50 protein-coding genes and 1 pseudogene are annotated in these 56,416 nt (G+C 63.8%); 29 read left to right on the top strand and 22 right to left on the bottom strand.

The features are described 5' to 3' along the window. Positions 1-169: 169 nt before the first annotated feature. Entirely contained in the window at positions 170-940 is a 771-nt protein-coding gene (locus AC0L20_RS27940) for an outer membrane protein (protein ID WP_473293917.1), read from the top strand. A gap of 902 nt (positions 941-1,842) precedes the next feature. On the opposite strand, the gene AC0L20_RS27935 is transcribed toward AC0L20_RS27940, so the two are convergent. Together AC0L20_RS27935 and AC0L20_RS27930 are read right to left on the bottom strand one after the other, a co-directional pair. Continuing rightward, complete coding sequence (locus tag AC0L20_RS27935) at positions 1,843-2,304, bottom strand: DUF3768 domain-containing protein (protein WP_473293916.1); 462 nt, start codon at positions 2,302-2,304, stop codon at positions 1,843-1,845. Further along, entirely contained in the window at positions 2,301-3,524 is a 1,224-nt protein-coding gene (locus tag AC0L20_RS27930; RefSeq protein ID WP_473293915.1) for a phenylacetate--CoA ligase family protein, read from the bottom strand. Before AC0L20_RS27930 ends, AC0L20_RS27935 begins: the two co-directional genes overlap by 4 nt. A gap of 86 nt (positions 3,525-3,610) precedes the next feature. On the opposite strand from AC0L20_RS27930, the gene AC0L20_RS27925 reads away from it, so the two are divergent. After that, complete coding sequence (locus tag AC0L20_RS27925) at positions 3,611-4,765, top strand: AGE family epimerase/isomerase (RefSeq protein WP_473293914.1); 1,155 nt, start codon at positions 3,611-3,613, stop codon at positions 4,763-4,765. Here AC0L20_RS27925 and AC0L20_RS27920 read toward each other — a convergent pair. The 6 genes from AC0L20_RS27920 to AC0L20_RS27895 form a co-directional block, all read right to left on the bottom strand. Beyond that, positions 4,762-5,604, bottom strand: a complete 843-nt coding sequence (locus AC0L20_RS27920; protein ID WP_354129500.1) for an ABC transporter ATP-binding protein — start codon at positions 5,602-5,604, stop codon at positions 4,762-4,764. The genes AC0L20_RS27925 and AC0L20_RS27920 overlap by 4 nt on opposite strands. 160 nt (positions 5,605-5,764) lie before the next feature. Then, the gene (locus AC0L20_RS27915; RefSeq protein ID WP_007601959.1) at positions 5,765-7,048 is read right to left on the bottom strand and encodes an ABC transporter substrate-binding protein; all 1,284 of its coding nucleotides are present in this window, start codon (positions 7,046-7,048) and stop codon (positions 5,765-5,767) included. Positions 7,049-7,092: 44 nt separating this feature from the next. Then, positions 7,093-8,166 carry a branched-chain amino acid ABC transporter permease gene (locus AC0L20_RS27910; protein WP_473293913.1) on the bottom strand — a complete coding sequence of 358 codons (1,074 nt, stop codon included), beginning with the start codon at positions 8,164-8,166 and terminating at the stop codon, positions 7,093-7,095. A gap of 3 nt (positions 8,167-8,169) precedes the next feature. Beyond that, entirely contained in the window at positions 8,170-9,063 is an 894-nt protein-coding gene (locus AC0L20_RS27905; protein WP_473293912.1) for a branched-chain amino acid ABC transporter permease, read from the bottom strand. 220 nt (positions 9,064-9,283) lie between these two features. Continuing rightward, positions 9,284-11,215 carry an AMP-binding protein gene (locus AC0L20_RS27900; RefSeq protein ID WP_473293911.1) on the bottom strand — a complete coding sequence of 644 codons (1,932 nt, stop codon included), beginning with the start codon at positions 11,213-11,215 and terminating at the stop codon, positions 9,284-9,286. Beyond that, positions 11,212-12,033 carry an ABC transporter ATP-binding protein gene (locus tag AC0L20_RS27895; protein WP_473283885.1) on the bottom strand — a complete coding sequence of 274 codons (822 nt, stop codon included), beginning with the start codon at positions 12,031-12,033 and terminating at the stop codon, positions 11,212-11,214. Before AC0L20_RS27895 ends, AC0L20_RS27900 begins: the two co-directional genes overlap by 4 nt. Positions 12,034-12,366: 333 nt before the next feature. On the opposite strand from AC0L20_RS27895, the gene AC0L20_RS27890 reads away from it, so the two are divergent. From AC0L20_RS27890 to AC0L20_RS27880, 3 genes are all read left to right on the top strand, one after another. Further along, positions 12,367-13,044 carry a Crp/Fnr family transcriptional regulator gene (locus tag AC0L20_RS27890; protein ID WP_354057953.1) on the top strand — a complete coding sequence of 226 codons (678 nt, stop codon included), beginning with the start codon at positions 12,367-12,369 and terminating at the stop codon, positions 13,042-13,044. 626 nt (positions 13,045-13,670) lie between these two features. Beyond that, the gene (locus AC0L20_RS27885) at positions 13,671-14,993 is read left to right on the top strand and encodes a hypothetical protein (RefSeq protein ID WP_473293910.1); all 1,323 of its coding nucleotides are present in this window, start codon (positions 13,671-13,673) and stop codon (positions 14,991-14,993) included. Next, on the top strand, positions 14,990-15,376 hold the full coding sequence (locus tag AC0L20_RS27880; protein ID WP_354057957.1) for a hypothetical protein: 387 nt from the start codon (positions 14,990-14,992) through the stop codon (positions 15,374-15,376). Before AC0L20_RS27885 ends, AC0L20_RS27880 begins: the two co-directional genes overlap by 4 nt. Before the next feature lie 212 nt (positions 15,377-15,588). Here AC0L20_RS27880 and AC0L20_RS27875 read toward each other — a convergent pair whose 3' ends face one another. Both AC0L20_RS27875 and AC0L20_RS27870 read right to left on the bottom strand, forming a co-directional pair. Beyond that, positions 15,589-16,851, bottom strand: a complete 1,263-nt coding sequence (locus AC0L20_RS27875; protein ID WP_473293909.1) for an MFS transporter — start codon at positions 16,849-16,851, stop codon at positions 15,589-15,591. Positions 16,852-16,935: 84 nt separating this feature from the next. Then, complete coding sequence (locus tag AC0L20_RS27870) at positions 16,936-17,817, bottom strand: uroporphyrinogen-III synthase (RefSeq protein WP_473293908.1); 882 nt, start codon at positions 17,815-17,817, stop codon at positions 16,936-16,938. A 155-nt stretch (positions 17,818-17,972) separates the two neighbouring features. On the opposite strand from AC0L20_RS27870, the gene purU reads away from it, so the two are divergent. Continuing rightward, positions 17,973-18,836 carry a formyltetrahydrofolate deformylase gene (gene purU / locus AC0L20_RS27865; RefSeq protein WP_456769068.1) on the top strand — a complete coding sequence of 288 codons (864 nt, stop codon included), beginning with the start codon at positions 17,973-17,975 and terminating at the stop codon, positions 18,834-18,836. 41 nt (positions 18,837-18,877) lie between these two features. Here the strand turns inward: purU and AC0L20_RS27860 are convergent, their stop codons facing one another. After that, on the bottom strand, positions 18,878-19,162 hold the full coding sequence (locus AC0L20_RS27860; protein ID WP_456769069.1) for a hypothetical protein: 285 nt from the start codon (positions 19,160-19,162) through the stop codon (positions 18,878-18,880). A gap of 525 nt (positions 19,163-19,687) precedes the next feature. On the opposite strand from AC0L20_RS27860, the gene AC0L20_RS27855 reads away from it, so the two are divergent. The 6 genes from AC0L20_RS27855 (at position 19,688) to AC0L20_RS27830 (ending at position 25,548) form a co-directional block, all read left to right on the top strand. After that, a complete protein-coding gene (locus AC0L20_RS27855) occupies positions 19,688-20,878 on the top strand; it encodes an ABC transporter substrate-binding protein (RefSeq protein WP_473283893.1) in 1,191 nt (396 codons plus the stop codon). 164 nt (positions 20,879-21,042) lie between these two features. Next, the gene (locus AC0L20_RS27850) at positions 21,043-21,912 is read left to right on the top strand and encodes a branched-chain amino acid ABC transporter permease (protein ID WP_027566805.1); all 870 of its coding nucleotides are present in this window, start codon (positions 21,043-21,045) and stop codon (positions 21,910-21,912) included. 8 nt (positions 21,913-21,920) lie between these two features. After that, on the top strand, positions 21,921-22,949 hold the full coding sequence (locus tag AC0L20_RS27845; RefSeq protein ID WP_473293907.1) for a branched-chain amino acid ABC transporter permease: 1,029 nt from the start codon (positions 21,921-21,923) through the stop codon (positions 22,947-22,949). Beyond that, entirely contained in the window at positions 22,946-23,701 is a 756-nt protein-coding gene (locus tag AC0L20_RS27840) for an ABC transporter ATP-binding protein (protein ID WP_106946330.1), read from the top strand. Before AC0L20_RS27845 ends, AC0L20_RS27840 begins: the two co-directional genes overlap by 4 nt. Next, a complete protein-coding gene (locus AC0L20_RS27835; protein ID WP_456769072.1) occupies positions 23,694-24,410 on the top strand; it encodes an ABC transporter ATP-binding protein in 717 nt (238 codons plus the stop codon). The genes AC0L20_RS27840 and AC0L20_RS27835 overlap by 8 nt, the downstream gene beginning before the upstream one ends. Positions 24,411-24,429: 19 nt before the next feature. Beyond that, the gene (locus AC0L20_RS27830) at positions 24,430-25,548 is read left to right on the top strand and encodes a cobalamin-independent methionine synthase II family protein (protein ID WP_473293906.1); all 1,119 of its coding nucleotides are present in this window, start codon (positions 24,430-24,432) and stop codon (positions 25,546-25,548) included. Between the two features lie 170 nt (positions 25,549-25,718). Here AC0L20_RS27830 and AC0L20_RS27825 read toward each other — a convergent pair whose 3' ends face one another. Beyond that, positions 25,719-27,437, bottom strand: a complete 1,719-nt coding sequence (locus AC0L20_RS27825; protein WP_473293905.1) for a caspase family protein — start codon at positions 27,435-27,437, stop codon at positions 25,719-25,721. Between the two features lie 172 nt (positions 27,438-27,609). On the opposite strand from AC0L20_RS27825, the gene AC0L20_RS27820 reads away from it, so the two are divergent. The 4 genes from AC0L20_RS27820 to AC0L20_RS27805 all read left to right on the top strand — a co-directional run bounded on the left by AC0L20_RS27820 (position 27,610) and on the right by AC0L20_RS27805 (position 33,465). Beyond that, positions 27,610-28,965, top strand: a complete 1,356-nt coding sequence (locus AC0L20_RS27820; protein WP_456769074.1) for a hypothetical protein — start codon at positions 27,610-27,612, stop codon at positions 28,963-28,965. Between the two features lie 60 nt (positions 28,966-29,025). After that, positions 29,026-30,222, top strand: coding sequence for a methionine adenosyltransferase (gene metK / locus AC0L20_RS27815; RefSeq protein WP_473293904.1), 1,197 nt, complete (start codon positions 29,026-29,028; stop codon positions 30,220-30,222). Between the two features lie 201 nt (positions 30,223-30,423). Further along, positions 30,424-31,845, top strand: a complete 1,422-nt coding sequence (gene ahcY / locus AC0L20_RS27810; RefSeq protein ID WP_027566812.1) for an adenosylhomocysteinase — start codon at positions 30,424-30,426, stop codon at positions 31,843-31,845. 159 nt (positions 31,846-32,004) lie between these two features. Beyond that, on the top strand, positions 32,005-33,465 hold the full coding sequence (locus tag AC0L20_RS27805) for a flavin-containing monooxygenase (RefSeq protein WP_473293903.1): 1,461 nt from the start codon (positions 32,005-32,007) through the stop codon (positions 33,463-33,465). A gap of 19 nt (positions 33,466-33,484) precedes the next feature. On the opposite strand, the gene AC0L20_RS27800 is transcribed toward AC0L20_RS27805, so the two are convergent. After that, on the bottom strand, positions 33,485-34,720 hold the full coding sequence (locus AC0L20_RS27800; protein WP_473293902.1) for a YbfB/YjiJ family MFS transporter: 1,236 nt from the start codon (positions 34,718-34,720) through the stop codon (positions 33,485-33,487). Positions 34,721-34,751: 31 nt separating this feature from the next. Beyond that, entirely contained in the window at positions 34,752-35,462 is a 711-nt protein-coding gene (locus tag AC0L20_RS27795; RefSeq protein ID WP_473293901.1) for an SDR family NAD(P)-dependent oxidoreductase, read from the bottom strand. A gap of 214 nt (positions 35,463-35,676) precedes the next feature. Here AC0L20_RS27795 and AC0L20_RS27790 point away from each other — a divergent pair, with 214 nt between their 5' ends. Further along, entirely contained in the window at positions 35,677-36,600 is a 924-nt protein-coding gene (locus tag AC0L20_RS27790) for a LysR family transcriptional regulator (RefSeq protein ID WP_473293900.1), read from the top strand. A 146-nt stretch (positions 36,601-36,746) separates the two neighbouring features. Then, positions 36,747-36,902, top strand: coding sequence for a hypothetical protein (locus AC0L20_RS27785; protein WP_007612486.1), 156 nt, complete (start codon positions 36,747-36,749; stop codon positions 36,900-36,902). A gap of 20 nt (positions 36,903-36,922) precedes the next feature. On the opposite strand, the gene AC0L20_RS27780 is transcribed toward AC0L20_RS27785, so the two are convergent. Beyond that, positions 36,923-37,069 (bottom strand): hypothetical protein, encoded by a 147-nt coding sequence (locus AC0L20_RS27780; RefSeq protein WP_473293899.1) that lies wholly within the window; start codon positions 37,067-37,069, stop codon positions 36,923-36,925. A 36-nt stretch (positions 37,070-37,105) separates the two neighbouring features. Between AC0L20_RS27780 and AC0L20_RS27775 the strand changes: the two are divergent. Continuing rightward, positions 37,106-37,285, top strand: a pseudogene (locus tag AC0L20_RS27775) (lipid A hydroxylase LpxO); the annotation flags it as partial. Positions 37,286-37,291: 6 nt separating this feature from the next. Here the strand turns inward: AC0L20_RS27775 and AC0L20_RS27770 are convergent. Further along, a complete protein-coding gene (locus AC0L20_RS27770; protein WP_456769079.1) occupies positions 37,292-37,834 on the bottom strand; it encodes a hypothetical protein in 543 nt (180 codons plus the stop codon). 131 nt (positions 37,835-37,965) lie between these two features. Here AC0L20_RS27770 and AC0L20_RS27765 point away from each other — a divergent pair, with 131 nt between their 5' ends. After that, the gene (locus AC0L20_RS27765; RefSeq protein WP_473293978.1) at positions 37,966-38,424 is read left to right on the top strand and encodes a YybH family protein; all 459 of its coding nucleotides are present in this window, start codon (positions 37,966-37,968) and stop codon (positions 38,422-38,424) included. Positions 38,425-38,501: 77 nt separating this feature from the next. Here AC0L20_RS27765 and AC0L20_RS27760 read toward each other — a convergent pair whose 3' ends face one another. The 3 genes from AC0L20_RS27760 to galE form a co-directional block, all read right to left on the bottom strand. Further along, positions 38,502-39,203 carry a fumarylacetoacetate hydrolase family protein gene (locus AC0L20_RS27760; protein ID WP_027519002.1) on the bottom strand — a complete coding sequence of 234 codons (702 nt, stop codon included), beginning with the start codon at positions 39,201-39,203 and terminating at the stop codon, positions 38,502-38,504. Positions 39,204-39,238: 35 nt separating this feature from the next. After that, entirely contained in the window at positions 39,239-41,041 is a 1,803-nt protein-coding gene (locus tag AC0L20_RS27755; RefSeq protein WP_473293898.1) for an ABC transporter ATP-binding protein, read from the bottom strand. 118 nt (positions 41,042-41,159) lie between these two features. Then, positions 41,160-42,173 (bottom strand): UDP-glucose 4-epimerase GalE, encoded by a 1,014-nt coding sequence (gene galE, locus AC0L20_RS27750; RefSeq protein ID WP_007612473.1) that lies wholly within the window; start codon positions 42,171-42,173, stop codon positions 41,160-41,162. A 125-nt stretch (positions 42,174-42,298) separates the two neighbouring features. Here galE and AC0L20_RS27745 point away from each other — a divergent pair, with 125 nt between their 5' ends. After that, entirely contained in the window at positions 42,299-43,336 is a 1,038-nt protein-coding gene (locus AC0L20_RS27745) for a glycosyltransferase family 4 protein (protein ID WP_473293897.1), read from the top strand. A gap of 177 nt (positions 43,337-43,513) precedes the next feature. Here the strand turns inward: AC0L20_RS27745 and waaF are convergent, their stop codons facing one another. Continuing rightward, entirely contained in the window at positions 43,514-44,584 is a 1,071-nt protein-coding gene (waaF, locus tag AC0L20_RS27740) for a lipopolysaccharide heptosyltransferase II (protein ID WP_473293896.1), read from the bottom strand. 159 nt (positions 44,585-44,743) lie between these two features. Here waaF and rfaD point away from each other — a divergent pair, with 159 nt between their 5' ends. From rfaD to AC0L20_RS27710, 6 genes are all read left to right on the top strand, one after another. Beyond that, positions 44,744-45,724, top strand: coding sequence for an ADP-glyceromanno-heptose 6-epimerase (gene rfaD, locus AC0L20_RS27735; RefSeq protein ID WP_473293895.1), 981 nt, complete (start codon positions 44,744-44,746; stop codon positions 45,722-45,724). Positions 45,725-45,735: 11 nt separating this feature from the next. Then, positions 45,736-47,220, top strand: coding sequence for a D-glycero-beta-D-manno-heptose-7-phosphate kinase (rfaE1, locus tag AC0L20_RS27730; protein WP_473293894.1), 1,485 nt, complete (start codon positions 45,736-45,738; stop codon positions 47,218-47,220). After that, a complete protein-coding gene (locus AC0L20_RS27725) occupies positions 47,217-48,542 on the top strand; it encodes an O-antigen ligase family protein (protein ID WP_473293893.1) in 1,326 nt (441 codons plus the stop codon). The genes rfaE1 and AC0L20_RS27725 overlap by 4 nt, the downstream gene beginning before the upstream one ends. A gap of 83 nt (positions 48,543-48,625) precedes the next feature. Then, entirely contained in the window at positions 48,626-50,539 is a 1,914-nt protein-coding gene (locus AC0L20_RS27720; protein WP_456769086.1) for an SDR family NAD(P)-dependent oxidoreductase, read from the top strand. A gap of 2 nt (positions 50,540-50,541) precedes the next feature. Beyond that, on the top strand, positions 50,542-51,762 hold the full coding sequence (locus AC0L20_RS27715) for a glycosyltransferase family 4 protein (protein ID WP_473293892.1): 1,221 nt from the start codon (positions 50,542-50,544) through the stop codon (positions 51,760-51,762). Further along, positions 51,759-52,706 (top strand): NAD-dependent epimerase/dehydratase family protein, encoded by a 948-nt coding sequence (locus AC0L20_RS27710; protein WP_473293890.1) that lies wholly within the window; start codon positions 51,759-51,761, stop codon positions 52,704-52,706. Before AC0L20_RS27715 ends, AC0L20_RS27710 begins: the two co-directional genes overlap by 4 nt. Here AC0L20_RS27710 and AC0L20_RS27705 read toward each other — a convergent pair. Both AC0L20_RS27705 and AC0L20_RS27700 read right to left on the bottom strand, forming a co-directional pair. Next, positions 52,694-53,713: an MraY family glycosyltransferase gene (locus AC0L20_RS27705; protein ID WP_473293889.1), complete on the bottom strand. Its 1,020-nt coding sequence runs from the start codon at positions 53,711-53,713 to the stop codon at positions 52,694-52,696. The genes AC0L20_RS27710 and AC0L20_RS27705 overlap by 13 nt on opposite strands. After that, complete coding sequence (locus tag AC0L20_RS27700; RefSeq protein WP_473293888.1) at positions 53,710-54,669, bottom strand: lysylphosphatidylglycerol synthase transmembrane domain-containing protein; 960 nt, start codon at positions 54,667-54,669, stop codon at positions 53,710-53,712. The genes AC0L20_RS27705 and AC0L20_RS27700 overlap by 4 nt, the downstream gene beginning before the upstream one ends. Positions 54,670-55,015: 346 nt before the next feature. On the opposite strand from AC0L20_RS27700, the gene AC0L20_RS27695 reads away from it, so the two are divergent. Both AC0L20_RS27695 and AC0L20_RS27690 read left to right on the top strand, forming a co-directional pair. Then, positions 55,016-55,201: a hypothetical protein gene (locus tag AC0L20_RS27695; RefSeq protein WP_473293887.1), complete on the top strand. Its 186-nt coding sequence runs from the start codon at positions 55,016-55,018 to the stop codon at positions 55,199-55,201. A gap of 7 nt (positions 55,202-55,208) precedes the next feature. Then, the coding region (locus AC0L20_RS27690) for a mannose-1-phosphate guanylyltransferase/mannose-6-phosphate isomerase (RefSeq protein ID WP_473293885.1) at positions 55,209-56,416 on the top strand (1,208 nt) is incomplete at its 3' end.

Raw genomic sequence — 56,416 nt, 5'->3', positions numbered from 1 at the left:
CGGGGGTTTTGGTTCCCGCCATCGCTGACAAGTACGAGATTTCGAGCCCTTTTTTGTAAGCCGGTGTTGCAAGCCGACTACAGCAACCGAGGAGCGAATGCCCTAGCTTGCAATCGGCAGGTGGGCGAACGCACCGATTCATTGAACTCATTTTCCTGGGGAGACGCGTATGAAAAGGCTTCTAGCGGCTGCGGCCGGGACACTCGCTCTGGGTCTGTCAGCTCCGGCGAGCGCAGCCGATCTGGCGGCCCGTCCGTACACCAAGGCGCCTCCGATGGCGGTTGCGATGTATGACTGGAGCGGCTTTTACATTGGCGCAAACGGCGGTTGGGGTACGAGCCGCAAGTGCTGGGATATGACCCAGTTCGGTGTATTTGCGGTTGTTCCCGCCGGTGCTGAAGGCTGCCACGATGCATCTGGCGGCACGGTCGGCGGTCAAATCGGCTACCGTTGGCAGACCGGAACTTATGTTTTCGGCCTCGAAGCACAGGGAAACTGGGCAGACTTTGACGGTTCGAACTCCAGCACCTTCATCATCGCCCGGAACCAGTCCAAGATCGACGCTTTCGGCCTCTTCACCGGACAGGTCGGCTATTCCTGGAACAATGCGCTGCTTTATGTGAAGGGCGGCGCGGCCGTCACCCGCGACAAGTACACAGGTCGAACCATTCCCGGCGACCTGGCCTTCGATTCGGCTACCGAAACCCGCTGGGGCGGAACCGTCGGCGTTGGTTTGGAGTACGGCTTCGCACCGAACTGGTCGGTCGGCGTGGAGTACAACCACATGTTCATGGGTGATCGCGATGTAACGATGTCGTCGACAGGTCTGCTCGTTCCGGCGGGGACCCTCGTCCGGGTTGATCGCATCAGCCAAGACGTCGACGTGGTCACGGCGCGCCTCAACTACCGCTTCGGTGGGCCGGCCGCCGCGAGGTATTGAGCTTCGCTTTCTCTCAGCACTCGAATACGCAGAAGCCGGCCTTGCGCCGGCTTCTTTGCGTGTTCTGTTGTTCACTGACGCCCGCTTTACCCAGGCGCAAGAGTGAAGCCCCTCAATGCACGGTTCTAGTCAGGCCTAAGCGTCCACGCTCAGGCCGGCGGATGGATCAGCCAAGTCCCGCAAGGACGCAAGGCGCTCCCGTTGTACCTAGGAGCCCGGGCTCAGAACTCAGCCGCGCACATAATGCTGGGGGCAACGGGGCTTCAACGGGATCGCTGGTGAAAACAGCGTTCAGCCTCTTCTTCCTCGACCTGCCGAAGAAGCTCCAGCTGGGTAGCCAGACTCATGTAGTTCCTCGACACGCTCATTAGGACATTGCCTAACCGCTTACTCATGCCATTGGCGTTCGCGCGACAGCTGTATTCTTCCGCAATCGCACGGCATTTGGCGGGATCAAGCATTTCTTGGACGGCCTATCGTCGTTTTCCAGTAGCACTCGGTCACCGCCACCGCGGTATCATTTGATAGGCCGCGAATACAAACGCAGCACACCTGCATGGGTCGAGAGACACCCCGGAAAGGTTTTCTGGCGGAGGTCCCAGTCGCGATTTCTCGACCTAAGCGCCCTACGAGAGAAGGCCTGAGCGAAGTCAGCAATGGATTATGAACGACAAAACTCAGTCTGAGCATAAAAGGCTGGCTTTCGGGTGCATAACTGCCAGTTGAGCCTGGGCCCCGAACCATGATTCAAGTCCTCCACTTCGTCGGGGGCTCAAATCATGCGCTACGAACTCGCCGACCATGAATGGACCGCCATCAAGCCGATCGCGCACGAGATTCTGCGCCATGCACCACGATCGCTAAAGGGAGAGCATCAAAGAGAATCTTTAGGTCAGCCTATTTCATATCGCGACGATAGTTGGAGTGAGCTTCTTGCCATTCAGCAACACGGATTCGTCGTCAAGCATGACGATCATCAGTCGTTCGCCTCCCGCCGGCTCGGAAGATTGTGATCCCAAATGCGCTGCGGAGGGCTGAACAATGATTTCAAAGACCACCGTGGCGCCTTCGAACTCAAAAGTGCCGAAAGCATGCTCTCCCAATGGGTCGGTTACTCTGGGGAAGTTGTCATATCTTGCCAGCTGTTCGACCAGTCTGCGTAATTTCGGCAAAGCCAATGCCGCAATTTTCGGACTTACCAACGTCCCACCACCGAGCAAATGCTGCCGCAGCTCATCATTAAGCTGACGGTTGATCTTTAGATCACGCGGCACGATCACCAGCACCTTCGGGCCTAGGTTCGTTGTTCTTTTCCCTGTTAGCAGGGAAGGACGAAGGAGATTCAAAAATAAGAAGGGCGTCATCGCTCGTCCGCGATCACCTTGCCATCGTTCGGCAGCGCGCCGGGCCTTACCAGTTCAACCTCGCCTCCGAGCTTCGTCACTGCGCGCAAGGTGCTTGCAATCTCCTCGCGCAACGCGTCGTTCGCGACCGCCGTCTCCGCTTTCAGCGTCATTGCATCGGCCTCGCCCTGGCGCGTGACGACGAGGCGTAATCTTCCGAGCGCGGGATGGCGGTGGCCGATCTCGGCGACCTGCTCGGGGCGGACGAACATGCCCTTGACCTTGGTGGTCTGGTCGGCGCGGCCCATCCAACCCTTGATGCGCATGTTGGTACGCCCGCAGGGGCTGGTCCCGGGCAGTGCCGCGGTGAGATCGCCGAGAGCGAGCCGGATCCAGGGATGGTGCGGGTCGAGCGAGGTCACGACGATCTCGCCGACGTCGCCGGGTGCCACGGGATCGCCGGTCCCGGGCTTGACGATCTCCATGATCAGATCCTCGTTCACGACCATGCCGTCGCGCGCAACGGTCTCGAAGGCGATGAGGCCGAGATCGGCGGTGCCGAAGGCCTGGTAGGCGTCGATGCCGCGCGCCTTGATCTCCGCCTGGAGCGAGGGCGGGAAGGCCGCGCCCGAGACCAGCGCTCGCTTGATCGAGGAGACGTCGCGTCCTGAGCTTGCGGCAGCATCGAGCAAGATCTTCAGGAAGTCCGGCGTGCCGCTGTAGCCGACGGGACGGTAGGCCTCGATCAGCTCGAATTGCTGCTCGGTATTCCCTGGACCGGCCGGGATTACGGCGCAACCGAGCGCGCGGGCCGACGCATCGAAGATGAAGCCGCCGGGGGTGAGATGATAGCTGAAGGTGTTGAGCACTATGTCGTCGGGCCGGAACCCGGCCGCGAACAGCGCCCGTGCGCCGCGCCACGGATCGGCCTGCCGCCCCTCTGGCTCGAAAATCGGCCCGGGGGAGGTGAAGAGGCGGGCGAAGGAGCCGGGCGCCGCCGCGACGAACCCTCCGAAGGGCGTGGAGGCCTTGTGCAGGGCCGGCAGTTCCGACTTGCGTAGCACCGGCAGGTCCGCCAAGGCCGCCCTGGAGGTCACGGCGGCCGGATTCACGCCTTTCAGCCGATCGGCATAGGCGGGCGCGGTCATCGCAGAGCGCAGCACGCCGGGCAGGCGGGCGAACAGATCGGCCTCGCGCGCGGCTTGCTCGCGCGTCTCGAGGGCGTCGTAATGGGCGGTCATGGCTGATCTTTCCGTGTTGGCATCCGTTGCGTGCCGCCGCCGGCATGGGTATCAGACGGCCATTGGTGAGGTTTGAAGAGGACGCGATGGCGGACGAGGGAATCAGTGCGGCGGACGAGGCGTCGGACGTCGTGCCGCGCCTGAAGCGCCGCATGATCGACGAGGCGCTGCCGTTGTGGTCGACGGTCGGCTGGGACCATGGCGCGGGTGGTTTCATCGATCGGCTGCATCGTGACGGCACGGCGGATGTGACCGCGCCGCGCCGGGTGTTCGTGCAGGCACGTCAGATCTGGTGCTACGCCAAGGCTGCGCAGATGGGCTGGTACCCTGAGGGGCGCGTCATTGCACTGAAGGGCCTCGAGCATCTGCTCGCCAAAGCAAAGGCCCCCGACGGCCGGCCCGGCTACGTGCACTGGCTGACGCCGGAGGGCGCGGTGCTGGACGGCCGGCGCGACGCCTACGACCACGCCTTCATCCTGTTTGCGCTCGCGGCCGTCTATGCGCTCGACCAGGACGCACAAATTCGCGCCGAGATCGATGCGCTGCTCGCCTTCCTCGATGGCCATCTGCGCTCGCCGCACGGCGGCGTCCACGAAGGCCTTCCGGTCTCGCTGCCGCGCCGGCAGAACCCGCATATGCATCTGTTCGAGGCGATGATCGCGTGCTTCGACGCGACCCACGATTTGTCGTTCCAGAACCGTGCCGGCGAGTTCTTCGCGCTGTTCCTCGCCAATCTCTACGACAAGCGGACGCGCGCGCTCGGCGAATATTTCGAAGAGGACTGGTCGAAGATCGCGCCGGTCAGCGTCGAGCCCGGCCACCAGGCGGAATGGGTCTGGTTGCTGAAGGGGTTCGAACGCATCACGGGCTGCCCGACCGGACAGCGGCGCGCCGAGCTGCTGGAAACCGCGCTGCGCTATCGCGACGAGGCCACCGGCTGCCTGATCGACGAGGGCGACGACGCTGGCAAGATTCGCCGCACTACGCGCCGGCTGTGGCCACAGACCGAAATCGCGAAGGCCTGGATCGCGCAGGCCGAATCCGGCGAGGCGGGTGCGGCGGACGAGGCGCGCGTGGCGCTGGCGCGGCTCGAACACCATTATCTCAGCCATCCCGTGCGGGGCGGATGGTACGACCAGTTCGAGCGCGACGGCAAATCGCTGATCGACACCATTCCTGCGTCGTCGTTCTATCATGTTCTCTGCGCAGTCACGGAAGCGGAACAGGTATTGGAAGGTTAAAGCCAGCGCTTGCGCCGCTTGAAGCTTTTGAGGTTCTTGAAGCTCTTGCGCTGGTCGCCGGCGCCGCCGAGGTAGAATTCCTTGACGTCCTCGTTGTCGCGCAATTCGTCCGCGGTGCCGTCGAGCACGACCTTGCCCTGCTCCATGATGTAGCCGTGGCTTGCTACCGACAGCGCGGCGCGGGCGTTCTGCTCGACCAGGAGAATGGTGACGCCGAGGTCACGGTTGATCTTCTGGATGATCGAGAACACCTCTTTCACCAGCAGCGGCGACAAGCCCATCGAGGGCTCGTCCATCAGGATCATCTTCGGTCGCGCCATCAGCGCGCGGCCGATCGCGAGCATCTGCTGTTCGCCGCCGGAGAGATAACCGGCAAGTCCGGTGCGCTCTTTCAGGCGCGGGAAATAGTTGAAGACCATATCGAGATCGGCGCCGACCTCGCGGTCCCTGCGAGTGAAGGCGCCGAGCTTGAGGTTTTCCAGCGAGGTCATGTCGGCGACGATGCGCCGGCCCTCCATCACCTGGAAGATGCCGCGGCGGACGATCTTGTCGGGATCGATGCCGTTGATGCGCTCGCCCTCGAACAAGATTTCGCCGCGCGTGACTTCGCCGTCCTCGGTTTTGAGTAATCCTGAGATCGCCTTCAGCGTCGTCGACTTGCCGGCGCCGTTGGCGCCGAGCAGTGCCACGATCGCACCCTTGGGCACGTCGAGGCTGAGGCCGCGCAGCACTAGGATGACGTCGTCATAGACGACCTCGATGTTGCGCACGGCAAGAAGAGGCGGTGCGGGTACGATGCCGGGGGAGGGACGAGCTGCTGCTTCGTGAATTTCGGTCATGCCTCATACTCCGCTGTCGTCGCCCGGCTTGACCGGTCGACCCAGTATTCCAGAGACCCCTGAGACTCACGGAGAGGCCCCGGCGTACTGGATCCCCCGCTCCAGTGCGCGCTGCGCACAAGGCGAGGGATGACATTTGTGTGTGAGGTGAGCGTTAAGCTCACCAGCCCAGCAATTCCGGCTTGCGCGGGAGCTCGACGGTCTTGACCTTCTCGAGCTTGATCGCGCCCTTGGCCATGAGGTCGTTAAGGTCGCCGTCGGTCGCGCCCGCAATCTTGGTGCGGTAGAGATCGACCTTCAGCGTGCCGCGGTGGTCCTTATCGGTCCAGGTCGAGGGATTGCAGACACCTTCCATACCGGCCGGCACCCAGTCCTTCTTCTGGTAGAAGCCCTTGGCGACGTTCTCGCCGGTGGCGCCGCCGTTCTTGGCGGCCCAATCGATCGCTTCCTTCATGTAGAGCGCCGAGCACACCGCCGCGATGTAGTGCACCGGCCGATAGACCTTGCCGGTCGGGTCGGACATCTTCGAGATCTCCATCACCGTCTTCATGCCGGGCGCATCGCCGCCCCAGCTCACCGCCGTGCGCAGCGGGAAGATCACGCCGTCGGCAGCATCGCCTGCGGTCTTGGCGGCGTTCTCGTCCATGCCCCAGACATTGCCCATGAACTGGATGTCGACGCCGGCGGTCTTGCAGGCCTTCATCACCGAGATGTTGGACGCGGCGGTGTTGCCGAGATAGGCGTAGTTGGCGCCTGAGGATTTCAGGCTCAGGCACTGCGCGCTGTAGTCGCCCGGCGCGAGCGCGAACACCAGCGGCGGCAGCACCTCGAATCCGAGCTCCTGCGCCATAGCTTCGCCAGCGGCCTTCGGTGCGTTCGGATAGGGGTGGTTGGCGCCCATGTGGACGAATTTCGGCTTGCCGGACTTGCCCTTGGCCTTCCAGTCTTCGGCTGCCCACATCAGCATCGCCCGCAGCGAGTCCGAATAGCTCGGACCATAGAAGAAATTATAGGGCGCGGGCTTGGCCTTGCCGCTGACACCTTCGGGATCGGTGAGGGCGGCGGCGTAGGAGCCGGAGAGGTCAGGGATTTTATCTTGTGCGAGGAAGCCGGTCAGCGCCTCGGTGTCTGCCGTGCCCCAGCCCATGATCGCCGCGACCTTGGAGTCCGGCGCGGACCACTTCTTGTAGAGCGCGATCGCGCGCGGCACCTGGTAGCCATAGTCGTTGGTGTCGACGTTGAGCTGCTTGCCGCCGACGCCGCCGTTCTTGTTGACCCAGGCGAAGGTGTCGGCGACGGCTTGGCCGTAGGGCGTGCCGACGTCGGACGTGCCGCCGGAATAATCGGCGAGATGCCCGATCGCGATCTGCGCCTGCGCGCCTGACGAGAATGCGGCGATCGCCAGCGCAAGTGACGCGGTGCTCAAAAAGGATTTTGTCTTCATTGGTTGCCTCCTCCTGTTTATTTGTTGGTTAGAGTTGCCCGCGCTCAATGCGAGAACGGGTAGAGTTTCCAATACGCCTTGATCTGCCGCCAGCGATGGGCGAGCCCGTCCGGCTCGAACATCAGGAACGCGATGATGATCACCCCGATCGCGATCTCGCGCAGGAAGGTGATGTTGTTGTTGAGCGACAGCGCCTTGTCGATCGCACCGCCCTTCAGCGCCACGCTGAGGAACTCCATCGTCTCGGGCAGCAGCACCACGAACGCGGTACCCATCAGCGTGCCCATGATCGAACCGGTGCCGCCGATGATGATCATGGCGAGAAACAGGATCGAGCGCTCGATGCCGAAACCCTCTTGCGATACCACGAGCTGGTAGTGCGCATAGAGCGCGCCGGCGATGCCGGCGAAGAACGCGGCGAGGCCGAACGACAGCGTGCGATACTTGGTGAGGTTGATGCCCATGATCTCCGCGGAGAGATAATGGTCGCGGATTGCCACCAGCGCGCGGCCGTCGCGGGTGCGCATCAGATTGGTGACGAGGACGTAGCTTGCAACCACGTAGGCGAGCACGACATAGAAATACTGCCTGTCGCCGCGCAGCGTGTAGCCGAAGATCGAGAACGGATTGGCGCTGGCCGGCACCGAGCCGCCGGTGAACCATTCGGCGCGGGAGAAGAAGTCGAGCAGGATGTATTGTGCCGCGAGTGTCGCGATCACAAGATAAAGCCCCTTCAGCCGCGCCGCCGGGATGCCGAAGATCAGCCCGACCAGCGCAGTGACGACGCCCGCGAGGGGGATCGCGAAGAACACCGGGATCGATGTGCTGTTGGAGATGTAGGCCGACGTGAAGGCGCCGAGTAGGAAGAAAGCGGCATGGCCGATCGAGATCTGGCCGGTGAAGCCGACCAGGATGTTCAGCCCCAGCGCAGCGATCGAGAAGATGCCGATCTGGATCAGGATGCTGAGCCAATAGCCGCCAAGGAATTGCGGCACGAGACACAGCGCCAGCACGCCGGCGATCGCAAAATTGCGGCTGGTCGTGGTCGGGAAGATCGTGGTGTCGGCCGCGTAAGAGGTGCGGAAATCACCAGCAGGGATGAGGGCGGGGCCGGCCATGGATCAGATCCGTTCGATGTCGTGGGTGCCGAACAGGCCGTAGGGCTTGATCATCAGCACGATGATGAGGACGTAGAACGGCGCGATCTCGTAGAGATTGCCCCAGTGAAGGTATTCGCTGTCGACATATTGCGCGATGTTCTCGAGTAATCCGATGATGATGCCGCCGAGCACGGCACCGCCGACGGAATCGAGCCCGCCGAGGATCGCAGCCGGAAACACTTTGATCCCATAGGCGGCAAGGCCCGAGGATACGCCGTTCACGACCGCGACCACGACGCCTGCAACCGCCGACACCGTTGCGGAAATCGCCCAGGCCATCGCGAACACGCTTTTCACGGAAATGCCGAGCGATTGCGCGACCTGCTGGTTGAACGCGGTGGCGCGCATCGCAAGGCCGTACTTTGAGGCGCGGAAGAACCACGCCATGCCGATCATCATCGCGATCGAGACGACGAGGCTCATGACATAGACGGTCTGGATCTGGAGCCCAAGCAGGCTGACGGACTGGCTCTCGAACACGCGCGGGAATGGCTGCGGATTGACGCCAAACATCCATTTCAGCGTCGCCTGCAGCACGGTGGACAGGCCGATCGTCACCATGATGACCGAGATGATGGGTTCGCCGATCATCGGTCGCAGGATCAGGACCTGCACCGCGATGCCGAACACGAACATGAACACCAGCGTCAGCGGCATGCCGATCCAGAACGGCACCTGGTATTTCGCGAGCAGCGTCCAACAGACCCAGGCGCCGACCAGCAAGAGCTCGCCCTGCGCGAAATTGACGACCTGCGTGGCTTTGTAGATCAGCACGAACGACATCGCGACCACGCCGTAGAGCGTGCCGACCACGAGGCCGTTGACCAGGAGCTGAATGAGGAAGGCGGTGTTCATGAAGTGGTGCTCGCTGACAAATCCGGCGCGCTCTTCCCCTCTCCCCTTGTGGGAGAGGGTGGCTTCGCGAAGCGAAGACGGGTGAGGGGTTGTCTCCGCAATGAACGCGCGGAGAGAGGACCCCTCACCGAAGTGAGGGTGGAGCGGGGTGCGGAGATGCCCTCTCCCACAAGGGGAGAGGGCGCAGCAATACGCATTGCACCTGTGATTGCCACGAAGTTCACTCCGCGGCCTCCGCCAAATGCCCCGGTCCGCCGAGATCCACCACTCGCAGCGTTGTCCGCACCCTTTGCGTGGTGCCGTCCTGGAACCGGATCATGGTGTCGACAGGGATGTCGGCTTCGCCGCGGTAGATCGCGTCGATGATGCCTGCGTACTTCTCGTTGATGACGCTGCGGCGCACTTTCCGCGTGCGGGTGAGCTCGCCATCGTCGGCGTCGAGCTCCTTGTAGAGCAGGAGGAAACGGGAGATGCGCTGTGCCGGTGGCAGTGTGGCGTTGACGGTCTCGACCTCCTTGCGGAGCAGAGCGTAGATCTCGGGCCGCGAGGCGAGATCGCTGTAGGTCGTGAACGAGAGCCGGTTCTTCTCCGCCCATTTCGAGATGATGGAGTAGCGGATGCAGATCATCGCCGCGAGCGCGTCGCGCCCCGAGCCCAGCACCACGGCTTCGGCGATATAGGGTGAGAACTTCAACTTGTTCTCGATGAATTGCGGCGAGAAGCGCTCGCCGCGCGAGGTCTCGGCGAGGTCCTTGATGCGATCGATCACCACGAGCTGCTTGTCGTCGTTGAAATAGCCGGCGTCGCCGGACAGCATCCAGCCATCCCTGAGGTCAGCGACGCTCGCCTCCGGGTTCTTGTAGTAGCCGAGGAACATGTTGGGATGCCGCACCACGATTTCGCCGACGCCGTGAACATCGGCATTGTCGATGCGGATTTCGACGCTATCGGCCATCGGCACGCCGGTGGTGTCGGGATCGACTTTGCCCGCGGGATGCAGCGTGTAGGCCCCCAGCAGCTCGGTCTGGCCGTAGAGCGTGCGTAGCGGCACGCCCATGGCCTGAAAGAACTTGAAGGTCTCCGGCCCGAGTGCCGCGCCGCCCGTTGCAGCTGAACGCAGACGGGTGAAGCCGAGGCGGTCGCGCAATGCACGGAACAGGATCGCGTCGGCAAAGCCGGAACGCTCGCCCTGTTCGAGCGCGGCAAGCCCGCACTTCATGCCGATGTCGAACAGGCGCTGCTTGAACGGCGTTGCGTCCATCACCCTGGCGCGAACGTCAGCGGCAATCGATTCCCAAACGCGCGGCGCAAACAGGACAAAGGTCGGCGCGATCTCGCGCAGATCGTTCATCATGGTCTCGGGCTCTTCGACGAAGTTGATCTTCATCCGGCACAAGAGGCCTTTGCCGAGTACATAGACCTGTTCCATGATCCAGGGCAGCGGTAGCACCGACACGTATTCGTCGTCCGGCCCTTTCGGGTCGAAAGCCAGATACGTCGCGCAGTGTCCCAGCACGCGGCCGGCGGCGAGCATCGCGAGCTTTGGATGCGAGGTGGTGCCTGACGTCGTGCAGAGGATTGCGACGTCCTCGCCCTTGGTCGCGTCCACCAGCCGGTCGTAAAATTCCGGCTCGCGCGTAGCCCGCACCCGGCCGAGTTCGGCAAACGTCTCCGCCGACATCAAGCGCGGATCATCGTATTTCCGCATGCCGCGCGGATCGGAATAGATGATGTGCTTCAGCTTTGGGACGCGGTCGGCCAGCGTAAGCAGCTTGTCGACCTGCTCCTCGTCCTCGGCGAAAACGAGCTGCGCTTCGCCATAATTGAGGAGATAAGAGGCTTCCTCGTCGAGCACGTCGCGATAGAGCCCGAGGCTCAAGCCTCCGATCGCGTGGGTTGCTATTTCCGCCGCGACCCAGTCCGGCCGGTTGTCGCCGATGATGCCGATGACGTCTTCGCGCCCAAGGCCCAGTTCGATCAGGCCGAGCGCGAAATCGCGCACCCGCGTCTGGTAGGCGTTCCAGGTGAACGGGCGCCACAGCCCGAGATCCTTCTCGCGCAGCGCGATCTCGTTGCCGTACTCCTTCGCATTGAGCCGGAGCATCTTCGGATAGGTGTCGGCCTGCGCGACGCGGCCTGCGTAATCCATCATGCCGCGCTCTCCTGCGCCGGCGGAGCATCGTCAGGGTCGACCAGCACCTCGTCCTCTTCGCCGAGATAGGCGCGCCTGACGTGGGGATCAGCGAGCACGGCGGCCGGATCGCCCTCGGCGATCTTGCGGCCGAAATCCAGCACCATGACGCGGTGGGAGATGTCCATTACCACGCCCATGTCGTGCTCGATCATCACCACGGTCATGCCGAACTCCTCGTTGAGATCGACGATGTAGCGGGCCATGTCCTCCTTCTCCTCGAAGTTCATGCCGGCCATCGGCTCGTCGAGGAGAATGAGGCGCGGCTCCAGCGCCATGGCGCGGGCGAGCTCGACGCGCTTGCGCAAGCCGTAGGAGAGGGTGCCGGCCGGCGCCTTCCGCACCGACTGGAGGTCGAGGAAATCGATGATTTCTTCGACCTTGCGGCGGTGCTCGAGCTCTTCCTTGCGGGCGCCGGTGAGCCAGTACAGCGAGCCCGTGAGAAAATTGTTCTTCAGGAGGTGATGGCGGCCGACCATGACGTTGTCGAGCACGCTCATGTGGTGGAACAGCGCCAGGTTCTGGAAGGTGCGGCCGATGCCGAGCGAAGCGCGCGCGTTGGGCGTCAGGCCGGTGATGTCGCGGCCCTGGTAGAACAGCTGGCCTTCGGTCGGCTTGTAGCGGCCGGAAATACAGTTCACGATCGAGGTCTTGCCGGCACCGTTGGGGCCAATGATCGAGAACAGCTCGCCTTCCCTGATGGCGAAGCCGACATCGCTCAGCGCACGAACGCCGCCGAATCGCAAGGACACGCCGCGCACTTCAAGACTGGTAGCCACCAAACAGATCCCTCCCGGTGATGGCGCATTCAGTGGCGCTCTTCGTCCGTTCTGTCGGGCGATCCTAGTACGGCCGTGCCGGTGAGGCCATGCAGCAGATGGTCTCGACCGGAGCCGCGCCACTCTCGTTCCCGTTTGGGATCAAAAGCCGCATCGCCCGAGGTGGTCCTCAATAGGGGAAAGCGCTATTTTGAAATGTCTCCCGCCTGACAATTCTGCGACAAAGTTTTCGGATGGGAGCAACCTCCATCTTTGGTCGGATGGTGATCGAAACGGTTATGCTGCGTTGCAGCAGAGCAGGAGTGACGAGACGGTGCGGCTGGCTTCGGGATCATGATTTCAGAGGATCAATTGAAGCGCGTCGCTGCCTGGTCGCGCGAGCTCACGCAAGCGGAGATCGAGGTCGCTCGTGCCGGGATCACGGAGCGGTCCTACGGCACCGGCGAGACCGTCTTCATGCGCGGCGACACGTTCGACTATTGGGCCGGCATGGTCTTTGGGCTTGCCCGGATGGGCGGGGTCTCGCGCGACGGCAAGGAGACGAGTCTCGCCGGGCTGACGGCGGGGGCCTGGTTCGGCGAGGGCAGCGTGCTCAAGAACGAGCCGCGCCGCTATGACGTCGTCGCGCTGCGCAACAGCCGCGTCGCGCTGATGGAACGCAGCGCCTTCATGTGGCTGTTCGAGAACAGCGTCGGCTTCAACCGCTTCCTGGTGCGCCAGCTCAACGAACGGCTCGGCCAGTTCATCGGCATGCTCGAGGTCAACCGCACGCTGGATGCCACTGCGCGGCTTGCCCGTAGCATCGCCTCGCTGTTCAATCCGATCCTCTATCCGGAATCGACCGCGCATCTGGAGATCACCCAGGAGGAGATCGGCGCTCTTTCCGGCATGTCCCGCCAGAATGCCAACCGCGCGCTGAACCGGCTGGAGAAAGAGGGGCTGCTGCGGCTCGAATATGGCGGCGTCACCATCCTCGATATCGAGAGGCTGCGGGGTTACGGGGACGAGTGAGACCTCTGCTTCGCAATGAGAGCAATGTCTGTGAAAAAGCATTGGTGTCTTGCGGGCGGGCGCCTCGCATAGGTCATCCGCCCTGACGGACGTCAATGCGAGCCGACGTTGATTTTTTGTTGTCTCCGAGGAGTGTCACTTGACTGGGAAGCAACTTTTGATAGCATCCCGGAGTGGCCCTTGAACGTGAGCGAGAGGCCCAATTGGAATTGACAAAAATCATTTCAGTCGTTTCGGCGGGTGCTTGAATGCAGCCGCGGACACCAAGTTGCTACACGACCGCGCAATGATCTCGATGACCGCATAACCTTCTACCGTGCCGTGCGAGCGCGTTCTGGCCCGCTTCCTGGGGCCAGCGGCGGTCTCACGCGAACTCAGCCCACGGTTCAAGGTCGCGCAGTGATGTCGGTCTGTGATTGACGATCGTCGGCGGCATACATGCTTGTTCGGCCTCAGTGGCGTCACTTTCGACGGAGAGTGGTCATATGCTCGATCAATTATCGAAGCCCCAGTTAGATAACTCCAATAAATCCATTCGAACGTTGCACTGGCCGAGCTGTTTCGAGGTCATGAGATTGGCCTTGGCCGGAGTGCACACGAGAGGAGCCGCGTTCCGGAGGAAGCTCTTGCTCAAGGCCATGAATCCAATCGCCGCACCTCCGCTGGAGATCGGTCTCGATCCCCGTCCAATGGTCTATTTGGCCTCGCAACTGGAATCTCAGGAGACGGCCCATCGTATAATTTGCGCGATCCTTCTTGTCTTGACCGTGTTCGCATTCATTCTAGGCATGCCCGAGGCCACATTCGTGCTTCTCTTTCTCGTGGCAGCGGTTGCCGTCGGCAAACGCCATGTCGACCGTCAAGCGAAGCTGCGCGACTTCGCGAGGAACAAGTTCAACCTGGACAAGGCGACGCAACTGCTCAACGCGCCGCATGACAGCAAGCTGGATGTCGGCATTGGTCCGAGCGACCAGCGCGTGCTGGTCTTCAAGGATTTCGATCCGTTTAAATTCGCTGGGGTACCAGTTGGTAAATGGTCCTTCACGGTTGATGTCGAAAGGCCGGCACAAACTGCGTCAGGCCCAGCGCAAGTTCATCCGGTATCTTGCGGAGAAATTGAAGCCGCCATCAAACGGGAGCTTCCAGGGAGTGGCTTCGGCGACTTGCTCGTAAGGGAGATCATCGCGATTCGCGGTGAGGATGCCTTCATCCTTCCGATGGTCTCGCACGAGGCCAATATCAACCAACCGAACGTAAGCTTGGACGAGGTCGCGGTAGCCGACCTCGCAGAGAGGCACCCTAATCTTGTTCGATGCTACATCATGTTCCATGACATTCGCTGGGACGGCGGATTGATACTCACTCATGTCGTCAGAACCGTGCTCCAGGGCAAGATTTTTTACATCGAGACGAGCAGATTTGCGCTTACTCCGCCCACCAAGGAATTCAAAGGCACAGATACCACCAATTTCAACAAGAAGCCGGCAACAAGAATCCGCGAGTTTTTTGGATTGGCAATGGTCAGCCCGTTTGTGGTCATCGTCGAAACATACAACCTTCTGAGATTTGCCACGCTGAGCCGTTCGATCAAGCAGCTCAAAAAGGAATATCTGGAAAGCCTGGAAACAAACCCAATGTTCAACTACGGGGCCGCCGACAGCACGAGACGCGAGATGATGGACGAGAAATTTGACCATTATTCTCAGAAGGCGGATCTGGATTTCTCCGTGAAGGCGTTTGATCAGACCATTGTGGAGCTGATCTACAAGTACATGCAGGACCACGGCGTTGATGTTTCTGATCTCCGTAATAAGGTCATGACCATCTACAATTCGGGTATCATGGTCCAGGGTGGAGATGTGACGGCGCAGACGATGGCCGTTGGGCAAGGTGCCACGGCACAAACCAGTCAGACAAGTTCTCTTGGTGGCAGGTCGCATACATCATGAGCAGAAAATCAGACGCCTCGGGTAATCAAGGTATCATCGCGGATACGGTAAGCGCCCAAGTGATGGCCGTTGGCACGAATGCGACGGCAATTCAAAGCCTCTCTTCGGGAGAGCTTGCTCAATTTCGCGCGTCACTCCAAGAACTCAAAACCACTATCGAGGGGATCGGGCTTCCAGAGCAGGCGAAGGCATCGATTTCCGAGCACGTGAAGGGGTTGGAGGCGGAGGCCGCGAAAGCCAATCCGGATCGAGGTCGGGTGGAAGGTGCGCTCAGATCGCTGGCTTCCTCGGCCAAACTGCTGGGAGAGTTCGTATCAAATGCCGGAACAGTTCTCGCGCCTATCGCAAAGATTGCCGCAATATTTGGTTTTTCAATCCTTTAGCCGATCGAGAATGAAGGGTGATGTCTGTCGGGGCGATGCGGATGTAGCGTCATCCGACGGCTTATCTTGCTTCTTGGTAGGCGGCCGGTTGTTCTGCGCCATCAATCCGTTCGCCGCTGATGAAACAGGATGGGCTTCGCAAGGGATCAACCCATCCTGCGCGCGCTCTCGAAGTTTCGGGCACAGCTGCGGTGCCACGAGCGACGCACAGCCTAGCGTGCATTGGCCGGCGCGTGCACCGGCCAGAGGTCGGCGCGCCAGCGCACGGCGATCGCCATCATTGCGATGAACCCCGATACGGCATAGAGCGACCCCGTCGCGGAATAGCCGATGATGTCGATCAGGCTGCCGGCCGCGAGCAATCCGAGCGGCAGGCCGTAGATCACCATCATCCGCACGCCCATCACGCGGCCGCGAAGGTGGGCGCTGGCCGTGCGCATCAGGATGACGGCAGCTGATATCATCGACATGCTCTGGGCGATGCCGGCGAGCACGAGGCAGGCCATCGCCACCGGCATGGTCCTGATCTCGACGAACACCAGCAGCATGGCGTACCACGCCAGCGTCGCGCCGATCAGGAGCCGGGCAATGCGCAATCCTCTGACGAGGCTGAGCGTGATGGAGCCGATCAGCGAGCCGACGGCGAAGCTCGCCGAAAGATAACCGAGACCGGTCTGATCGGTGTGAAAGATGTCCCGCGCGATGTAGGGCAGCAATCCGCCGGTGAAAGGAAAGGCGGTCAGGTTGGCCAGGAAGGCGACGCATAGCGCCGCGCGCATCCCCGCGCCATTCCAGGCGTAGACGATCCCTTCCTTCAGATCGCCCAGCAATCTCGAAACGGCGCGGCTGTCTGCCGGAAGATGAGTTGTGGCAATGGTCCTTTTGGGCCGGGTCAGGCACAGCATGAGCAGCGCGGCCGCGAGATAGAGGCAAACGATCACCACGTAGACGAGGCCAATGCCGAGGACGGCAAACAGCCCCGCGCCTGTCAACGCGCCGGCGATGCGCGCGCTGTCCTGGGTCGTGCGCGCAACGCTGATGGCGCCCACCAGTTGCTCGCTCGGCATGATCTCGGCAAGCAGCGCGCCGCGAACGCCGAGGTCCGAGGGGCGAATCAGGCCCATGATTGCGACGATGATCATGACGCCTGGCGGGGTCAGGTGACCGGTCAGCGCCAGAGTCATGATGGTCGACGCGAGCACCATATAGGCAAGACGCATCGCGACCAGGAGATCGCGATGACCCATGCGGTCGCCGATCATGCCGAACACCGGCGCCACCAATGTCCCGACGAACTGGAGCGATGCAAGCACGGTGAGCAGCAGCACCGAGCCGGTCTCGACCATGATGTACCAGCCGAGCACCAGCGTCTCGATCTCGAACGCCCAGGAGGTGAGCAGATCGGAGGGCCACTGGAAACGATAATTGCGGATGCGAAATGGCGCGAGCGCGGAGGGGCGTGCGGGTGTGCTCAAGTCTCGACGACGGGTATCACGGCGATTCCCTTGCCTTGTTGTTTCTTCTTGCTGTCCGGCAACCTAGCGCTGACGGTGCTCGTGTCAATCGCAGCCGCCGCAGGCCGCCCCCGCGCTCGGCTCTTCCCTCGCCGCAGGCCTTGGCTTCCGCTCCGCCAGTGCCGTCGCCATGGCCGAGATCAGGGGCCGCATGAAATAGGCTTCGTCGGCCGGCGAGACGTCCGTGCGCAGACCAAGCGCGGTAAGCTCGCCCGAGACCGCTGGCCCTACCGACGCGATCAGCGTCCGCTCGAGGCCGGCGCGCAGCTTCGCCTCGCTGCCGTGGGCTCTCGCAGCTTCGATCAGCCGGCGGACCTGCCCGAGATTGGTCAGCGCGATGGAATCGATCCGCCCTTCGGCCATCTCGTCGATCGCGGCGACGATGTTGGCATCCGCCGCCTTTGAGTCGTAGGCATAAGGCAGCACGACATCGACATCGGCACCTTGTGCGGCAAGCGCACAGGTCAGCGCGCTGTGATCCTTGTCGGGATAGAGCTGGAGGCCGAGGCGGTGCCCCTTCAAATCGAGCTTGCCGAGCATCTCGATCACGCCCTCGGTGGTCGGCTTCTCCGTCGTCTGCTGCGCCTCGAGCCCGACTTCGCGCAATGCCTTGCCGGGCTTTGGGCCGCGGGTGAATTTTCGTGATCTGGCAAGCGCCGCCACGAGAGCCTGGTCGAGCCCTCGCGCGATGGCGAGCTTCATGATCCGCCGCAGCCCTTCGCCGGTCATCAGCACGAGATCGTCGAAGGGCTTGTCGATGGCGCGGCGGATCCAGGCGTCGACCGGGGCGGGGTCCGGTGCATCCTGGATGGTGAACATCGGGCATTGCACGACCTCGGCGCCTTGCTCGGCCAGCAGCTTCGAAAACTGCGCCTCCTCGCGCGTTTCCAGGATCAGGATGCGGGTGCCGTTCAAGCGGTCGGCCATGAGCCTACTCCGGTCAGTCAAAGCAATGGTGCGTTCATCCTGACTCCACGGTCGGGATTGGCGCAAGGTGGGGTCGGTGATAGAGCAGGCGCAAATCGCGGGGCGTTCCGCAGCCGTTGCCCAAACCTTCATCAAGGCCCATTGTTTCAAACACCATGCCAGATCATCAATATGTCCTGACCCTGTCCTGTCCGGATCGTCCCGGCATCGTCTCGGCGGTGTCGACCTTCCTGGCGAATTCCGGACAGAACATCCTCGACGCCCAACAGTTCGACGACACCGAGACCAACAAGTTCTTCATGCGGGTGGTGTTCACCGCCGCCGATCTCGCGGTGGAGCTGTCGGCGCTCCAGACCGGCTTTACGGCGATCGCCGAGCGTTTCGGCATGGAATGGCAGATGCGCGATCGGGCCGCGCATCGCAAGGTGATGCTGCTGGTGTCGAAGTCCGACCACTGCCTGGTCGACATCCTCTATCGCTGGCGCACCGGCGAGCTGCCGATGACTTTGGCCGCAATCGTCTCCAACCATCCGCGCGAGGTCTATGACGGGCTCGATTTCGGCGGGGTTCCGTTCCACTATCTGCCTGTTACGAGAGAGACCAAGCGCGAGCAGGAGGCGCAGATCCTCGATCTCGTCGCCAAGACCGGGACCGATCTCGTCGTGCTCGCCCGCTATATGCAGATATTGTCCGACGATCTCTCGGCAAATCTGTCGGGACGCTGCATCAACATCCACCACTCGTTCCTGCCGGGTTTCAAGGGCGCAAAACCCTATCACCAGGCTCATGAGCGTGGCGTCAAGCTGATCGGCGCCACCGCGCATTACGTCACGCGCGACCTCGACGAGGGCCCGATCATCGACCAGGACGTCGAGCGCATCAGCCATCGCGACACGCCTGAGGATCTCGTCCGCAAGGGCCGCGACATCGAGCGCCGCGTGCTGGCGCGCGCGATCCGCTACCATCTCAACGACCGCGTCATCCTCAACGGCCGCAAGACCGTGGTGTTCGTGGATTGATTTGTCCCCACCTCTCGCCGCAAGCGGCGAGGGGGCGCGACTTAACGCACCGCAGCGCCGGACGCTGAGCCCGTTGCGCCCTTTTGCGCCTGCTCTTCCTTTTCGCGATCCGCTGCAGGCATCAGCCGCTTGCGCTCGCGCTCCTTCATGAAGGCATCGTATTGCGGCGTGCCCGCCCGCGGCGGGGCGTCCGCCGGCAAGCCGCCGGCCCATTGCGGGACGTAGTCGCCCATGCCGGACGAGAGCTTTTCGTTGACGGTGCCGCAGCCGGACAGGCCCGCGGAGAGCGCGAGGAGGATCAGGAGGGAACAACAGGATCTGGGCATTGTACGGGGGCGCGAGGTCAGTCGTTTTGGACGCCAGGTCAGGCTGTCGTCGGGAGAGTAGCCTTCAACAGGTAAAATAGACTTATTCGAGGTAGGTAATTTGATACCGGATTGTGCCGACCCAGGCCTTGCCGATGTTCAAATTCTGCAAACAAAAGACGAAATTCTCCATCCCCTCGGCTGACAGCGTTTCTAGACTGCGGCAAGGGCCTCGCGACAAAAGTGGTTTGATCGGAGATAGGGTTTTTTCGTTGACAGGTCCATTTTGTTTGTACAATCGTACAAAAGATCGCGGCCGCAATCGTGATGCCCGGGTTACCCGGACGTGACCCGATATCGCTTCTGCCGTCGGCAATCGGAAGGCTCGGCTTGCGCCGAATGGTCGCCAAACGTCCGATTGACAATAAGGGCGCGAAAGACGCCATGTGGCGCGCGACATCACGCGTGCGTGAGCTCGACTTAAGACAAGGACCGGGCACTCGGTCCGGCGCACAAGAGATCAGGAATGAAGGGGAGGGACATCTGATGTTCGAACGCAAACAACTGTCTCGTACGACTGTTTGGGCCGCAGCAGCTACCGCCATCGCGGGCCTGGTGGCCATCGCTCCGGTCAAGGCCGAGGACAGCGTCAAGGTCGGCCTGATCCTGCCGATGACCGGCGGCCAGGCCTCGACCGGCAAGCAGATCGAGAACGCGATCAAGCTCTACATGCAGCAGAAGGGCGACACCGTCGCCGGCAAGAAAATCGAGATCATCCTCAAGGACGATGCTGCGATTCCGGACAAGACCAAGACTGCCGCGCAGGAGCTGATCGTCAACGACAAGGTCCATTTCATCGCCGGTTTCGGCGTGACGCCGGCCGCGCTCGCGGCGGCGCCGCTGGCCACGCAAGCCAAGATTCCGGAAGTCGTGATGGCAGCCGGCACCTCGATCATCACCGAGCGGTCGCCCTATATCGTGCGCACCAGCTTCACGCTGGCGCAGTCCTCCACCATCATCGCCGACTGGGCGGTGAAAAACGGCATCAAGAAGGTGGCGACCCTGACCTCGGACTATGCGCCGGGCAATGACGCGCTGAACTTCTTCAAGCAGAATTTCACCGCCGGTGGCGGCGAGGTGGTCGAAGAGGTGAAGACGCCGCTTGCCAATCCGGATTTCGCGCCGTTCCTCCAGCGTATGAAGGATGCCAAGCCTGACGCGATCTTCGTGTTCGTGCCGGCTGGCCAGGGCGGCAACTTCATGAAGCAGTATGCCGAACGCGGGCTCGACAAGGCGGGCATCAAGGTGATCGGACCGGGTGACGTGACCGACGACGACCTCCTCAACAACATGGGCGACGCCGTGCTGGGCACGGTCACCGCGCACCTCTATTCCGCGGCGCATCCCTCGCAGATGAACAAGGATTTCGTCGCGGCCTACAAGAAGGCGTACGGAAACCGGCCGGGCTTCATGGCGGTGAGCGGCTATGACGGCATTCACCTGATCTACGAAGCGCTGAAGAAGACCAATGGCGACACCGACGGCACCAAGCTGGTCGAAGCCATGAAGGGCCAGAAGTGGGAGAGCCCGCGCGGCCCTATCTCGATCGACCCCGAGACCCGCGACATCGTGCAGAACATCTACATCCGGAAGGTCGAGAAGGTCGACGGCGAGCTCTACAACGTCGAGTTCGCGACCTTCGAGGCCGTCAAGGATCTCGGCAAGACCAAGAAGTGACGCGCGAAAGCGCGTCATCCCCGCGCGCATTAGCGCGCATCGGGGATCTCGCCCACCACTCTCGTCATGCCCGGGCTTGACCCGGGCATCCACGCGAGAGCCGAACCAAGAACGTGGATGGCCGGGACAAGCCCGGCCATGACGCCCAACTCCAAGCTGAGACGATGACCTCTATCCTCACCAACCTGTTCGATGGCGTTGCCTACGGCATGCTGCTGTTCGTGCTGGCTTGCGGGCTCGCGGTCACGCTCGGCTTGATGAACTTCGTCAATCTCGCCCATGGCGCCTTCGCCATGGCCGGCGGCTATGTCTGCATGGTGCTGGTCAATCGGATGGGCTGGCCATTCTTCGCTGCATTGCCGCTTGCCTTCGTCTCCTCCGCTGCGATCGGCATCGTGCTCGAGCGCACGCTGTACCGACACCTCTATGCGCGCAGCCATCTCGACCAGGTGCTGTTCACGATCGGCCTCACGTTCATGTCGGTCGCGGCCGTCGACTACATCCAGGGCTCGTCGCGGGTCTTCATCAATTTGCCGGCGGCGCTCCAGGGCCAGTTCGACGTGTTCGGCGTCGGCGTCGGCCGCTACCGGCTGATGATCATCGTGATCTGCGGGCTGCTCACCATTGCTCTCCAGATGGTGCTCGCGAAGACGCGGTTCGGCAGCCGTCTGCGCGCCGCGGTCGATGATCCCCGCGCCGCGAGCGGCCTCGGCATCAACGTGCCGCAGGTGTTCGCCTTCACATTTGCTTTTGGTTGCGGCCTGGCCGGTCTCGGCGGCGCGCTGAGCGCCGAGATCCTCGGCCTCGACCCGTATTTTCCGCTGAAGTTCATGATCTACTTCCTGATCGTGGTCACCGTCGGCGGCTCGTCCTCGATCACCGGGCCGTTCCTGGCCTCGCTGCTGCTCGGCATCGGCGACGTCGCCGGAAAATATTACGTGCCCAAGATGGGACCTTTCGTGATCTACACCATGATGATCGTGATCCTGATCTGGCGCCCGAACGGCCTGTTCGGCCGCACGGCCGCGCGTTGAGTTCGCCGATGAGCGCCTCCTCCGACGTCGGCTATCACGCCCAGCGCCAGGCCCGCTGGCACTATGGCGAGGCTGCTTTCTGGCTGATCGTGCTGGCCTGCGGCTTCGTATTTCCCACGCGCTACCTGATCATGACCGACATCCTGCGGCTGGCGCTGTTTGCGATGTCGCTGGATCTCGTCCTCGGCTATGCCGGCATCGTCTCGCTCGGCCATGCCGCCTTCTTCGGCGCCGGTGCTTACGCGGCGGGGCTTCTCGCGCTGCATGGGATCATCAACGAGCCCGTGCTTGCGCTCGTCGTCGCAGGCCTTGTCGCGATGGTGCTCGGCTTCGCCACCAGCTTCCTGGTAATCCGCGGCGTCGACCTGACGCGGCTGATGGTGACACTCGGCATCGCGTTGTTGCTCGAGGCGCTGGCCGAACGCTTCTCCAACATCACCGGCGGCACCGACGGCCTGCAGGGTATCGAGATGCAGCCGATCTTCGGCGAGATCCCGTTCGACATGTTCGGCAAGACCGGCTTCTTCTATTCGCTCGCCGTTCTGTTCCTGTTGTTCCTGTTCGCCCGCCGCGTCGTGCACTCGCCGTTCGGTCTGTCATTGCGGGCGATCAAGAACAATCCGCTGCGCGCGGCCGCGATCGGCATTCCCGTCAACCGCCGCCTGATTGCGATCTACACGCTCGCGGCGTTCTATGCCGGCATCGCAGGCGCACTGTTCACCCAGACCACCGCGATCGCCTCGCTCGACGTGTTCGCCTTCGAGCGCTCGGCGGACCTGATGCTGGTGCTCGTGATCGGCGGCACCGGCTATCTCTATGGCGGGCTGATCGGCGCGGTGCTGTTCCGCATGCTGCAGGAGTTGTTCTCCACCATCACCCCGCAATACTGGCAGTTCTGGATCGGCCTCGTGCTGGTCGTGATCGTCCTGGTCGGCCGCCAGCGCCTGCATCGTTGGATGCTGTATGTGCCCAATCTGGTCATCAAGCAGATAGCCGGGCGCAAGGCCGTCGTCGGCGTGCCGGAGAGCGACGCATGACCATCGCGCTCGAAACCCAAAATCTCGAAAAGCAGTTCGGTGGTCTGCGCGTCACCCGCGACTTGTCGCTAAAAATCGAACAAGGCGCCCGCCACGCGCTGATCGGCCCGAATGGCGCCGGCAAGACCACGGTCATCAACCAGCTCACCGGCGTGCTCAAGCCGAACTCGGGCCGCATTCTGCTCGAAGGCCAGGACATCACCGATCTGCCCGTGCACAAGCGGGTGTTGCGCGGCTTGTCGCGTACCTTCCAGATCAACCAGCTCTATCCCGACCTGACCCCGCTCGAGACCATCGGTCTCGCTGTCTCCGAGCGCCTCGGCCATGGCGGTGACTGGTGGCGGCGGATGGGTACGCGCAGCGACGTCAACGGCGAGATCGCCGACCTCCTGACGCGCTTCCACCTGCTCGACGCCATGAACGAGCAGACCGTGACGCTGCCTTACGGCAAGCAGCGCCTGCTCGAGATCGCGGTCGCGATCGCCGCCAAGCCGCGCGTGCTGCTGCTGGACGAGCCCGCCGCCGGCGTGCCCGAGAGCGAGCGCCATGACATTCTCGCCGTCGTAGGCAGCCTGCCGCGCGACGTCACGGTGCTGCTGATCGAGCACGACATGGACCTCGTGTTCTCCTTCGCCGACCGCATCTCTGTCCTGGTCTCCGGTGCGCTGCTCACCGAAGGCCCGCCCGAGCAGGTCGCGCGCGACCCGCAGGTCAAGGCAGTCTATCTCGGCGAGGAGGCGGTCAATGTCTGACCTGCTCGCGATCGACTCGCTTCGCGCCGGCTACGGCGAGGCAGTGGTGCTGCCGAACATGTCCCTGCGTCTTGCCGAAGGCCAGGTGCTGGCGCTGTTGGGGCGCAACGGCACCGGCAAGACCACGCTGATCAACTCGATCGTCGGCGTCACCCGTCGCTTCTCCGGCACCGTCGGGCTGGCTGGCACCGACGTCACGACCTTGCGGCCGGACCAGCGGGCGCGCGCCGGGATCGGCTGGGTGCCGCAGGAGCGCAACATCTTCCGCTCGCTCACGGTGGAGGAGAACATGTCCGCAGTGGCCCAGCCCGGCCCCTGGACGGTCGAGAGGGTCTACGAGATGTTCCCGCGGCTGAAGGAGCGGCGGAGCAATTTTGGCAACCAGCTCTCCGGTGGTGAGCAGCAGATGCTGGCGATCGGCCGCGCGCTGACCATTAATCCGAAGGTGCTTCTCTTGGACGAGCCGACCGAGGGCCTTGCCCCCATCATCGTCGAGGAGCTTTTGAAGGCGATCGGGACCATCACGCGGGCGGGCGGCATCTGCTCGATTATCGTCGAGCAGAATGCCCAAAAGATTCTGGGGCTGGCCGACCGTGTTGTGATATTGGAGCGCGGAACGATCGTCCACGACGCCCCGAGCGCCGCGCTGAAGGCCGACCCGTCGGTCCTCGAGCGCCACCTCGGCGTCGCAGGGGCGGCGGCCCACTAAAAATAACTGGGAGTAAGAAATGCAGCGAACCAAAGCCCCCTTTCGCGCCGACGAGGTCGGCAGCCTCCTGCGCCCCGCCAAGATCAAGGAAGCCCGCGCCAGGCTGGAGAAGGGCGAGATCTCGGCCGACGATCTGCGCAAGATCGAGGACATGGAGATCGAGAAGGTCGTGCATAAGCAGGCCTCGCTCGGCCTGAAGCTCGCAACCGACGGCGAATTCCGCCGCTCCTGGTGGCATTTCGACTTCCTGGCCAAGCTCACCGGTTGCGAAATGTTCCACCCCGACACCGGCATCCAGTTCGCGGGCGTCGAGACCCGGCACGACGCGGTGCGCGTAATCGGCAAGCTCGATTTCCCCGATGACCATCCGATGCTGGATCACTTCCGCTTCCTGAAGAAGGTCGCCGACCAGGCCCACGTCACCGCGAAGATGACGATCCCGTCGCCGGCGGTGTTGCACTTCCGTGGCGGCCGCAAGGCGATCTCCAAGGACGTCTATCCCGATCTCGACGCCTTCTACCAAGACCTCGGCAAGACCTACCGCAAGGCCGTGAAGGCGTTCTACGACGCCGGCTGCCGCTATCTCCAGTTCGACGATACGGTGTGGGCCTATCTCTGCTCGCCGGACGAATTGCAGAAGGCGCGCGAGCGCGGCGACAATCCGGAAGGCCTTCAGCAGATCTATGCGCGCGTCATCAACTACGCGCTGGCCGAGAAGCCCGCCGACATGGTGGTGACGACGCATGTCTGCCGCGGCAATTTCCGTTCGACCTGGATTTCCTCAGGCGGCTACGAGCCGGTTGCCGAGACCATGCTCGCCGGCACCAATTACGACGGCTATTTCCTCGAATACGACAGCGACCGCGCCGGTGGCTTCGAGCCGCTGCGCTTCCTGCCCAAGGGCAACAAGGTCGTCGTGGTCGGCGTCATCACCTCGAAGTTCGGTGAACTCGAGAACAAGGACGCGATCAAGCGCCGTCTCGAGGAAGCCGCCAAGTTCGCCCCGCTGGAGCAACTCGCACTCTCCCCGCAATGCGGTTTTGCGTCGACGGAGGAGGGCAACGTCCTCTCCGAAGAGGAGCAGTGGGCCAAGCTCAGCCTCGCCGTGGAGATCGCGAAGGAAGTGTGGGGTCAATAAGGCTCCACTCGCTCATTGTCATTCCCCGCGCAGGCGGGGAATCCAGTACGCCGCAGCGTTTCCGCATCTCTCGCTATCTCGGACTACTGGATCGCCCGGTCAAGCCGGGCGATGACACCGAACGAGTGGCGGGTGGCATCGCGCTCCTGTAAGCGGGATACAAACGCCCCTCACTTCTCCGCCAGATAAACCTCTCCCAGCAGCGACGAGTTCGACCACGGCACCTGCTTGTTCTTCGTCGTCGACACCACCTCCGCCCGCACCCGTGTCAGCATCTGCTGCACTTCCAGGCCGGGCGTGCCGAGATGGCGGGAGAGCGCAGCGGAAAACGGCGAGTTGGCGCCTTCGCCGTCGAGCGCAACCTGGCCCGGCGCAGTGGCGAAAGCGATCAGCGTGCCGGCGCCGAGCGTCGCACCGGCGCCCAGGCTCGTTGGCGCTGCGAGACCCGAGGCAGCTTCGATGGCGCGGCTGGTGCCGGCCGATGCGACCTGCTGTGCCATGGGATTGTTGCGGCAGGCATCGAAGATCAAAATGTTGGTGCGGACCTGGTCGTCGAGGCCGGCCATGATCGTGTCCATGTCGATCATCGCGTCCGTCATCCTCGCGCCCGGCTTGAACTCGACGTCGACGGGAATGAGATAGTTGCGACCGTCGACCTGCACGCCGTGGCCCGCATAGTAGACCACTACGACCTGCGCACGCGCCGCTTCCCGCAAGACGTCACGCGTCATCTTCTGCATCGCCGCGCGGTCGAGATCGACGCCTTCTGATACCGTGAAGCCGATTTCGCGCAAGGCCCTGGCAACGGCGCGCGCGTCATTGGGCGGATTGGGCAGCGCCTTGACATGCGCATAGGCGCCGTTGCCGATGATCAGCGCCATGCGCGTGCCGCGCGCGGCCGGAGCAGGCGAGGGGGGTGGCGCGGCACCCGTCTGCTGGGGAGCCGGTGCCTGTGCCGGCTCGGTCGTCGGTGACGGCGCATCGCGCGGGATCGGTGCGCTTGCGTCGGTGATCAGCGACAGCCGCACCTTTGCGGTGGCTTGATTGGCCTTGCTGCCGGCATCGGATGCCGCGATCGCCAGCGTGGCCTTGTAGTCGTCGCTCGCGTGCGCGTAATCGCCTTTCGCCTCATAGGCCAGCGCGCGATGGGTGTAGCCCGAGATCAGCACGCTGTTCGGCGGCGTCATGATGTTGACGGGCGGCTTCTCCTTCGCGAGCCGAATCGCTTCGCTGCCGTCGGCAATCGCGCGATCGTAATCGCCTCTGACACGCCAGATCGCGGTCCGGTTGATCAGCGGCTGCGGCAGTGTCGGGTCGAGCCGGATCGCTTGGTTGATGTCGGCCAGCGCGCCGTCGAGATCGCCGAGTGCCTCCTTGGAGATGCCGCGGTTCTGGAACGAGAATGCCGATCTGGGATCGGCCTTGATCGACATATCGTAATCGGCAATGGCCTTTGCGTAGTCGCCCTTGCCGCGCCAGGCATTGCCGCGATTATGGAAGATGGTACCGCTCGGCGGGCCCAGCTTCAGCGCATCGTCGAAATCGGCGATCGCGATCTCGTACTCGCCTCTGTCGTAGTAGGCAGATCCCCTGAGATTAAAGACTGCCTGGTTCGGCTGGAGTCTGATCGCTTCCGTGGCGTCGGTGATGACCTTGGCGTAATCGCCCTTTTTGTTCCAACCCACCGCGCGCCAGAAGTAGACCGTTGCGAGCTGCTCGCCTTTGAACACCTTCAGCGTGATGATCTTGCTGCATGCGTCGATCATCTGGTCCACCGGCGTGGTGTCGGTGGTGCAGAGCGGCCCAAGCTGGTTGCGCGCCTGCGCAAAAGCGGGCGCCGACCACAGGGTTGCGGCGAGCAGGCAGAGCGCGACGAGCAGGCGACGCATTGGTGGTGGTCCCGTTGAGGAGAGGCGTCTGTTTGTTGCCCGGCAGGGCATGGTGGTTCACGGCCTCGCTGTTGTGCACACGGCAACGGGGCGGCTCTATCCCCTATTCCCTCAGTGGGCAGATTTTGCTACGAGGCGTTACCCAATCCTTCTGCCCACCGCGTCCCACTTCATGAAGAATGACGAAATCCTGAGCCAAATCACCGAGTTCTGCCGCAAGGCGGACATGGCGGAGTCGACGTTTGGCCGGCGCGCGGTGAACGATGGGAAGCTCGTGCACCGCCTGCGCGAGGGCAAGCGCATCACGATCGACACGCTGGACCGGATCCAGGCCTACATGGCCGCATCGATGGCCGGCGGCGTGCCTCCCCCGCGGGGACTTCAGGTGCCCCCGGAAAAGCGCGATCCGCGCGGCAATTTCCGCTTTTTCGAGAACCGCCAGAAATACCTGCTGTTTGTCCACACTTGCAGTGAGAAGCGGGTGGTCGCCGAGCGGGTGGCGCTGGAGCTTGCCAGCATTCATCCCCGGCCGCCGGCGCTGCGCGTGTTCGATGCCGGCGTTGGCGACGGCACGGTGCTGGCGCGCGTGCTGCGCGCGATGCATCAGCGCTTTCCGCACATGCCGTTCTATGTCGCCGGCAAGGAGCTCAGTCTCGAGGACCTCCGCCTGACGCTGGACAAGGTGCCGGATCGCATTTTCGAGCATCCGGCCTCGGTGTTCGTTTTTACCAACATGCTTTACGCGGAGGCGCCCTGGCTCACGCCGGCATCGCCTGCGGCGGCCGCCGCGACAGTCTGGCACGAGGTTCCCCTGCGGGGGGCTTCCTCGGGCGAGTTCGAGACGCAAATCGCGGAGTTGAAGCCGTTTTTGGAGCAGAACTGGCGCGCGGCGGTCAGCCCGCGCACGGGGATGCCGCTCTATGAGCGGCCTGTCGTGCTGGTGCTCTATCGTGAAGATCAGCGGTTTTTGCTCGATTCGACCATTCCACGGCCGGGCCAGGCCGAGGCCAATTTTGACCTGGTTATTGCATCCCAGCCATACCGGGCGTTGTCCTCGGTCAATTTCCGGGCAAAACGGATCATTGCGCCCCTCGCGCGGGCCTTGCGGGCAGGCGGCCGCCTGATCGGAATTCACTCCCACGGGCAGGATCCGGGCATGGAGATGATCCAGGCGATCTGGCCCGGAGAAAACCCTTTCTCTGTGAGCCGTCATGAGCTATTGCGCGCGGTGAAGTACGAGCTCGGCTCGGTGGGCCGCGACTTAAATTTTAATGCTTATGCGGATAACCGCTCGATCTTCAGGTATGATATGGAAGCTCTGCCCAACGAGGTGACAGGCTCTATCGGCACCTCGACGGCCTTTGCAGCGTGGAATGCGGCGGTGTACGTCGCTCAGATTGAGGACGACCGGTTGACGGAAATGACTCAAAACGGCCGCACTCTGGATGCCGCCAGGGACGTGCTGCGAAAGTACAATGGGCTCTGGTTTCTCGACGAATCCTACGTCATCTCGCGCCGGCGTGATTGACATCATTCAAAGCTAAATATCGCAACGCCCGCCAGCTAGCGGCGGAACAAGGGGTTACTGATGCGCGCGTCCTATCTCTTCACCAGCGAGTCCGTGTCCGAAGGCCATCCGGACAAGGTGTGCGACCGGATCTCCGACGAGATCGTCGATCTGTTCTACCGCGAAGGACCGAAAGCCGGCATCGATCCCTGGCAAATTCGCGCCGCCTGCGAAACGCTCGCGACCACCAACAAGGTCGTGATCGCCGGTGAGACCCGCGGTCCCGCATCCGTCACCAATGAGCAGATCGAAGGTGTCGTGCGCGCCGCGATCAAGGACATCGGCTACGAGCAGGAAGGTTTCCACTGGCAGAAGGCCGACATCGAGATCCTGCTGCATCCGCAGTCCGCCGACATCGCGCAGGGCGTGGATGCGCTGCAGCCGGGCGAAGTCAAGGAAGAGGGTGCGGGCGACCAGGGCATCATGTTCGGCTACGCCACCAACGAGACGCCGGATCTGATGCCGGCGCCGATCTTCTACGCCCATAAGATCCTGCGCCTCATCTCGGAAGCGCGCCACTCCGGCCGCGAGAAGGTGTTGGGCCCGGACTCCAAGAGCCAGGTCACCGTGCAGTATGAGAATGGCAAGCCGGTTGGCGTGCGCGAGATCGTGGTGTCGCATCAGCATCTGGTCGAGGACATCTCGTCCAAGCAGATTCGCGACATCGTCGAGCCCTATGTGCGCGAGGCGCTGCCGAAGGATTGGATCACGGCGAAGACCATCTGGCACATCAACCCGACCGGCAAGTTCTACATCGGCGGTCCCGACGGCGATTCCGGCCTGACCGGCCGCAAGATCATTGTCGACACCTATGGTGGCGCGGCTCCGCACGGTGGCGGCGCGTTCTCCGGCAAGGATCCGACCAAGGTCGACCGCTCGGCCGCCTATGCGGCACGCTATGTCGCCAAGAACATCGTCGCGGCCGGTCTTGCGGATCGCTGCACATTACAGCTCGCCTACGCCATCGGTGTGGCGCGTCCGCTGTCGATCTACATCGATACCCACGGCACGGGTAAGGTGTCGGAGGAACAGCTCGAGAAGGCCGCCGCCAAGGCGATGGATCTCACCCCGCGTGGCATCCGCAGCCATCTCGATCTCAACCGCCCGATCTACGCGCGCACCTCCGCCTACGGTCATTTCGGCCGTACCCCCGACAACGAGGGCGGCTTCTCCTGGGAGAAGACCGATCTCGTCGAAGCGCTCAAGCGCGCCGTCTAAACGCTCTTACCTCGCCCCGCTTGCGGGGAGAGGTCGCCGCGAAGCGGCGGGTGAGGGGGACTCTCCACTGGCTCAGTGCGCGGATGGAGCCCCTCACCCCAGCCCTCTCCCCGTAAAAACGGCAAGAGGGAGAAGACTGTGCCGCAAGGCGCTTCGTTTGCTTCGTTACTGACACGCCAGACCCACCACTAGGAAACAGACATGAACGCGAAGCCCGGCTTCACCGATTACATCGTTAAGGACATTTCGCTCGCCGATTTCGGCCGCAAGGAGCTCTCCCTCGCCGAGACCGAGATGCCCGGCCTGATGGCCACCCGCGAAGAGTATGGCCCGAAGCAGCCGCTGAAGGGCGCGCGCATCGCCGGCTCGCTGCACATGACAATCCAGACCGGCGTGCTGATCGAGACGCTGGCCGCGCTCGGCGCCGACATCCGCTGGGTCTCCTGCAACATCTATTCGACGCAGGACCACGCCGCGGCGGCGATCGCAGCCGCCGGCATTCCGGTGTTCGCCGTCAAGGGTGAGAGCCTTACCGAGTACTGGGACTACACCGCCAAGCTGTTCGACTGGCACGGCGGCGGTCACCCGAACATGATCCTCGACGACGGCGGCGACGCCACCATGTACGTCCATCTCGGTCTGCGCGCCGAGAACGGCGACACCAAATTCCTGGACAAGCCGGGCTCGGAAGAAGAGGAAGTCTTCTTCGCGCTTCTGAAGAAGCAGCTCAAGGAGAAGCCGAAGGGCTACTTCGCCGAGATCGCCAAGAGCATCAAGGGCGTTTCCGAAGAGACCACCACGGGCGTGCATCGTCTCTATGACATGCAGAAGGCCGGCACGCTGCTATGGCCGGCCATCAACGTCAACGACAGCGTCACCAAGTCGAAGTTCGACAACCTCTATGGCTGCCGTGAATCGCTGGTCGACGGCATCCGCCGCGGCACCGACGTGATGATGTCGGGCAAGGTCGCGATGGTCGCGGGCTTCGGCGACGTCGGCAAGGGTTCGGCCGCCTCGCTGCGCCAGGCCGGCTGCCGCGTCTTGGTCTCCGAAGTCGATCCGATCTGCGCGCTGCAGGCGGCGATGGAAGGCTATGAAGTCGTGACCATGGAAGACGCCGCGCCCCGCGCAGACATCTTCGTCACCGCGACCGGCAACAAGGACATCATCACGATCGAGCACATGCGCGCGATGAAGGATCGCGCCATCGTCTGCAACATCGGTCACTTCGACAACGAGATCCAGATCGCGGGTCTGCGTAACCTGAAGTGGACCAATATCAAGCCGCAGGTCGACGAGATCGAATTCCCCGACAAGCATCGCATCATCATGCTGTCGGAGGGCCGCCTCGTGAACCTCGGCAATGCGATGGGCCATCCGTCCTTCGTGATGTCGGCCTCCTTCACCAACCAGACGCTGGCGCAGATCGAGCTCTTCGCCAACAACAAGGACGGTAAGTACAAGAAGGAAGTGTACGTGCTGCCGAAGTCGCTCGACGAAAAGGTCGCGCGCCTGCACCTCGCCAAGATCGGCGTCAAGCTCACCGAGCTGCGCAAGGACCAGGCCGACTACATCGGTGTCAAGCAGGAAGGTCCGTACAAGTCGGACCATTACCGCTACTGATCCGCAGATCGTATCTATTATCGACGCAAAGCCCCGGAGCGATCCGGGGCTTTGTTGTATCGAGCGCGACGCACGTGTCTCTTCGCGGTTGTGTCAGGGCCGATTGCCAGTTGACGAACGATGATCCCGGTCAGACAATCCTAGACGGCGGAGGAAGCAATGGCTCAAGACCATTTCGACGTGCTGATCGTCGGTGCCGGCCTGTCCGGCATCGGCGCGGGCTATCATCTTCAGATCAAATGTCCGGGCAAGAGCTACGTCATCCTCGAGGGGCGCGACTGCATTGGCGGCACCTGGGATCTGTTTCGCTATCCCGGCGTCCGCTCCGACAGCGACATGTTCACGCTCGGTTATTCCTTCAAGCCCTGGACCGATCCGAAGGCGATCGCCGACGGCGCGCAAATCCTCAACTACGTTCGCGAAACCGCGGCCGAGAACGGCATCGAGAAGCACATCCGCTTCCACCATCGCGTCAAGCGCGCCGGGTGGTCGACGAATGAGGCGCGCTGGACTGTCGAGGCCGAGCGCATCACCGGCGAGGGCGCTATCGAAACCGTGCGCTTCACCTGCAATTTCCTGTTCATGTGCTCGGGCTATTACAAATACGAGGCAGGGTACACGCCGGAGTTTCCAGGCGTGGCGGATTTCGCCGGCCGCATCGTGCATCCGCAGAAATGGTCCGACGACATCGACTGCGCGGGCAAGCGCGTCGTCGTGATCGGCTCGGGCGCGACCGCGGTGACGCTGGTGCCGGAGCTCGCCAAGACGGCCGCGCAGGTCACCATGCTGCAGCGCTCGCCGACCTATGTGGTATCGCGCCCGGCGCAGGATCCCGTCGCCAACAAATTGCGGCGCAATCTGCCGACGCGGCTTGCCTATCACCTGATCCGCTGGCGCAACGTGATGTGGGGGATGTTCTTCTTCCAGCTCAGTCGGCGCCGCCCTGCGAAAGTCAAGGAGCTGGTTCTCAAGGGCGTGCAGATGGCGCTCGGTCCCGACTACGACGTCGCGACCCATTTCACGCCGCGCTACAATCCGTGGGACCAGCGGCTCTGCCTCGTGCCGGATGGCGATCTGTTCAAGGCGATCCGTGAGCAGCGCGCCTCCGTGGTCACCAAAGAGATCGACACGTTTACGCACGACGGCATCCGCCTGAAGGACGGCAGCGAGCTTGCGGCGGACATCGTCGTGACCGCGACGGGACTGGTGCTCCAGGTTGTCGGCGGGTTGGAGGTGAGCGTCGACGGCCGCACCGTCGATTTCGCCAATACGCTGACCTACAAAGGCATGATGTATGCCGACGTGCCCAACATGGCCTCCGCCTTCGGCTACACCAACGCATCATGGACGCTGAAATGCGACCTCACCTGCGAGTATGTCTGTCGGCTCATCAACTACATGGACCGGCACAATTTTCGGCAGTGCATGCCGCATAATGACGATCCCACGATCACGGCGCAGCCGTCGCTCGATTTCACCTCGGGCTATGTGCAGCGCTCGGTCGCAAAGATGCCGAAGCAAGGCTCGAAGCAGCCGTGGCGGCTCTACCAAAACTACGCGCTCGACATCGTCTCCTTGCGGTTCGGCCGGATCGACGACGGCGTGATGCAATATTCCTGATCGCGACGACCTCGGCGTTCTAAGCCTTGCGCGTGGTAAGCGGCAGGGCAAGATCAATCGCGAGTGCGAGCACCACGGCGCCACCGCCCAGCGCGAACAGGACGAGATAATCGCCGCCGGTCTGCGCGTAGATCCAGGAGAAGCCGTAGGCCGCGGCCGCCTGGAACAGCGCAAAGCTGGTCGTGGCATGGCTCCACGTCCTGCGCTGCTGCTCGGCAGAATGGGGGACCAGCTCATGGATACGTCCGAGCACGAGCGGTACGATGCCGGGTGTGAAGCCGCCGACCACCACGCTCGACACGATCAGCAAGAGAGGCGCGGTACTGACGGTCGGGAGCAACACGGCGGCCGCTTCGATCAGGAAGGCGGCGCGTAGCGCGGGTCCAAACCCAGCGCGATTGCCGAGATGACCGGTGACAAGGGGGCCGACGATTGCGCCAAGGCCGTAGAGCACCCAGTAGTGCGATCCCGCGGCAATACCTTGGCCGAGGCCGCGCGCGACGAAATCGACGATGAAGACCATGTGCGGCACCAGCGCCACCGCGTTGAGGCCGTATTGGACGAGCAAGCCGCGAACAGCGGGCGAAGCGTGCTTCGCCCGCTGCGATGACACGGTATCGGTCTTGGCCTCGGCAGGCCAGTTCCACCAGCTCACCAGCGTGAGCGTGCCCGAGACCACGCCAAGACCATACCAACTCTGTTGCAAGCCTTGTTGCAGCAATAGCGGCACCAGCGTGCCCGATGCGGCGACACCGAGCCCGACACCGGCAAAGATCACGCCGCCGACCACGCCGCGCTTCGCGGCCGAGGTATGGGGCAGAATGACGGAGGCCGCCAGCACCATGATGATTCCGCCGGTGAGCCCCGACAGGAAGCGCCAGGCGAAAAACCAGGTGAACGACACCGGGGTTGAGCTGGCAAAAAAAGAGAGGGTCGCGAGCAACATCATCGCCCGCAAAGCGCGAACGGCGCTGATGCGCGCGGCCACGGTCCGCGCCGCGAGCGCGCCGGCGAGATAGCCGGCCAGGTTCGCTGCACCGAGATAGACGACGTCGGACGGGTCGAACCATTTTGCGGCGATCAGGGCCGTGATCAGCGGCGTGTAGGAAAAGCGCGCGAGGCCAAGTCCGACCAGCGATGCTGACAATCCGGCTACCGCATATCGCCAGGTTTGCTGTGAAGGAATCTCTGATGTCGAACCCGACCGCTGATGCGGTCGGGGATGAACTTGCTGCTTGGCATCTGCGTCTGTCATGTCGTCCTCGTGCGCGCGAAGGCGCTAGCGTTCAGTGGCCCGCGCTCTGGCCGCCGTCGACATGCAGGATTTCGCCGGTGACGAAGGAGGCGCCCTCGAGATAGAGCACTGCGTCGACGACGTCGGACATCTCGCCCATATGGCCGACAGGATGCAGCGCATCGAGCTGGGCGTGCGTCGCGACGGGATGCATCGGAGACTTGATGATGCCGGGCGACACCGCGTTCACGCGGATACCGCGCTTGGCATATTCGATCGCGAGCGACTTGGTCGCGGCGCTCAACCCGCCCTTGCTCAGCGAGGCCAGCACCGAGGGCACGTTCGAATTGGCCTGGTCGACCAGCGTGGTAGTGATCTGGACAATGTGGCCGGACCCCTGCTTCTCCATCTCGGCGATGGCGAGCTGCGTGACGTGGAAGAAGCCCGCGACGTTGGTACCCATCACCGCCGCATAGTCCTCCGCCGTGTACTGCGTGAACGCCTTTGCGACAAAAATGCCGGCGTTGTTGACCAGCGTGTCGACGCGGCCGAAGCGGGCGACGGCTTGCGAGACCACGCGCTCGGCGGTGTTCCGGTCGGCGATGTCGCCGGCAATGGCGATGACATCGTCATCGCCCGACGGCTTGATGGAGCGCGCTGTCGCGACTACGCGATAGTTTCGATCGCGAAAACCCTGGACCAGGGCGGCACCGATACCCTGCGAAGCACCGGTGATGATGGCAACCTTCTGTTCGATACCCATGATGGGCTCCTGTTGTAGGCTTTCAGAACCTGTGCCAGCGACGGCTGGCGTGGCGGATGAGGTACGCCGCAGCGGGCCGGCTGCGAATATGCGCTGTCCGGCAGACACTCTTTCGCGGCGCGAACGAATGCCGGACCGGCGCTCGGCAGTGGTTGTCGCAGCGGGAGCGAACGCCTAGCTTGCATTCGGAGCTCGATGGGCTGGCGGGAAACGCATGGATCGTCTGGATGCGATGAAGGTGTTTGTCCTTGCGGTGGACGAGGGCAGCCTTGCGGCTGCGGGCCGCAAGCTTGGCCGTTCGCCGGCGGCGGTCAGCCGCGCCATTGCTTTCCTGGAGCAGCGGGTCGGTGCCGAGCTGCTGCACCGGACCACACGTTCCATCAAGCTGAGCGAGGAGGGCGAGCGCTATGTCGCGGTCTGCAGGCGCGTGCTCACCGAGTTGGAGGAGGCCGACGACATCGCGGCCGGACCGCGCACGGCGCCCCGCGGCTTGCTCACGATCACTGCCCCGGTGGTGTCGGGTGAGATGGTGCTGCGGCCGATCCTCGATGCGTTTCTCGATGCCTATCCGACCGTGTCGGCAAAACTCCTGCTGTTCGATCGCGCGGTCAATCTGATTGAGGAGGGGGTCGACGTCGCGCTCCGCATCGGCCATCTCGCAGATTCAGCGATGGTCGCGATGCGGGTCGGCGAGATCAGCCGCGTCGTGGTGGCATCACCGCGCTATCTGAAGCAGCACCCGCGCATCACCGAGCCCGGCGATCTCGCCAAGCACCAGATCGTCGCGATGGCCCATCTTCCCAATTCGTGGACCTTTGCACCGCAGGCCGGGTCGTCGGCAGCCCGCACGGTACAGTTCACGCCGCGCCTTGTCGTCAACAGCACCTATGCGGCGGTGGCCTCGGCCGTCGCCGGCCGCGGTGTGGCGCGAATGTATTCGTACCAGGTGGGTGAGCAGGTCGCGCGCGGCGAGCTCGAGATCGTGCTGACCGGCGACGAGGATCCCGAGATGCCCGCGCATTTGATCTGTCCGCAGGGCCGGCTCTCGGTGCCGAAGGTCCGGACCTTCACGGACTTTGCGGTGCCGCGGCTGAAGAAGCAGTTTGCTCAGCTCAAGAAGGGCATCAGTGCGCGGTGAGCCGCTGCGCGCACGGGCAATGCGTTGTTTTGCGTATACGGCGGGTCGGGTGAATCGGCCATGCTGCCCGAACGGTTAACGCCGGATTAACCGCGGAGTCCTAGCCTGTCTCGGCCGGGGTTACTTGCAAGGCCGAGGTGAGCCCAATGGAAGCCCAGAGAATCGCGGTCGACGCCGTCGTCGCGTTGACCGATTGCGACCGCGACGCCGTCATCGCGTTTATCCGCCGCCTGTATCTCGCCGGCGTCACCGACCCCAAGCGCCTGACCTTCAAGGGTCTCCAGGCCCTGTCACGGGCGTGACCAGGGCCCCGTACAATCTATTACTGGACGGTCGGATCGCTGATCCGGATTGACGTGACACGGTCCGCCTGCACTTCGAATGAGAAGGGCCATGGGTGATAGGTCCAGAGCTCGGTCTTCTCCAGCCCGCTCGGCCCGACATGGAAGGGGCCGCCGAACTGCGCCATCAGCTTCTCGGTGCTGTCGCCGAGATTGATGTGGTTGCAACGCAGAACATCGACGGAGAGAGCGTCGGCCTGCTCAACAAGCTATTCGGCAAGCTCTACGAGATCAATCTTGCGAGCCGCAAGGTCAAGGAATGGAATTGCAACGTCTACTACACGCTGAAATATTCGCTGACGGCGCTGATCCTCGGCCTCATCGTGCTGTCGGCGCTGCGATGACCGCGTCTAATGATGGTGCTTGTGTGCTTCGGAGCTATCGGGGCGTTGGTAACCTCGCAGCTCCGCGTATCGCTGCATCTGGCTCTGGTCGAGCAAGGCGGTTGTCGACAGATGATATTTGAGGTGGCTTTCGCGGAGCAATGCCTGGGTTTCCGAAATGGCAACGAGGGTCGCCTTGAGTGACTCCGATGTCACGACGCGGGCAGAGAAGAGCCGGTCCAACTCCGTTTCCTGCTCGACCAGCTTGTTACCCAGCGGGACCGCCTCTTGCTTCATGGCCTCGAACAGGCGCTGAACCCGGATGCGCTGATCCGCGGTCAAGTCAAGCCGGTCACCGAACTCAAGAACATGGCTCGGACCGGGATATCCATTGAGTTCGGCGGCAAGCGCCAGGCCCATGCCACGTCCGGCTCGAAGATCGTCGATCTGCTGGTGCGACAGCGCCTTGATGGGGCGCTGCTCAAGGCCGGCATAGGGCTGACCGGACTGCGCGCTGGCTGCATTGCACGAAACGACAAGTGCGGCCGCAAGCAGGAGAAGGCGTCTCATGAGTCTGGCTCCATGAAATCGGCCCGGCTCGTCGATCGATCTCCACCGGTGCTCTCCACATATCTTGCTGGACGGTTCGCCTCATGGCAACAAAGATTGCCGCGATTGAGTTGCCGAACATGGAGCAGGCGATGGCCTCCTTGCCGACCGCGAATACCGAGATCACGCAGTTCTTTCGCCACTGGCTGGAGACCTTCGCGGGCTATGTCCGCGAGGTCGACTATGCTTCGGCGCGGCCGCTCTTCCATCCGGATGTGCTGGCCTTCGGAACACACAACGACGTCATTCCCGGCCTCGACCAATGGGTCACCACGCAATGGGACAACGTCTGGCCCAAGACAGCCGACTTCCGTTTCGTCATCGACCAGGCCTCGATCCTGGCATCGTCCGATGGCACAATGGCGACCGTGATCGTGCCGTGGACGAGCACGGGCTATCATCCCGACGGCACCGCGTTTCCGCGCCCCGGCCGGGCCACGATGGTGTTTTCAAGACATGGCGATGGTTGGCTGTGCGTGCATTCCCACATGTCGCTCAATCGCGGTGTGCCGCAGACAAGCCACGCCGATCGGCCGGTGAAGGCCTGGTAGACCGGCATCGTCCGCCATCGAAATGAAAAAGGCCCCGGACATACCCGAGGCCTTCTTAGGTAGAGCAGTCGTGAGCCTTACTCGGGTTGGCCGATCGAGACCTTCAGCGTGCCAACGCCGTCGACGCCGCATTCGAGCTTGTCGCCGGGCTGGAGCTGCGACACGCCGGCTGGCGTGCCGGTCATGATGATGTCGCCGGCGGCGAGCTTCACCTGCTGCGAGAGCTGCCAGATGATCTCGGGCACGTTCCAGATCAGCTCGGTGAGGTCGCCCTTCTGCGCTTCCTTGCCGTTGACCGTGAGCCAGATCTTGCCCTTGGCGGGGTGGCCGATCTTCGATGCCGGCTGCACCGCGGAGCAGGGCGCCGAATGGTCGAACGACTTGCCGACCTCCCACGGACGCTCCTTCTTGCGCGAAGCGATCTGGAGGTCGCGGCGGGTCAAATCGATGCCGACGGCATAGCCGTAGACATGGTCGAGCGCCTTCTCGGCGGGAATGTTGAGGCCGCCGCTCTTCATTGCGACGATCAGTTCGACCTCGTGATGGAGATCCTTGGTCAGCGGCGGATAGGGAATGGTGGCGCCGTCGGGCACCAGCATGTCGGCGTGCTTGGCGAAGAAGAACGGCGGGGCGCGCTCGTCATTGCCCATCTCGCGGATGTGCTCGAGATAGTTGCGGCCGACGCACCAGATGCGGCGCACGGGATAACGGCCGCTTTCCCCGACGACGGGAAGCGAAGCCTGGGGCGGAAGCGGGATGACGTAGGAGGCGGCGTTCATGGTGCGATCTCGCTGCTCTTGAGGTGAAAGGAACTCTATGCGGTTGCGCTGATCGGCGCCAGAGCGCCGGCGTCGTGATGTTGCAGGCGGAAGAACGAGGCGTAGCGGCCGCCGCGGCGGAGCAGCTCGTCATGCCGGCCCTGCTCGACGATCTCGCCGCCCTCGACCACCAGGATCGCATCGGCGTGCATGATGGTGTGCAGGCGATGCGCGATCACGATGGTGGTGCGGTTCTGGCAGAGATGCTCGATCGCTTCCTGCACCTGGCGCTCGGACTCCGAATCGAGCGCGGCGGTGGCTTCGTCGAGCAGGATGATCGGCGCGTTCTTGATCAGCGCGCGCGCGACCGCGATGCGCTGGCGCTGGCCGCCGGACAGCTGCGTGCCGTGCTCGCCGACGGGCGTGTCGTAGCCGAGCGGGAAGCCCATGATGAAATCATGCGCGCAGGCTGCTTTCGCAGCATCGATGATTTGGTCTTCGGTCGCGCCCGCGCGGCCGAAGGCAATGTTGCTGCGGATGGTGTCGCGGAACAGATAGACGTCCTGGCCGACATAGGCGGTCTGAGCCCGCAGCGATTTTCGCGAGACGGCGCCGATCGACTGGCCGTCGATCACGATGTCGCCTTGCGTCACCTCGTAGAAGCGCAGCAGCAACCCCAGCACGGTCGATTTGCCGCCGCCGGAGGGGCCGACCAGCGCGGTGACCTTGCCGGGCTCGGCAACAAAGCTCATGCGGTTGAGGACGGTCTCACCGTTGCGATAGGAGAAGCTGACGTCGCGCAGCTCGATGCGTGCGTTCGACAGTTTCAGCGCCGGCTTGTCGTCGTCGGAATGCTCGCTCGCGGGGCTGTCGACGACTTCGAGCAGCATGCGGGCGCCGACCAACTGGCTGTTGAGGTCGATGTTGAGCCGCGCCAGCCGCTTGGCCGGCTCGGTCGCCATCAGGAAGGCGGTCATGAAGGAAAAGAACGCGCCGGGCGTGGCGTTGAGCGCGACCACGCTATAGCCGCCGTAAAGCAAACAGCCGGCGACTGCGAAGCCGCCGAGCATCTCCATCAGCGGATTGGAGCGATTGGCGACGCGGGCCATCTTGTTGGCGTTGCGCTCGACGATCGCGATATTCTCGTCGATGCGGTTCTGCATGGTGTCTTCGAGCGTGAACGCTTTCACCGTGCGGATGCCCTGCAGCGATTCCTGCATCGTCTCCAGGATATCGGCGGTGCCGGTGAACTGGTTGTAGGCGAGGCCCTTGATGCGCTTGACCAGCTTGCGCAGCACCAGCATCGCCGGCGGCACCGCGACGAGGCCGATGAACGACATCACCGGATCCTGCCACACCATCACGCCGATCATGGCGAGCAGCATCATGAGGTCGCGCCCGACGGCATTGACCAGCATGTTGAGGACGTCGGTGATGGACTTAGCGCCGGCCGTCAGCCGCGCCAGGAATTCCGACGAATGCCGCTCGGAGAAGAATCCGACGCTCTCGCGCATCAGCTTGGCGAACAACTGGCGCTGGTTGGTGGCGAGGATCGCGTTGGAGATCTTGGTCAGGATCACCATGTGGCCGTAGGTCGCCACGCCCTTGATGAAGAGCAGGATCACCGTGATGCCCGAGAACATCGCGATGCCCGGGATGTTCTTGTCGACATAGGCCTGGTTGATGACCTGGCCGAGCACGTAGGTCGCGCCCGCGGTCGATCCGGCGGCAAGCGCCATGAGCGCGAAGGCGACGAGGTAGCGCCGCCAGTAGAGGATCCCCTGTTCCGTGACCAGGCGGCGAATCAGCACCGCTGCCGCATAGGGATCGTCGGTGATTTTCTTTGGAAACTGAGCCATCCGCAGTCCATTGACGGCACAGGAAAACGCCTGCCCTCGCGTCAGGGATCGAACGGCCTCTGTGCCCGCTAAGCCAGCGCTTTTCAAGCCCAATTAAGGGCTTGCGCTGGAATGGAATCTAGGCCGAGGCGGCGTGGCGGAGCTCGCCGTGACGCTCGCGGAACAGCTTGTCCTCCCAGGCCAGCGCATGGGCTGCGATGGTCTCGAGGTCGTCGTATTGCGGCTTCCAGTCGAGCAGTCCGCGGATGCGGCTGGTGTCGGCGACCATGGTCATGATGTCGCCGGGCCGGCGCGGGGCGTATTGCACGGCGAAGCTGCGGCCCGAAACACGGCGCACCGCGTCGATGGTCTCCAGCACCGAGTAGCCGCGGCCATAGCCGCAATTGAGCGTCGTCGAGGCGCCGCCGTTGCGCAGATAGGCGAGCGCCGAGCGATGCGCCTGCGACAGGTCCGTGACATGGATGAAGTCGCGGATGCAGCTGCCGTCCTGGGTCGGATAGTCGGTGCCGAACACGTCGATCTTGGCGCGCTGGCCGGTCGCGGCTTCCACCGCGATCTTGAGCAGGTGCGTGGCGCCGACGGTGGCAAGGCCGATGCGGGCCTGCGGATCGGCACCCGCAACGTTGAAATAGCGCAGGGTCACGTATTGCATGCCGTAGGCGGCAGCGACGTCGTGCAGCATGATCTCGGTCATCAGCTTCGACGAACCGTAGGGCGACAGCGGTCGTGTCGGCGCATGCTCGGGCACCGGCACCTGGTCCGGATCGCCGTAGACCGCCGCGGTCGAGGAGAAGATGAAGCGGTCGATGCCGCGCTTGACCGCGACGTTGAGCAGGTTGCGCGCGGTCGTGAAATTGTTGCGGTAATAGCCGAGCGGATCGCGCATCGAATCCGGCACGACCACCGACCCCGCGAAATGGATGATGCTCTCGATGTTGTGCTGGGCGATCACGCCTTCGAGCAGGTTCTCGTCGCCGGCATCGCCAATGAACAGCGGCACGCCTTCGGGCAGATAGGCGGAGAAACCGGTGGAGAGATCGTCGATCACGACGACGTCCTCGCCGGCTTCCGCCAGCGCCAGAACCGTGTGGCTTCCGATATAGCCGGCACCGCCGGTGACAAGCACAGTCATGATCTCACCCGTCTTCGATCAACGCTCCAAGCTAACGTTTACGTGGTGAAGAGTGGGTATCGGCGCGGCTGAACTGGTCACTATGCTTAATGTTGCGTATAGGGACTTTCGAAACGGAGCGTGGCGTGGCGAATTCCCCAAGCGATCTCGAAGTGATCGTGCCAAATCTGCACAGGCGCTATTCCGGGGTCACCGCGACCAACCGGATGGTGGCGCCGCGGCTGGCAAAGCTCTATCGCGCCGCGTGGTTCGGCTCCGACGCGCCGGAGGGCATCGCGCGCCTGGGCGGTGCCGATCTGCTGAAATTGTGGCGCCGCAAGGCGCCGGTGATCTGGCACGCGCGCCGCAACAACGAGATGATCGCGGGCGTGCTGTTGCGCGCGCTCGGCTGGCCGCTGAAACTGGTCTTCACCTCCGCGGCACAGCGGCACCATAGCTGGATCACGCGCTGGCTGATCCGGCGCATGGACGCGATCATCGCGACATCAGATCTTTCGGCTTCGTTCCTGAAGGTGAAGGCGACGGTGATTCCGCACGGCGTCGACACCGCCGTCTATGCGCCGCCGCTCGACCGCGCTGCGGCCTTCGCGGAAGCCGCGCTCCCGGGCCGCTACGCGATCGGCTGCTTCGGCCGCGTGCGCGCGCAGAAGGGCACCGATGTGTTCGTCGATGCGATGTGCCGCTTGCTGCCGCGCTATCCGGATTTCGCCGCTGTTATCGTCGGCCAGGTCACACCCGAGCAAACCGCTTTTGCAAACGACCTGAAGAAGCGGATCGAGGCCGCCGGCCTGCAATCGCGCATCGTCATCACTGGCGAACTGCCGATCGAAGACGTGCAGCGCTGGTATCAGCGGCTGACCATCTACGCCTTCACCTCACGCAACGAAGGTTTTGGCCTGACCTTGATCGAGGCGATGGCGGCCGGCAGCGCGCTGGTCGCCGCGCGCGCCGGCGCGGCCGAGCTCGTGGTGGAGGATGGCGTGACCGGCGTGCTGGTCCCGACCGGTGACGCGGATGCGCTGGCCGCAGCGGTCGAACCGCTGATGCGTGACGTGGCCGCCGCGATCGCTATGGGCGAGCGCGGGCGGGCAAGGGTGCTCGAACGGTTCAGCCTCGATGCGGAAGCGGCGCGGATCGGCGAGGTCTATCGGCCGCTGCTTTGAGCCACTGCCGTCTCATCCCCAAAAACAAAACCGCGAAAACACCCCATGCACAGTAGCCGGTGCCAACGAAATCAATGGCTTGGCCGGCATCCCCGAAGCTGCGGAATTTACGAAGTCGATTTGACTCGTCGGGCAAAACACCGGCATGATGTCATCATCGGCGCAGCCTCGACGGCTTCACGTCGAAGCCCTTGTCCCCGCCTCACCCAGCACCCGTTGCGCAATCGCCACCACCTCGCTCGCCGCGATATCTCGCATGCAGCGGTGGTCGTTCATCTTGCAGATCGTGCTCTGGCAGGGTTGGCAGGAGAGCACGCTCTTGTCCTGCACCACGGTCGCGGCGAGGCCGTTGAGGGGGGCCCAGAGATAGGGGCTGGTCGGGCCGAAGATGCCCATGGTCGGCGTGCCCAGGGCGGCTGCGATGTGCATCAGGCCGGAATCGTTGGAGATCGCGACGCCGGCCGCAGCCATGGCCAGCACGCCGTTGCGCAGATCATTGCCGGTGAGGTCCCGGACCCCCGGGCCGCCGGCCGCGACGATCTCCTGGGCCAGGCCCTTTTCCCCGGGGCCGCCGACCACCCAGACCTCGAGGCCGCGCTCGGCGAGCAAGCGGGCGGCCTCGGGATAGTAGGTCCAGCGTTTTGACACCCCGACCGAGCCGGGGGCGAGCGCTACGGCAGCGCCTGCGCTGAGGCCATTGGCCTGCCGCCAGCGGACGATGTCCTCGGCCGGGACCCGCAATTGCGGCACCGGCCATTCCGGCGGCAGCGGGGCGCCATTGGGCTGGGCGAGGGCGGCGTTCTTGTCGATGAAGCGGGGCAGCTTCTTCTCGCCCCAGCGCCAGCGGTTGAGCAGGCCGAACCGGAATTCGCCGACGAAGCCGACCCTTTCCGGAATCCCGGCCAAAGCGGGCGCGATGGCGGCCTTCCAGGTCCGGGGCAGCACCAGGGCGGTGCCGTAGTTCCGCTCGCGCAGGAGCTTCGCCAGGCCGAGCTGGCGGCCCACGGCGAGCCGGCCGCGCGGCATGTCCCAGACAATCCCATCGCGCACGCCGGGCATGTAATCGACCAGGGGGGCGCACAGCGACGTCGTGAGCAGATCGACCGGCCGGTTCGGCCAGCGCTCGTTCAGGACCCGGACGACGGTGTGATTCCGGACGAAATCGCCGATCCACATGTAGGGGACGATCAGGATCGGGCGCGTGTCGCCCCGATCTCCCTCGCCGCTAAGTTGCGAATCTTGGTTCATTCGTTAATAAAGCCGGGGTGCGCTGATGTGGCGGTTCGGTTAGCCGCTCCGGGCCGGCAGGTAAAGCCGGCTGAGCGGCCATCCCAAAACCGCTTACACTTTGGAGGATCATGCGCTAGGGCAAGATCGGGTCGCAAAACATCGGGCAGGCTAGGTGAAATGTTGCTGGTGACCGGCGGGGCCGGTTTTATCGGATCGAATGTCGTCGCCGCGCTGAACGAGGCCGGCCGCAGCGATGTCGTCGTCTGCGATTTCCTTGGCACCGAGGGCAAATGGCGCAACCTCGCCAAGCGGCAGCTTGTGGATATCGTGCCGCCGGCCGAGCTGCCGGACTGGCTGAAGGGCCGCAAGCTCGATGCCGTGATCCATCTCGGGGCGATTTCCGCGACCACGGCGACCGACGGCGACCTGGTGTTCGAGACCAATTTCCGCCTCTCGATGCGTCTCCTGGACTGGTGCACCGCGAATGCGGTGCCGTTGATCTACGCCTCCTCGGCGGCGACCTATGGCGACGGCGAGGCAGGATTTGACGACGATGCTTCGATCGCTGCGTTGAAGAAACTGCGGCCGATGAATCTCTACGGCTGGAGCAAGCACCTGTTCGATCTCGCCGTCGCCGAGCGCGCAGCGAAGGGCGAGAAGCTGCCGCCGCAATGGGCCGGGCTGAAATTCTTCAACGTGTTCGGCCCCAACGAATACCACAAGGGCTCGATGATGAGCGTGCTGGCGCGGCGCTTCGACGACGTCAAAGCGGGCCGCGTCGTGCAATTGTTCAAGTCGCATCGCGAGGACATCGCGGACGGCGACCAGCGCCGCGATTTCATCTATGTCGACGACGTCGTGCGCGTGATCATGTGGCTGCTGGCAATGCCCTCGGTGTCCGGCATCTTCAATGTCGGCACCGGCAAGGCGCGCAGCTTCAGGGATCTGATGCTGGCGGCTTATGCTGCGCTCGGCGCCAAGCCCAATATCGAATACATCAACATGCCCGAGCAGATCCGCGGCAGCTACCAGTACTTCACCCAGAGCGAGGTCGATCGCCTCCACCGCGCCGGCTATAATGGCGGCTTCACGACGCTCGAGGACGCGGTGAAGGCTTATGTCGGGGATTATCTCGACCGGCCCGACCGCTTCCGCTGAGGCCCATCACTATGCCGACGCCCATTCTCGATTTCGATGCCCTCGCGCAAGCCATCTCGGGCCGCACGGTCCTGTGCATCGGCGATATCATGCTGGACGAGTTCGTCTATGGCGAGGTGTCGCGGATCTCGCCGGAAGCGCCGGCGCCGGTCATCGCGGCACAGCGCAGCGAGATCCATGTCGGCGGCGCCGGCAATGTCGCGCGCAACGTCGCCGCGCTCGGTGCGCGCTGCATCTTCGTCGGCCTCGTCGGCGCGGACGAGGCCGGCAGGCAGCTCGCCTCGACGCTTGCGGAGCAGGGCGCAATCGAAAGCGTTCTGGTGTGCGATCCCTCGCGTCCGACCACGCGAAAGGTCCGTTTCGTCTCCGAGCATTTTTCCACGCATATGCTGCGTGCGGATTGGGAGCAGGCACAGCCTGCATCCGATACGATCGAGACCAAGCTGATCGAAGCGATCCTGCCGCAGATCGCGCGCGCCGACGTCGTGCTGCTGTCCGACTACGCCAAGGGGGTGCTGACCGCCCGCGTCATCCGCCACACCATCGACGCCGCGCGAAAACTCGGCAAGCCCGTGATCGTCGATCCCAAAAGCCTGAACTGGGCGATCTATCGCGGCGCCACGCTGCTCACGCCCAATCGCAAGGAATTTTCGGAAGCGACCCGAAGCCGCGCCGACACGCCGCAGAGCATCGTCGACGCCAGCGAGGACGTGATGCGGCTCGCCGATTGCGAAGCGATCCTGGTCACCCAAGGCGAGCACGGCATGACGCTGGTGCCGCGCAACGGCGAGGCCGTTCACGTTCCGGCGTTTCCGGTCAAGGTGCGCGACGTCTCCGGCGCCGGCGACACCGTTGCCGCGGCGCTCGCGGTGTCGCTTGCCACCGGCGCGGACTGGGACACGGCGCTGCGCATGGCCAGTGCCGCGGCCGCCGTCGCCGTCGGCAAGCAGGGCACCGCAAGCGTGAGTGTGGCCGAGCTGAAGCGAAAGATATTGCCGCATGCCTATCTCGCGGCCGAGGAGAAGATCGTGCTCGAGCCCGGTGCGCTCGACGCGCAGCTCGCGGAATGGAAGAAGCAAGGCCAACGCGTCGGCTTCACCAATGGCTGCTTCGACATCCTGCATCCCGGCCACGTCAAGGTGCTGACAGCGGCGCGCTCCGCCTGCGACCGTCTGATTGTGGGCCTCAACAGCGACGCCTCGGTGCGGCGGCTGAAGGGCGCCGACCGCCCCGTTCAGGACGAGCGAGCGCGTGCGGAAGTGCTGGCGGCGCTCGAAGCCGTCGATCTCGTGGTTATTTTCGACGAGGATACGCCGATCGACCTGATCACCCGCATCAAGCCGAGCGCGCTGATCAAAGGGGGCGATTACACCCGCGAGCAGGTGGTCGGCCACGAGGTCGTTGAGGCCGCCGGCGGGACGGTGGTGCTGGTCGACATTCTCCAGGGCTTCAGCACGACCGCGCTGGTTCATCGCGCGCGGGGAGAGGGCAAGTGACGACACTCGCCGGGGAGACGACCGGCCAGGTGCTGTGGCGGCGTCTGCGCAGTCCGGCGGCCTGGTCCGAGACGGTCGACCTGTTTGCGATCCTGACCGCGGCCTCGCTGCCATGGTCGACGTCGCTTGCGGCGATATTCAATGTCCTGATGCTGCTCTGCATGGTGCCGTTCCTCGACGTCCGTGAGTTCCTGCAATCGCTCAAGCGTCCGATCTGTGCGGCGCCGATTGCGCTGGTCCTGCTCGCGCTGGTCGGGACGCTGTGGTCGGACGCGGCCTGGGGGGCGCGCTTCTACGCGGTCAATCCGACCGTCAAGCTGCTGGTGCTGCCGGTCCTGCTCTATCATTTTGCGCGCTCGCCGCGCGGACATTGGGTGTTCGTCGCCTTCCTGGTGTCCTGCGCGCTGCTGTCGGTCATGTCCTGGCTGGTCGCCTTCTACCCCGACCTCGCGCTCAAATCCGACCGCGTCGAGCGCGGCATCTTCGTCAAAAACTACATCGACCAGAGCCAGGAGTTTGCGCTCTGCGCGGTCGCGCTCGCCTATCCGATCGTGCAGTTGCTGCGTCAGAAGCGCTACTCGATCGCCGGGCTGCTCACGGCGCTTGCGCTCGCCTTCTTCCTCAACATGGTGTTCGTGGTGGTGTCGCGCACCGCGCTCCTCACCATTCCGATCCTGTTCGGTGTGTTTGCGTTGCTTCATCTGAGATGGCGCAGCATCGCGATCATCTCCGCGGCCCTGCTCGTGGGCGCGGTTCTCGCCTGGCAGGCCTCGCCGCAATTGCGCAAGACCGCCGACAGCTTTGCCAGCGACTATACCCGCTATGTGGAAACAGGCGCGCCGACCTCGGCCGGCTTGCGGCTCGAATTCTGGCGGAAATCACTCGGCTTCTTCGCGGAGGCGCCGATCAAGGGGCACGGTACCGGCTCGACGCGTGGATTGTTCGAGCGGACCGCGACGCCCGGCAATCAGAACCTGGCGTCCGCCGAGGTGATCGGCAACCCGCATAACCAGACGCTGAACGTGGCCGTGCAATGGGGCATCATCGGCGTCGCCGTTCTCTACGGCATCTGGATCCTGCATCTGCTGTTGTTTCGCGGCGACGGGCTCGCAAACTGGGTCGGCCTTCTGGTCGTGGTTCAGAACGTCTTCACCTCGCTGTTCAACTCCCACCTGTTCGACTTCCACGAGGGCTGGATGTACGTCATCGGTGTCGGCGTTGCCGGCGGCATGGTGATCCGGGCCCAGCAGCCAGAAGCGAAGGCGACGGTAGCGGTTCCTGAACGGCCGGCCGGATCGCAAACCTTGACCGGCAAACCTTGACTGGCAAGCCTTGACTGGCGTGTCCGGCCGAGATGGGTTATCAGCGCGATCAGGTTGCATTTAACTGGATTTTCGGTCAGCGGATGACGCGACTTTCGCATCTCACCTTGCGCAATTTCATGATCGCGCTCCACGACCTGCTCGCGACCACGGCGGCGCTGTTCGCCGCCTTCTATCTGCGCTTCGAGGGCGGCGACGGCTTCTTCGACCGCCTGCCGCTGCTGATCCAGATCTTGCCCTATTTTCTCGCCTTCAGCGTGGTCGTGTTCTTCGTCTTCAACCTGACTACGACGAAATGGCGCTTCATCTCGCTGCCCGACGCGCTGAACATCATCCGCGTCGCGACCGTGCTGACGGTTGCACTCCTGGCGCTCGACTACATCTTCGTCGCCCCCAACGTCCGCGGCGCCTTCTTCCTCGGCAAGGTGACCATCGTCCTCTACTGGTTCCTCGAGATCTCCTTCCTCAGCGCGTTGCGCATGGCCTACCGCTATTTCCGCTATACGCGGGTTCGGCGTCACGCCCGCACCGGAGATGCCGCGCCGACGCTGCTGATCGGCCGCGCCGCGGACGCCGAGGTGCTGTTGCGCGGAATCGAGAGCGGGGCGATCAAGCACATCTGGCCGGTCGGTGTGCTCTCGCCGTCGAGTTCCGATCGCGGCCAGTCCATCCGCAACGTCCCTGTCCTGGGCGGCGTCGATGATATCGAGGATGTCGTCGCCGACTTCACCAAGCGCGGCAAGGGGATCGCGCGCGTCGTGATGACGCCGACGGCATTCGAGCCGGAGGCCCATCCCGAATCGATCCTGATGCGGGCGCGCAAGCTCGGCGTGATCGTGAGCCGCATGCCCTCGCTCGAGAGTGGCGATACGCCACGGCTCACGGCCGTCGCCGTCGAGGACCTGCTGCTGCGGCCGAGCGAAAAGATCGACTATGCGCGGCTCGAGGCCCTGATCGAGGGCAAGGCGGTGATCGTCACCGGCGGGGGCGGCTCGATCGGTTCCGAGATCTGCGAGCGTGTCGTCGCGTTCGGCGCCGCGCGCCTTCTGATCGTGGAAAATTCCGAACCGGCGCTCTACGCGATCACGGAAACGCTCGCGGCGCTCGGCACCGCTGCTTCGATCGAAGGGCGGATCGCCGACATCCGCGACCGTGAGCGCATCATGCGCCTGATGGCCGAGTTCAAGCCGGACATCGTGTTCCATGCCGCCGCGCTCAAGCACGTGCCGATCCTCGAGCGCGACTGGAGCGAGGGCGTCAAGACCAACATCTTCGGCTCGATCAACGTTGCCGATGCCGCGCACAGTGCCGGCGCCGAAGCCATGGTGATGATCTCGACCGACAAGGCGATCGAGCCGGTGTCGATGCTCGGCCTGACCAAGCGCTTCGCCGAGATGTATTGCCAGGCGCTCGACCATGATCTTGCGGCGGGTCACGGCGGCGCCAGGCGGTCGATGCGGCTGATCTCGGTCCGGTTCGGCAACGTGCTGGCGTCGAACGGCTCGGTGGTGCCGAAGTTCAAGGCCCAGATCGATGCCGGCGGTCCCGTGACGGTCACGCATCCGGACATGGTCCGCTACTTCATGACCATCCGCGAGGCCTGCGATCTCGTCATCACGGCGGCAACGCATGCGCTCGGAACGCAGCGTTCGGACGTGTCGGTCTACGTGCTCAACATGGGCCAGCCGGTGAAGATCGTCGATCTTGCCGAGCGCATGATCCGTCTCTCGGGCCTGCAACCCGGCTACGACATCGAAATCGTGTTCACGGGCATGCGGCCCGGCGAACGCCTGCACGAAATCCTGTTCGCCTCCGAGGAGCCGACCCGCGAGATCGGCGTCGCCGGCATCATGGCCGCGCAGCCGAACGAGCCGCCGATGCAGACGCTGCGCAAATGGATTGCGGCGCTGGAGCAGGCGATCGCGCGCGACGATCGGGCCACCATCAGGACCATTCTGAAGGACGCGATTCCGGAATTCGGGTCGACCGCGGCCTGATCATGCAGCCTCGAGGCAAGATCGTCGTGGCGAGCCAGCACTACCCGCCTGATCCGAGCACCACGGCGGCGATCATGGCCGAGATCGCCTGCCGCATCGCCGGGGATCACGAGGTCGTGGTGCTGTCGGGCTCATCAGGCGCGTTGCCGGCCTCGCAGACCGGCCCGGGCAAGCCGCGGGTCGTCGCCGTCAAGAACCGCATGGCGGGCAAGGCGGCGCTGGTGCGGCGCGGCGCCTCCGAGCTGCTGTTCGCGGTGCGCACGTTCCTGGCGTTGACACGGGAGCTGAGGCGAGGCGACGTCGTGCTCACCGTCACCGCACCGTTCATGCTGCCTTACGCAGTCGCGGCGGCGGCGAGGCTGAAGGGCGCGCGCTCGGCGCTGATCATGCACGACCTCTTCCCGGACGTGCTGGTGATGGCGGGCCTGCTGAAGCCCGGTTCGATCATCACCATGACGATGCGCGCCGCCAACGGCCTGATGTTCCGCGCGCTCAATGCCGTCATCACCATCGGCCGCGATGCGGAACGGCCGCTGCTGAGCTATTCCGGCATGACGCGGAACAAGATCCGCTTCATCCCGAACTGGGCGACGCTCGTGGCCGCACCCCGGCCGGTGACGGCGGATAATCCGTTCCGCAAAGCGCTCTCGGCGGGTTTCGTTGTCGGCCTGTCGGGCAATCTCGGCTTCACCCATGATCCGGAGATCGTGTTCGAGGCGGCGCGGCTTTTGAGGGCCGAGCCCGACATCCATTTCCTGCTCTCCGGCTGGGGCATCGGCTTCGAGCGGTTGAAGCAGTTGCAGACTGAGGCGAACTTGCCCAATGTCTCCTTTGTGGGGCGGGTCGAGGATGCCGAGCTCGAGGCTTTCCTGGCGGCTGCCAATCTCTGGATCATTCCGTACCGGAAGGACGTTGCGGGGGTGTCGGTGCCGAGCCGGTTCTACAATCTGCTGGCGGTCGGCCGTCCCGTGGTGCTGGTCTCCGAACCGGAGGCCGAGGCCGCGTTGACCGTGGTGGAGAACGGGCTGGGCTGGGTCGTGACGCCCGGCCGCGCCGATCAATTGGCCGAGGCGATCCGCGCGGCGTCTCGCTCCGACGGTGTCGCCATTGCGGAGCGCGCGGTGAAGGCGGCGGCGAAATTCGATCGCGTCACCGCGATGAACGCCTATGCTGCCCTGGTCGACGAATTGTTGCGCAACCCCGAACTGCCGGAGCAACGATGAACGAGCGCAAGCCAGTCGTGCTGGTGACGGGGGCGAGCGGTTTCGTCGGCCGTCATGTCGTGCCCGCACTGGCGCGCGAGGGATGGTCGATCCGCCGCGCGGTCCGCAAACCGGAAGGCATGGACGACGAGGTCGTCATCGAAACGATCGGCCCCGAAACCGACTGGCAGGCCGCGCTTCAAGGCGTCGACGCCGTCGTTCATCTCGCCGCACGAGTGCATCACAAGCACGAAGAGCATGCGGTCCAGCTCTACCGCAACGTCAACATTGCCGGCACGCTGCACCTGGCGCGCAGCGCGGCGACGGCCGGCGTGCGGCAGTTCATTTTCATCAGCACCGTTCTCGTGCACGGTCGCAGCAATGAGGGCCGCGGGCCGTTCAGCGAGGACGATGTCCTGACGCCGCGCGGTCTCTACGGCATGTCCAAGGCCGCGGCCGAAGCGGGCTTGAAGACGCTGGCGCGCGACAGCGCCATGAAGGTCTCGGTGATCAGGCCGCCGCTGGTCTATGGTGCGGGCGCCAAGGGCAATTTCGCGCTGCTGACGCGTGCAGTGAACCTCGGGCTGCCGCTGCCCTTTGCCGCGATCCGCAATCACCGCGCCTTCCTTGCCGTGCAGAACCTGTCGTCGTTCATCCTGCGCCGGCTCTCTCATCCAGATCCCGCGAGCAATTTCGAGATCTTCCTGGTGGCCGACAGGGAGCAGGTCTCGACGCCCGAGTTCATCGAGCGGCTGGCCAAGGCTGCCGGCAAGAGCTCGCGGCTGTTCGGCATGCCGCAGGACCTGCTCGGGACGTTGCTGAGCGTGTTGGGCCGGCAGGATACGCATGACAGCCTGATCGGCTCGCTCGAGCTCAACCTCGCCAAGGCGACCGCGACCGGGTGGCAGCCGTCGGTGTCTCTCGACGAGGGGCTGCGGCTGGCGCTGGTGGCTCAGGACGCCTGAGGGCGGGAGAACCGCCGCAGCACGATGCCGATCGCGATTGCGCCCGCCGACAGCGCGGTCAGCGTGATCGTCATCGAGCCGGCGCGAGCGGTGACGATGGCAAGCCCCGCGAGCACGAGATTGAGCGCGAACACCTCCCCGATCACGCGGGAGACCGTGAAGCCATGGTCGGTGGCACGCTGGTAGAAATGCGAGCGATGCGCCGACCAGAATTGCTCGCGCCTTGCGATGCGCCGGAACAGCGTGATGGTGGAATCCACGAGGTAATAGGCCGGCAGCAGCAGCGCCGCGGCGGGCTGCCCGCGCCAGGCGAGCTCGAGCAGGCACCAGCCGAGCAAAATGCCGATCGGCAGGCTGCCGACATCGCCCAGGAAGACTTTCGCGACCGGCTTGTTGAACGGCGCAAAGCCGAGCATGGCGCCGCACAGCGCCGCGGCGATCAGCGCGGCCGGCCACGACAAATCGCCGAGCAGTCCCAGCAGCAGCAGCGCGGCGGTGACGGGCACCACTTCCGCCACCGTCATCAGGTCGAGCCCGTCCATGAAGTTGACGAGGTTCACGAACCACACGCCCGCCAGCAGGATGAGTCCGCGCTCCAGCGCGAGCGGCAGCGAGGGCGCGATGCGCGCGGTCTCGGGCGTGGTGAACACGACGGCGCCGACAGCTGCGGCCTGCAGCACGAGGCGCACGAGCACTGGCAGCGACTTGATGTCGTCGGCAAATCCGACCACGGCGATCAAGACCGTTGCAGCGATCAGCGCCGGCGGAATCGCGATGTTCGCCCAGGCTGCCCAGGCTGATGCGACCAGCAGCGTCGCTGATATCACGGCGATGCCCGCACCCTGCGGGGTCGGGATGCGATGAGAGGACCGCGCATTGGGCCGCGCCAATGCGTAACGCTGGAGCAGGGGACGGCTGGTCCAGGTGATGACGCCCGACACCAGCGCGGCAATCGCAACGGCAAGCAGCGAGGGTACGGCCCCGAGCGCGTCAACGGCCGCGTTCACTCCGGCACCCCGAGCGGCGCCGATCCCTGCGCGGCTTTCTCCGCGCTGAGGATCCAGACCAGGCCGCCGATCGCGCCGACGATGAAGTACACGGCGCCGAACAGCAGCGAGACGTTGACCCCCTCGTTGGCGGCCAGCCCCGCGAAGCCGAACGCGAGGCTCATGGTGGCTTCACGCACGCCCCAGCCGGCGATCGAGATCGGCATCATCGTGATCAGCATCACCGGCGGCACCAGCATAAAGACGTCGCTGAAGCCGACCGGCGCCGCGATCGACTGCACGACGCACCAGGCGACCACGACGGCCAGCACATGCACGGCGAGCGACAGGATCACGACGGCTGGTCCGCGCGAGCGACTGAAAATCACGCGGTTGGCGATCACGGCACAGGCGTGGATGTGATGCGTGGCCCACCAGGTTCTCAGCCAGTGCCATTTCAGCGCGCCGAAGACCAGGAAGCCGAGACCACCCGCGAGCGCCGCGAGGTCGACGAGCAGCAGCGCCGAGCGCCCGTGTGGATCGGCGATGAGGCTGTAGCTCCAGGGCAGGCTCGCGACGATCATGATCGCGAGCGCGATCAAGCCGATCGCGCGATCGACGAAGATCGAGTAGGTCGCAGCGCGCCAGCCGGCGCCGGCGCGCGCGACGAGCCACAACCGGACCGCATCGCCGCCGATCGCCGAGGGCAGGGTCTGGTTGAAGAACGATCCGATCACGTTGTAGCGCATGGCCCGGCCGAGCTCGAGCGGGGCGCCGCATGCGGCGCTGACCTCGCGCCAGCGCAACACGCCGACGAAGATTTGCAGGAACGCGACGGCGATCGCCAAGCCGATCCAGAACAGGCTGGTCACGGTGAAGCGCGAAAACAGTTCGGACAGATCGACCTTGCGCAGCGCCAGGTAGAGCAGCGCTCCGGAAATCAGGATCTTGGCCGTCGACAGCAGGATTCGGCGCATTTCGCCCGCATGAACAAGGGTTGAAGCAACCCGACGCAAGGCGCCGAATTCGGCCGCTTTGGTATGGTTTTGGCGTCGATCTTGCAATAGCGGTGATCGAGAGCCCTCATGCAGGGCAGCGGAGCTATTGCGACCCCGTCGATGCGGAGGCTAAAGAGGCGCCGCGGGCCAAAGGTCGAGCACGGATCGGGCAAAGCAGACCTTGGGAACAGGATGAGGGATCAGGCGATTTTGGTCAGGGGCGCCGCCGATTTCATCGGCTTGATGCCCGCCGGTGACCCGGCTGCCGCAAATGCGCCGTCTAAGGTCTACAATGTCGGCAACCACCATCCGGAAGAGCTGATGCATGTCGTCGGATTCTGGAGCAGGGCTGGGTCGGACGGCGATCAAAGAATTGCTGCCGAGAGACCTTTTGGAAACGTTCGCGGATGTCGAGGATCTGATGCGCGACACCGGCTTTGCACCGTCAACGCCGATCGCACACGGAGTTCGTAATTTTGTCACCTGGTATCGGAACGACTTCAAGGTTTGAGATGACGATGGACAAACGCATTATCCCCCTGATCATGTGCGGCGGTGCCGGAACGCGGCTGTGGCCGGCTTCGCGCGAGGTGCGCCCTAAGCAGTTCCTGCCGTTGTTCGGCATCCGCTCGACCTTCCAGGACACGCTCTCGCGCGTCTCGGAGGCCTCGCTGTTCGATCGCCCGATCGTCATCACCAATGCGTCCTACCGCTTCATGGTGCTGGAGCAGCTCGCCGAGATCGGCATCGAGGCCGACGTGATCCTCGAGCCGATGCGGCGGGATTCCGGCCCTGCGATCGCCGCCGGCGCGGTGTTCGCGCAGAGCCGCGCGAGTGAGGCGATCGTGCTCGCGCTCGCCGCCGACCACGTGGTGCAGGACAATGCGGCGTTCGTCGCGGCGTGCCGTGAAGGTCTCACCGCCGCGAGCGCCGGGCGCATCGTCACCTTCGGCGTCAAGCCGGAGCGGCCGGCGACCGAATACGGCTATATCAGCCCGGGCGAGGTCATCTCAGGCGAGGTACACGCGGTCGCGCGCTTCGTCGAGAAGCCGGATGCCGTGAAAGCGGCCGACTACGTCAATTCCGGCTATCTCTGGAACAGCGGCAACTTCATGTTCCCCGCCACTGTGTTGCTCGACGAATACCGCAAGGTCGATGCGGCGAGCGTGGAGGCGATTTCCAATGCTGTTAGTAATGCCGGCCGCGATCTCGGCTTCGTGACGCTGGAGCCCGAGGCGTTCGGCGCGGCCAAGGCGATCTCGATCGACTATGCGGTGATGGAGAAGACCGCGCGCGCCGCGGTCGTGCCGGTGTCGTGCGGCTGGTCCGACGTCGGCTCCTGGCACGCCGTGTGGGAATTGTCGGACAAGGACGCGCAAGGCAATGCTTCGCATGGCGCCGCCGTGTTCGAAGATAGCCGCAATTGCAACGTGACCACAGACTCCGCGCTGGTCGCGCTCGAAGGCGTCGACGATCTCATCGTGGTTGCGACCGCGGACGCAGTGCTGGTCTCGCGCCAGAAGGATGCCAACGGGCTCAAGCGGCTGGTCACAAAACTCAAGGCGGTCGCGCCGAAGGTCACCGAGGAGCACCTCAAGGTGCATCGGCCCTGGGGCAGCTACCAGTCGGTCGACAATGGTGAGCGCCACCAGGTCAAGCGCATCGTGGTGAAGCCGGGCGGGCGTCTGTCGCTGCAGAAGCACCATCATCGCGCCGAGCACTGGAT

It is taken from the genome of Bradyrhizobium sp. Kon58, from assembly GCF_055807455.1.
This window is presented reverse-complemented; position numbering and strand designations above follow the sequence as displayed.

Excerpts from the sequence above, each read along its gene's own strand:
- AC0L20_RS27905 (WP_473293912.1), bottom strand. The coding sequence starts at position 9,063 with ATGAACACCGCCTTCCTCATTCAGCTCCTGGTCAACGGCCTCGTGGTC.
- AC0L20_RS27820 (WP_456769074.1), top strand. The coding sequence starts at position 27,610 with ATGAAGAATGACGAAATCCTGAGCCAAATCACCGAGTTCTGCCGCAAG.
- AC0L20_RS27825 (WP_473293905.1), bottom strand. The coding sequence starts at position 27,437 with ATGCGTCGCCTGCTCGTCGCGCTCTGCCTGCTCGCCGCAACCCTGTGG.
- waaF (WP_473293896.1), bottom strand. The coding sequence starts at position 44,584 with ATGAACCAAGATTCGCAACTTAGCGGCGAGGGAGATCGGGGCGACACG.
- AC0L20_RS27835 (WP_456769072.1), top strand. The coding sequence starts at position 23,694 with ATGTCTGACCTGCTCGCGATCGACTCGCTTCGCGCCGGCTACGGCGAG.
- AC0L20_RS27805 (WP_473293903.1), top strand. The coding sequence starts at position 32,005 with ATGGCTCAAGACCATTTCGACGTGCTGATCGTCGGTGCCGGCCTGTCC.
- rfaE1 (WP_473293894.1), top strand. The coding sequence starts at position 45,736 with ATGCCGACGCCCATTCTCGATTTCGATGCCCTCGCGCAAGCCATCTCG.
- AC0L20_RS27800 (WP_473293902.1), bottom strand. The coding sequence starts at position 34,720 with ATGACAGACGCAGATGCCAAGCAGCAAGTTCATCCCCGACCGCATCAG.
- AC0L20_RS27790 (WP_473293900.1), top strand. The coding sequence starts at position 35,677 with ATGGATCGTCTGGATGCGATGAAGGTGTTTGTCCTTGCGGTGGACGAG.
- AC0L20_RS27890 (WP_354057953.1), top strand. The coding sequence starts at position 12,367 with ATGATTTCAGAGGATCAATTGAAGCGCGTCGCTGCCTGGTCGCGCGAG.
- AC0L20_RS27920 (WP_354129500.1), bottom strand. The coding sequence starts at position 5,604 with ATGACCGAAATTCACGAAGCAGCAGCTCGTCCCTCCCCCGGCATCGTA.
- AC0L20_RS27860 (WP_456769069.1), bottom strand. The coding sequence starts at position 19,162 with ATGCCCAGATCCTGTTGTTCCCTCCTGATCCTCCTCGCGCTCTCCGCG.
- AC0L20_RS27695 (WP_473293887.1), top strand. The coding sequence starts at position 55,016 with ATGTCGTCGGATTCTGGAGCAGGGCTGGGTCGGACGGCGATCAAAGAA.
- AC0L20_RS27850 (WP_027566805.1), top strand. The coding sequence starts at position 21,043 with ATGACCTCTATCCTCACCAACCTGTTCGATGGCGTTGCCTACGGCATG.
- AC0L20_RS27880 (WP_354057957.1), top strand. The coding sequence starts at position 14,990 with ATGAGCAGAAAATCAGACGCCTCGGGTAATCAAGGTATCATCGCGGAT.
- AC0L20_RS27935 (WP_473293916.1), bottom strand. The coding sequence starts at position 2,304 with ATGACGCCCTTCTTATTTTTGAATCTCCTTCGTCCTTCCCTGCTAACA.
- AC0L20_RS27845 (WP_473293907.1), top strand. The coding sequence starts at position 21,921 with ATGAGCGCCTCCTCCGACGTCGGCTATCACGCCCAGCGCCAGGCCCGC.
- AC0L20_RS27910 (WP_473293913.1), bottom strand. The coding sequence starts at position 8,166 with ATGGCCGGCCCCGCCCTCATCCCTGCTGGTGATTTCCGCACCTCTTAC.
- AC0L20_RS27710 (WP_473293890.1), top strand. The coding sequence starts at position 51,759 with ATGAACGAGCGCAAGCCAGTCGTGCTGGTGACGGGGGCGAGCGGTTTC.
- AC0L20_RS27765 (WP_473293978.1), top strand. The coding sequence starts at position 37,966 with ATGGCCTCCTTGCCGACCGCGAATACCGAGATCACGCAGTTCTTTCGC.
- AC0L20_RS27755 (WP_473293898.1), bottom strand. The coding sequence starts at position 41,041 with ATGGCTCAGTTTCCAAAGAAAATCACCGACGATCCCTATGCGGCAGCG.
- AC0L20_RS27930 (WP_473293915.1), bottom strand. The coding sequence starts at position 3,524 with ATGACCGCCCATTACGACGCCCTCGAGACGCGCGAGCAAGCCGCGCGC.
- AC0L20_RS27900 (WP_473293911.1), bottom strand. The coding sequence starts at position 11,215 with ATGATGGATTACGCAGGCCGCGTCGCGCAGGCCGACACCTATCCGAAG.
- AC0L20_RS27785 (WP_007612486.1), top strand. The coding sequence starts at position 36,747 with ATGGAAGCCCAGAGAATCGCGGTCGACGCCGTCGTCGCGTTGACCGAT.
- AC0L20_RS27940 (WP_473293917.1), top strand. The coding sequence starts at position 170 with ATGAAAAGGCTTCTAGCGGCTGCGGCCGGGACACTCGCTCTGGGTCTG.
- AC0L20_RS27870 (WP_473293908.1), bottom strand. The coding sequence starts at position 17,817 with ATGGCCGACCGCTTGAACGGCACCCGCATCCTGATCCTGGAAACGCGC.
- galE (WP_007612473.1), bottom strand. The coding sequence starts at position 42,173 with ATGACTGTGCTTGTCACCGGCGGTGCCGGCTATATCGGAAGCCACACG.
- AC0L20_RS27780 (WP_473293899.1), bottom strand. The coding sequence starts at position 37,069 with ATGGCGCAGTTCGGCGGCCCCTTCCATGTCGGGCCGAGCGGGCTGGAG.
- AC0L20_RS27795 (WP_473293901.1), bottom strand. The coding sequence starts at position 35,462 with ATGGGTATCGAACAGAAGGTTGCCATCATCACCGGTGCTTCGCAGGGT.
- ahcY (WP_027566812.1), top strand. The coding sequence starts at position 30,424 with ATGAACGCGAAGCCCGGCTTCACCGATTACATCGTTAAGGACATTTCG.
- purU (WP_456769068.1), top strand. The coding sequence starts at position 17,973 with ATGCCAGATCATCAATATGTCCTGACCCTGTCCTGTCCGGATCGTCCC.
- AC0L20_RS27840 (WP_106946330.1), top strand. The coding sequence starts at position 22,946 with ATGACCATCGCGCTCGAAACCCAAAATCTCGAAAAGCAGTTCGGTGGT.
- AC0L20_RS27855 (WP_473283893.1), top strand. The coding sequence starts at position 19,688 with ATGTTCGAACGCAAACAACTGTCTCGTACGACTGTTTGGGCCGCAGCA.
- AC0L20_RS27830 (WP_473293906.1), top strand. The coding sequence starts at position 24,430 with ATGCAGCGAACCAAAGCCCCCTTTCGCGCCGACGAGGTCGGCAGCCTC.
- rfaD (WP_473293895.1), top strand. The coding sequence starts at position 44,744 with ATGTTGCTGGTGACCGGCGGGGCCGGTTTTATCGGATCGAATGTCGTC.
- AC0L20_RS27720 (WP_456769086.1), top strand. The coding sequence starts at position 48,626 with ATGACGCGACTTTCGCATCTCACCTTGCGCAATTTCATGATCGCGCTC.
- AC0L20_RS27915 (WP_007601959.1), bottom strand. The coding sequence starts at position 7,048 with ATGAAGACAAAATCCTTTTTGAGCACCGCGTCACTTGCGCTGGCGATC.
- AC0L20_RS27770 (WP_456769079.1), bottom strand. The coding sequence starts at position 37,834 with ATGAGACGCCTTCTCCTGCTTGCGGCCGCACTTGTCGTTTCGTGCAAT.
- AC0L20_RS27760 (WP_027519002.1), bottom strand. The coding sequence starts at position 39,203 with ATGAACGCCGCCTCCTACGTCATCCCGCTTCCGCCCCAGGCTTCGCTT.
- metK (WP_473293904.1), top strand. The coding sequence starts at position 29,026 with ATGCGCGCGTCCTATCTCTTCACCAGCGAGTCCGTGTCCGAAGGCCAT.
- AC0L20_RS27715 (WP_473293892.1), top strand. The coding sequence starts at position 50,542 with ATGCAGCCTCGAGGCAAGATCGTCGTGGCGAGCCAGCACTACCCGCCT.
- AC0L20_RS27700 (WP_473293888.1), bottom strand. The coding sequence starts at position 54,669 with ATGCGCCGAATCCTGCTGTCGACGGCCAAGATCCTGATTTCCGGAGCG.
- AC0L20_RS27925 (WP_473293914.1), top strand. The coding sequence starts at position 3,611 with ATGGCGGACGAGGGAATCAGTGCGGCGGACGAGGCGTCGGACGTCGTG.